Origin of the sequence: Streptomyces filamentosus, assembly GCF_014654895.1 — a bacterium.
Lineage (GTDB): Bacteria > Actinomycetota > Actinomycetes > Streptomycetales > Streptomycetaceae > Streptomyces > Streptomyces filamentosus.
Genome location: NZ_BNBE01000001.1, coordinates 3,020,069 through 3,075,982 on the forward strand (window position 1 = coordinate 3,020,069; position 55,914 = coordinate 3,075,982).

Sequence of the window (55,914 nt, forward strand, 5' to 3'; positions counted from 1 at the left end):
GCTGCCCGCGGAGCTCGCGGCCGCCGTGCCCGGTCACATCGCGGAGCGGGCCGGGCGGCGGGTCGACGGCGGGGAGGGGTAGGGGGGTAGGGGTTTTTCCGGGGTCTTCCGAAGGTCTCCCGGGGGCCTCGCGGTGAGTCTTCAGGCGGGTCTTGCGGTGGGTCTGCCGGTGGGTCTTGCGGTGGGTCTGCCGGGTGGTCCGTCACGCCGGGACCGCGATGGTGCGGTGGGAGAGGTGGGACGGGTCGGCCAGGACGTCGACCGAGGTGATCGGGCCGGCGGGGGCGGTGAAGACGTAGATCGCGGAGGGGGCGGCGAGCAGGCCCGGGGCGCCGTCCACCAGGGCCGGGCGGGCCGTCGCGGCCCGGGCGGCCAGGGCGCGGGCGACCGCCGGGGCGCCGTGGGCGGGCCGGACCCCGCGGCGTACGGCGCCGGGGTCGGCCCGCAGGACCGCGTCCGGGTCGAGCAGGGAGCGCAGGGCCGCGGTGTCGCCCGAGCGGGCGGCGGCGAGGACCGCGTCCACGGCGCCCCGCAGCCGTGCCGGGTCGGGGGCGGGCATCTCCTCGGCGGTCCGGGCGCGGGCCCGCGCCCGGACGGCGATCTGCCGGACCGCCGCCGGGCCGCGTTCCAGGGCGGGGGCGAGGTCGTCGTACGGGACGCCGAAGAGGTCGTGGAAGACGAGGACGAGCCGTTCCGCCGGGGTGAGCGCGGGGGAGAGCCCGGAGCCGGAGGCGGCGGGGGCCGCCCAGGGGTCCCACGGGGTGGTGCGGCGCGCCTCGCGGGCCCGGAGGCGGCCGAGGCAGACCCGCGCCAGGACGGTCTCCGGGGGCGGGCCGGGATCGGGGACGGGCCCCGGGCCCCGGCGCGCCCGGGGGCCGGGGCCGTACGAGGCGAGGACGCGGGTCGTGGTCCGTAGTGCCCGGTCCGCCTCGTGGGGGGAACCGAGCAGCCGCCGGGCCATGGCCCGCAGCCGCGCGGGGGCCGGTGCGGCGGACATGGTCAGTCGCCGTGTCCGGTGCCGCCGCTGCCGAAGCCGCCGCTGGAGATGCCGCCCCACTTGCGCTTCTCCTCGCTCGGCGGTTCGGCGGGGGTGCCGCCGTCCTTGAGCTGGTAGGGCATGAGCCGGTGGGCGCCGTCCGTCCGGGGCACCTCCGCCGGGCGGCGGTACTCCGTCATCTCGCCAGGCAGCTGGTCGGTGTCCGGGCGGTGCGGTTGCTCGTCGGGCTGCGGTGGGCGGGGCTCGCGGGTGCGGACCCGGTAGCCGAACCAGAAGGCTCCGATAAGGACGGCCACGAGAACCAGGCCGCCGATCACTTGTCCCAGACCTGACTGCCAGACCCCAGCCGCCAGGACCTCTGCTGCGCTGAGAGTGTTCATATCAACAGGATTACCCGATTCCGCTTCTTCGGATGCGTGCGCGGGCGAGTTCGATGAAACATTTCCCCGGGCCCATCGCGTCGAAGGGGTGCACGGCAGCACGGCGAGTGCGGGGGATCGCACAGGGCGACCGCCCGTGACCACTCGCGACCGACAAGGGGGAGGAGGGACATGAGAACGTCCCGCGCGGACGAGTTCTTGGAGTTCGCCTCGGCGCGCACCGGCCAGCTGTTCCGCTCGGCCTGCCTGCTGACCAGCGGGGACGTCCACCTGGCCGAGGACCTCACGCAGGAGACGCTGGGGAAGATGTACGCCCTGTGGGGGCGGGTCTCCCGGATCGGCAACCCCGCCGCGTACGCCCAGACCGTCCTCGTCCGCACGTTCCTGAGCCACCAGCGGCGGCGCTCCGCCACCGAACGGCCGCTGGGCGAGCTTCCCGAGCACACCCCGGACGACGGCAGGGACCCCCTGCTGCGGATCGCCCTCCTCGACGCGCTCGCCGCACTGCCCCCGAAGGACCGGGCGGTCGTGGTGCTGCGCTACTGGGAGGACCGCAGCGTCGAGGAGACCGCCGACGCCCTCCACACCAGCTCCGCGGCCGTCCGCACCCGGTCCACCCGGGCGCTCGGCAAGCTGCGGCAGCGGCTCGGCGGCAGCATCGCCGAGTTCGCCGCCCGCTGACCGTCCCGGGACTTCTCCTCCCGGACCGGTTCCGGCTCTCCTCCGACCGTCCCGGGACTTCTCCTCCCGGACCGGTTCCGGCTCTCCTCCGACCGTCCCGGGACTTCTCCTCCCGGACCGGTTCCGGCTCTCCTCCGACCGTCCCGGGACTTCTCCTCCCGGACCGGTCCCGGTTCTCCTTTCCTTCCTTCCGCACCTCCGAAGCAGAGACGGTGATCTCGTCATGTCCACGAACGAACACCACGACCCCGACAGCGAGTTCGTCGGCGAACTCGGCTCGGCCCTGCGCGCCGCCGGCGAGGGCTTCCCCGTCGACGGCCGGTCCGCGCTGGTCTCCGGCGGCCTCGCCCGAGGCCGGCGCCGGCTGCTGCGCCGCAGGCTCGCCGTCACCGGCGGCGCCCTCGCGCTCGCCGCGATCGGCGTCGGCGGCGTCTACGCCGGTACGGTCGTCACCCCCGCCCAGCCGGCCAAGGCGTCCGTGGGGGCGGCCGAGCAGAAGGCGAAGCCGAGCCCGACGGCGGAGCCGGCCGGGAAGCCGACCTCCGACACCCTGAAGCCCGGCGAGGCGCAGATCCCGCTCTCCGCCATCGCGGACGTCGTCAGGGCCAACACCCCGGCCGGCCAGTGGCGGTTCGACGGCCTCGAAGGCACCGGCCAGGGCGTCAGCGGCGTCTACGACGACGGCGAGGGCGAAGCCGCCTTCGGCGTCTTCCTCTCCCGGGCCGGCCGCAGCGCCGAGGCGGGCACCGACATGGTGACCTGCCCCTCGAAGGTCTACGTCCCCTACGACCACTGCAAGGCGGAGCGGCTCGCCGACGGGTCCCGCCTGATGGTCTTCCAGGGGTACGAGTACCCCGACAAGCGCGAGGAGACCAAGAACTGGCGGGCCACGCTGCTCACCGAGGACGGCTTCCTCATCGACGCGAGCGAGTACAACGCGCCCGCCGAGAAGGGCGCCGAGATCAGCCGCGAGGACCCGCCCTTCAGCGCCGCCCAGCTGAAGACGCTCGTCACCGCCGAGGGCTGGCGGCCGCTGCTGAAGCAGATCCCGAAGCTGCCCGCCGTGCCCGCCGGGAAGGCACCCGGCAAGGAGGGCGAGCCGGGCAAGGTGCGCAAGCCCGCGCCGGAGGTCACCGGGGACGGCGTCCTCACCACCCTGACCGACCTGGTGCCCGACGGCCTCCGGGTCGTCGACAAGGGCGGCGACGGCCAGTTCGCCTACGCGGTCGTCGACGACGGCCAGGGCAAGAGCCTCCTCCAGGTCAACGTCCAGTACGGCATGGGCGACGTCTCGGGCGACCTCTTCGGCTCCGGCGACGTCACCACCCTGCCCGACGGCCGCAAGGTCAAGCTGAGTCAGCAGCCCGGCGAGAAGGGCGGCGAGGGCGTGGTCTGGTGGACCGCCGACACCCTGCGGAAGGACGGTTTCCGGGTCGTCGTCTCCGCCTTCAACAGCGGCGCCCAGCACGAGGCGGCCACCCGGCCGGAGCCCGCGCTCGGCATGGAGCAGCTGAAGGCGCTCGCCCTCGACCCGAAGTGGGCGAAGCTCCCCATCCGCCGCCCCGCCCAGTAGGAAGGGACGGCAACGAGCGGTGCGCGGACGCTACTTGGCGTCCGCGTACCGCTCCACCGTCGCCGTCGTGAACGGGAAGCGGACCGGGGTCGGCCCGAAGACGATCCGGCCCGCCTCGTCGCCCGCCGCCCGGATCGCCTCCGTCACCGCCGGGGCCTCCTCCGCCGGACAGTGCACGATCACCTCGTCGTGCTGGAAGAAGACCAGCTCGGCCCGCATCCCGGACGCCGCGATCGACCGCCGCAGCGCCGCCAGCATCAGCAGCGCCCAGTCGGCGGCGCTGCCCTGGACCACGAAGTTCCGGGTGAAACGGCCGCGCGCGCGGGCGTTGTTGGAGGCGTAGCCCGGGGTGAAGCCCTCCTCGGGGGCGGGCTGTTCGGCGACCTCCTGGGGCAGTCCCGCCTCGTCGTCCTCGCCCGCGCCGACCGCCTTCGGACTGGTCCGGCCGAGCCAGGTGCGGACCAGCCGGCCCTCCTCGCCCGCCTTCGCCGCCTCGTCGACGTAGCCGACCGCGAGGGGGAAGCGGCGGCGCAGCGCCGCCAGGTTCTTCAGGCCGTCGCCGCTGGTCTGGCCGTAGATCGCACCCAGCAGGGCCAGCTTGGCGTGGTCGCGGTCGCCGGAGAACGCCCGGTCGGACAGCCGGGTGTAGAGGTCGTCCGGGTGGCCTGCGACCTCCATCAGGCCCGGGTCGCGGGAGATCGCGGCGAGCACCCGGGGCTCCATCTGGTCGGCGTCCGCGACCACCAGCCGCCAGCCCTCGTCGGCGACGACCGCCCGCCGGATCACCTTCGGGATCTGGAGCGCCCCGCCGCCGTTGGTCGTCCAGCGGCCGCTGACCGAGCCGCCGGGGAGGTACTCCGGCCGGAACCTGCCGTCGTGCACCCAGTCCGCCAGCCAGGACCAGCCGTGCGCGGTCCAGATCCGGTACAGCTTCTTGTACGCGATCAGCGGCGCCACCGCGGGATGGTCGACGCCCTCCAGCTCCCAGCGGCGGGTGGACCGCACCCGGACCCCGGCCCGCGCGAAGGCCCGCACCACGTCGGCCGGCAGGTCCGGCCGGACCCGGTGGCCGAACGCCGCCGACACCTCGGCCGAGAGCTCCGCGAGGCGGCGCGGCTCGCCCCCGCCCGCGTACCGCTCGCCGAGCAGCTCGCGCAGCAGCTCCCGGTGCACGTCGGCCCGCCAGGGCAGCCCGGCGCGGTGCATCTCGGCGGCCACCAGCATCCCGGCCGACTCGGCGGCGGTGAGCAGCCGCATCCTGCCCGGGTGCGCGGCGCGGTCGTGGCGGCGCTGCTGCTCGGCGTAGACCGCGAGGAGGCCCTCGAAGGGGACGGGGGCGGTGGGGGACGGCTCGAAGAGGGAGTCCTGGGAGCCCGGTTCGGCCGAGCGGGGCGGCGGGTCGGGCGGCACCGGGGCGTTGCGCAGCCGGGCCCAGGCGGCGGCGGCCGAGCGGGGCTCGCCGAGCCGGCCCTCGTGCCCCAGGAGCAGCTGCTCGGCGCTCTCGACGTCGTAGCACCGCTCGACGCGGACGCCGGCGGCGAGCAGCCGCGGGTACACCTCCGCCGTGGACCGCCACACCCACCGGGCCGCGTCGGGCCGGTCCCGGACGGCCGCGACGAGGTCGGGCTCGCGGCGCACCTCCCCCGCGGGCGCGCCGTCCGGCCCGAGGGGGACCAGGACCGCGCCCTCCCCCTCCGGCTCCGGGGCCAGCGCCCACCTCTCGCTCATGAATGCGAGTCTGGCACCCGCCACTGACAGCGGGGCCGCGACATCCGGGTCGGCCGGGCTTCCGGACCCGGGGCCGGCCGGGCCTCCGGGCCGGGGCCGGCTGGGCTTCCGGACCGGGGGTCGGCCGGGCTTCCGGACCCGGGTCGGCCGGGCTTCCGGGCCGGGGGGCGGCCGGGCTTCCGGACCCGGGCCGCACGTCCGAAAGGTCCTGCGCCGCTCGCGCCCCGGCCCGCAAGGGTCCGGCGCCGCGCGCACACCGGAAGCCCCTACGCCGCCGCGTGGAAGAGGGCCGCCGCCTCGCCCCGGGAGCCGACGCCGAGCTTGCCGAGGATGTTCGCGACGTGGAACTTCACCGTGGACTCGCTGATGTGCAGCTCCTCGGCGATGCGGCGGTTGCGGTGGCCGAGGGCGAGGTGCCGCAGGACCTCGACCTCCCGCTCGCCGAGGCCCGTCAGCGGGTGGGCGGCCGTCGCCCGGGGGTCGGGGGAGGCCAGCGGCACGACGGCCGTCATGGTGGTGCCCCAGTTCGGCACGGCCTCGACCTCCAGGCGTCCGCCGAGGACGTCCAGCTGGTCCCGGACGGTGCCCGCCCCGGCCTCGCAGACGGCGAAGCGGCCGGGGCCGTCGTCGCGCACGGACGCCCGCAGCTCGTCCCCGGTCAGCTGCCAGCCGACGTGGACCCGGCTCAGGCCCTCCTGGTCGAGGAGGATCAGGAGGAGCGCCCGGACGACGGACCGGACGCCGTGCGCCACGTCGGCGGGGAGCGAGCGGCTCTCGTCGGGCGGTCCGAGTTCGAGCCGTACGGGGCCGTGCCGGAGCATCGGCCGGAGCTGGTCGGCCAGCCGGGCGAAGGCCTCGCGGGCCGGTTCCTCGGCGATCTCGCGGTCCTGCCGCCGTGCGGCGCGGGCCTCGGCGAGCGCGGCGGCGGCGAGTTCGGTGGCGGAGGCGCGGGCCGCCGGGGCGTCCAGGGCGCCGCTGCGGAGCACGGAGAGGAGGCCCGAGAGGGCGGCGACGTGGGCGGTGGTCAGCTCGGCGGTGACCCGGGCGCGGGTGTCGGCGGCGGTCCTGGACCGGGCCAGCGCCCCCGGCACGGCCTCGGTCGCGAAGCGGTCGAGGTGGGCGGTCACCAGGTTCCACAGCCCCTGGACCAGGGCCAGTTCGGCCGGTCCCGCGGGCGGGGCGCCGTCCTCCCGCAGCAGCAGGAGCAGGGAGTGGCGGGCGGTGGCGCCGCTCGTCGCGGCGAGCACCGTCCGCGTCCGGCCGCCGAGCCGGGCCGTCCCCTGCCAGGGCTCGCCGGGCACGCCGGCGGCGAGCAGCGGCGCCAGGTCGGCGGTGGTGAGCCCGTCGGCCGCGCCGGTCCGCTTGAACGGCGAGTGCGCGCAGTGGGTGGAGAGTTCGGCGGCGCCGAGGTGCGGGACGAGCGGCGCGATCGCGGCCGAGAGGCGTCCGAGGATCTGGTCGAGCGGGCTGCGGAGGATCTCGTACGCGGCGGTCAGCGTGGACGCTTCCATGGCCTCAGCCTAACCAGGGCTCCGGGCGGGGGCGCCGGTCTTTCGGACGGGTGGGACTGGCCGGAGGGAGGGCGGGGAACGGGGGTCCGGGGGCGCACGCTGGACCACGTCGGGAGAAGCGGGCGGCCGGAGTTCGGGCGTCCGGCGGACCAACGGCCCGTACGGGCCCGCCGATCGGTGTTCGAAAGCCGGTCGCCGGGGCGAACGGGCTTCTACGGAGGGCGACATGACGACCATGGAAGCGATCGTTTTCGAGGAGTTCGGCGGTCCTGAGGTGCTGCGGCACGAGACCGGCGCCGTGGTGCCGGAGCCGGGACCCGGCGAGGTGCGGCTGCGGGTGGCGGCGATTGGCGTCAACCCGATGGACTGGAAGGTGCGCCGGGGCCTGCTGGAGGCGCACTTCCCGACGACGTTCCCCGCCGTGCCGGGGATCGAGGTCGCGGGCACGGTCGACGCGGTCGGCGAGGGCGTCACCGGACTCGCCGTCGGCGACGAGGTGTTCGGCTGGTCGAAGACCGGCGCCTACGCCCGGTACGCCCTCGCCGGCAACGTCCTGCCGAAGCCGGCCGGGCTCTCCTGGGAGGCCGCGGTGGGCCTCCCGGTCGCCGGCGAGACCGCGGCCCGCGTCCTGGCGGAGCTCGGCGTGCGGGAGGGCGAGACGCTCTTCCTGCACGGCGCGGCCGGGATCGTCGGCACCATCGCCGTCCAGCTCGCGGTCGCCGCGGGCGTCACGGTCGTCGGCTCGGCCTCCGCCGCGAACCACGCTTATCTGCGGGAGCTCGGCGCGGTGCCGGTCGAGTACGGCGACGGGCTCGCCGACCGGGTGCGGGAGGCCGCCCCGCAGGGCGTCGACGCCGTCTTCGACGCGGCCGGGCACGGCGTGCTGCCGGTCGCGATCGCCCTGCTCGGCGGCGAGGGCACGGCCGACAAGGCGCGGATCGCGACGATCGCCTCCGTGGACGCGGCCGAGCACGGGATCGCCTACAGCCTCCCCGAGCCGGACTTCGACCGGGTGCGGGGCTGGCTGACCGCCCAGGCGGAGGGCGTCCTCGCGGGCACCCTGCGCCTCCGCCACGCCGAGACCCTCCCCCTCGAGGAGGCCGCCCGCGCCCAGGAACTGAGCGAGACGGGCCACGTCCGCGGCAAGCTCGTCCTGGTGCCGTAGCGACGACCGAGTGGGGCGACCGAGGGGGACGACCGGGGGAAGGGGGCATGCGCGCGTGCCCGCGCGGGGCGGTGCCACGTGCGGTCGAACGGCCCTTGTGCCAGTGCCACGCGCGCGTGCCCGCGCGGGGCGGTGGCCCGGCTCCGACCCCGGCCACCGCCCCGTCCCACCATCGCCGCTCAGCGGGCGGGCCGCCACGCGGAGAGGGCCGAGGCGGCGACGGCGACCAGCGCGCAGCCGCCCGCCGCCGCGCCCGTCAGGGCCCACGGCACGGCCAGGACCACCGGCGCGGAGAGCGCGGCGAGCCCGGCGGCGAGGGTGCCGAGGACGGCGGCCGTCACGACGAGCCCGAGGACCGTCCCGATGGCCACGGCCAGCACCGACTCGCCCGCCACCGCCCGCAGGACCTGGGCGCGGGTGGCGCCGGCCAGGCGCAGCGAGGCCAGTTCGGGGCCCCGTGCCGAGGTGGCCATGAGGAGGGTGCTCCCCAGGGCGATCACCGTGTGGAGCAGGACGAGGCCGAGGAGCAGGCGCAGGCCGGTCCTGGCGGCCGGGTTCCCGCCCGGAGGGGCCGCGGCGGGGGCGTCCGCGCCGGGCAGGGGGCGGTCCGACTCCAGGCGGTCGAGGACGGTGCCGGGGGCGTGGGCGCGGGTGACGTACGGTCCGTTGTCGCCGGTGCCGAGGGCCAGGACGGCCGCTACCCGGAGCCGTACCGGACCGCTGCCGTCCGCCCGCCACACCTCGACCTCCTCGCCGACCCGCCGCCGCTCGAACTCCTCGTTGACGACGATCGAGCGGTCGTCCAGGTCCCGCAGGTCGCCCGCGACGACCGGGAGCCGGGCCAGCCGGGCGAAGGCCGCCGGGTCGGCGACCGCGCGGGCGCCGTACTTCACCAGCGCCTCGGCCCCGTCCCGTACGAAGAGGGAGGTCGGCCCGGAGGCGGCGACGACCGCGCCCGCCTCCGGCGCCGGGAGCCGCAGCCCCGGCCCCTCCGCCACGTACGGCGCCGCCGTCCGCTGCCGGGCCTCCGTCTCCTTCGCGAGGGCCACCCCCTCCGACGCGCCGAACAGGGTCCCGGCCAGGGCCACGGTCACCAGGACGGGCGCGGCGACGGCGGCGGTGCGGCGCACGGCGGCCGCCCCGTTCGCCCGGACGAGGAGTCCGACCGCCCCGCCCCGGGGGACCGGGAGGAGGCGGGCCGCGGGCCGGACGAGCAGCGGGGCGAGCAGGGCCGCGCCGCCGGTCAGGAGCATCGGCAGGGTCGTGTACGTCTTCCGCTTGAGCAGCGCCCCCGGGTCGGTGGCGTACGTCCACAGGAGCAGTCCCGCGCCGGCCGCGAGGAGTCCGGCGCCGAGCAGCGCCCGGCCGGGCGGCAGCACGTCCCGGTCGACGTCCGCCTCGCGGAGCGCCGCCTCGGGGCCGGTCCGCGAGGCGCGGTGGGCGGCGGCGGCCGCCCCGGCGAGGGCGACGCAGAGGCCCGTCCAGAAGGCCAGGTGGTACGGCCATCCGGCGCTCCCGCCGGAGACGGCGGGGGTGAACCAGCCGGGCGCCAGGCCCCGGGCCACCAGCTCCCGCGCCATCGGCGGCGCGGCGAGGGCGCCGAGGCCGCGGCCCGCCGCGGAGGCGGCCGTGCCGAGCAGCAGCGCCTCGGCGAGCAGCAGCCGGCGGACCTGGCCGGGGGTGGCCCCGGCGGTGCGGAGCAGTCCGAACTCGCGGCGGCGCAGCGCCACGGAGAAGGCGAAGACGGAGGCGACGACGAAGACGGAGACGAAGGCGGCGACGCCGCCGGTGGTGCCGAGGAGGGCGGTCAGGCCGGTGAGTTCGCGGCCGTCGCGCTCGTGGCCGGGGTCGGCGCGGCGGCGTTCGTCGCCGGTGAGCACCAGGGCCCGGCCGCCGACGACGGCCCGGACCTCGTCGGCGGGGGCGTCGAGGCCGACGGCATCGGGGCGCGGGGCGCCGGCCGGGTCCTGGCGCAGGGCCCAGCGCGCCCGGAGTTCGCGCAGCAGTTCGATGTCCACAGGCTGTGGACGGTCGAGCGGCCGGGAGACCGGGGCGGTGCCGGGCCCGCGCCGCACCTCCACCGTCAGCCGGTCCTGGCCGAGGACGACCACGGGGGAGGAGGCGAACCGCTCGGGGGCGTGCGCCGGCGGATCCAGGGCGGCGGCGAGCCCGAGCCCGGTCGCCGTCAGCAGCCCGACGCCCAGTGCCAGCGCGAGGAACCCGCCCAGGAACGACGCCCACCGCGCCCGCACCCCGCCCATGACGACGCTCAGCACGCGGCACCCCCGGTGCCCTCGCGCCCCGCGCCCGCCGGCCGGAGGTCCGCCAGTCGGGCCGCCACCGCGCCCGCCGTCGGGGCGGCGAGTTCGCCGGCGAGGCGGCCGTCGGCGAGGAAGACGACGCGGTCGGCGCGGGCCGCGGCGACCGGGTCGTGGGTCACCATCACCAGCGTCCTGCCCTCCTCGTCCACGAGGGCCCGGAGCAGGTCCATGACCTCCGCGCCGGTCGTGGAGTCGAGCGCGCCGGTCGGCTCGTCGGCGAAGAGGACGGCGGGGCGGGCGATCAGCGCCCGGGCGACGGCGACGCGCTGGCACTGGCCGCCGGAGAGCTCGGCGGGCCGGTGCCGCTCCCGGCCCGCGAGACCGACCCGGGCGAGCGCCGCCCGGACCTCGCCGCGCGCCGGACGGCGGCCGGCCAGGCGGAGCGGGAGGGCCACGTTCTGCGCGGCCGTCAGGGTGGGCAGCAGGTTGAAGGACTGGAAGACGAAGCCGATCCGGTCCCGCCGCAGCAGCGTGAGCCGCCGCTCGCCCAGCCCCTCCAGGGCCGTGCCCGCCACCTCGACGCGGCCCGCGTCCGGCCGGTCGAGCCCGGCGGCGCAGCGCAGCAGGGTGGACTTCCCGGAGCCGGAGGGCCCCATGACGGCGGTGAAGGTCCCGGCGGCGACGTCGAGGTCGACGCCGTCGAGGGCGCGGACCTCCCCGTGCCGCCGCACGAGCCCCCGGAGCCGTACGGCGGCGGGAGGCGGAGTCGTCCGGGCCGTGGCGTCCGGCAGGACGTCGGGCGGGACGTCGGACACGGCGCTCGGCACGGGATTCGGCACGGCGCTCGGCACGGGATTCGGAGCAGTGCTCGGCACGGGATTCGGAGCAGTGCTCGGCGCGGCATTCGGCGTGGCTTGGGGCATGGCTCCAGCGAACCGTTTCACCGGGGGCGGGGCACGCCGTCTGCCGGGCGTCCCGGGGTGGGGCCAGGCCCACCCCCGAGGGGCGGGCCGGGGCGCGGGCCCGCCGCCCTGAGACCATCGAAGGAGCGGCCGGCGCGGAGGAGCCCGGTGCACGGAGCGGTACGGAAGGGCACGGTCATGCAGGAGGAGGCACGGGAGTCCACCGTCGGGCGGGCGCTCGGGGAGGCGCTGCACAGCCGGGACGACCGCTCCCTCGACACGGCGGCCTCGATGCTCGCCGCCGACCCGGCCGCCGACGCGGCCCTCGCCCGGCGCGGCGAGGAGTTCGTCCGCACCCTGTGGGAGCGCGGCTGGCAGCCCGCCGACCTCGCGCGCACGGTCCGCCGCGAGCTGGCGGAGGAGCACGGGCGGCTGCTCGGCGTCCTGGTGCGGGCGGAGACGGCGCGGTACGCGACGCTGCCCCGCCGCTGGCGGGAGCAGCTCGACGCGCTGGAGGAGCCGGGCGCGCCCCTGGACCGCTTCTCGCACGCGACGGCCGTCCTGGAGCTGTACCGGCTGCTCGTCCGGCTGCCCCGGCTCGACGCGGTGGGACCCGTACCGGGCGAGACGCTGCCGCCCGCGGCGGCGGGGGAGCCGCGGATGCTGACCCGGATCCGGGCGCTGCTCGCCAAGGCCGAGGCCACCGGCTACCCGGAGGAGGCGGAGGCGCTGACCGCGAAGGCGCAGGAGCTGATGGCCCGGCACAGCCTCGACGAGGCGGGCCTCGCGGCGGGCGCGCCGTCGCCGCAGACGCCCGGCGCGATCCGGATCGGCGTGGAGCCCCCGTACGAGCAGGCGAAGGCGATCCTGCTGGACGCGGTGGCGACGGCGAACCACTGCCGGGCGGTGTGGAACGAGGCGTACGGCTTCTCGACGGTCGTCGGCTTCGAGGCCGACCTCGACCCGGTCGAGCTGCTGCACACCTCGCTCCTGGTGCAGGGCACGGCGGCGATGACCCGGGCGGAGGCGGAGCAGCGGAAGGGCGGCCGCAAGCGCACCAAGTCCTTCCGGCAGTCCTTCCTCCTCGCGTACGCGAACCGGCTCGGCGCCCGCCTGGAGGCGACCTCCCGCCGGGTGGCCGCCGAGGCCCCCACCCTCCTGCCGGTCCTCGCCTCCCGCGAGGTCGCGGTGACGGCCCGCACCGACGAGCTCTTCCCGGAGACCCGGGCGACCCGGGTCCGCGCCATGTGGGACGAGGAGGGCTGGCAGCACGGTGCCTCCGCCGCCGACTCCGCCACCCTCGCCCCGGACCGGGCCCGGCTCGACCGCCGCGCCCGGAGCTGAAGCCGCGAAGGGAGCCGTGAGGGAGGCCGTGAGAGAAGCCGCGAGGGAGGCCGCGAAGGGAGCCGCTAGGGAGGCCGTGAGGGAAGCCGCGAGAGAAGCCGCGAGGTGAAATGTCCGGGTACGGGCTGATCGTCGCTACGCTCGGTCCATGAGCTGGCTCCGGGCGCTGAGGGAGACCGCCCGCTCCGGCCTCACCGTCGAGCGGCGGCGGCTGGCCCCCGCCATCGCCGCCCGGGGCGCGCTCGGCCTCGCGCTGGTCGTCGGCTTCTCGCTGGCCGTCTTCGGGCCGGCCGTGGCAGCCTCCTCCGCCTTCGGGGCCTTCCAGGCGGCGATCGCGACCTTCCAGCGGTCCTGGCGGCCCCGGCCCACGCTCGCGCTCGCCTCCGGCGGCAGCCTCGCCGTCTCCACCTTCCTTGGCTATCTGACCGGCGCCCACCTGCTGCTCTTCCTCGCCCTCCTGCTGCTGTGGACCTTCCTCTCCGGGCTCGCCTGGGCGGCCGGGCCCACGGCCGGCATCATCGCCTCCTCCAACGTGGCGATCATGCTGGTCACGGTCACCCTGCCGACCTCCGTCGCCACCGCCGCCGGGCACGCGGTCATGATCTTCGCGGGCGGGCTCGTACAGGCCGCGCTGGTGGTGCTGCTGCCGGTCCGCCCCTGGGGCGCGCAGCGGGACGCGCTCGCGGACGCGCTCGCCGCGGAGGCCGACTACGCGCGGCGGCTGCGCCACGATCCGGTCGCGCCCTTCGACCCCGTACCGCTGATGACCGCCCGCAGCGCCGCCGCCGTCACCCCCCGGCAGGCCCGCCGCCGGCCCGCCGAGCTCCACGGGCCCCGCCGGCTCGCCGAACGGATCCGGCCGGTGCTCGCCTCCCTCGCGGACCCGGCCGTCGGCGCCCCGGCCGAGGGTCCGCAGCGCGACCGGGTCCGCGAACTGCTCGCCGCGGCCGGGACGGTCCTCGACGCCGCCGCGCACGCGATCCGGCACGGCAAGCCCGTCCGGCTGCCCCCGGCCGCCGTCTCCGTCCTCCGCACCCCCGACACCGGCACGATCCTCGCCGACCGCCCCCACCGCGCCGCCCTCCGCCTGATCGCCCTCCTCGGCGACGTCGTCGAGACGGCGGAGCCGCGCACGGAGACGAGCCCGGGGGAGGCCCGTACGGCGGAGGAAGCGGGGGAGGACGCGGGTGCGGGTGCGGGTGCGGGTGCCGCGGCCGACGCCCGCGCGAGGGCCGCACACCCCTCGCTCGCCGCCCGGACCCGCCCCACCCTCCTCCGGCTCGCACCGGTCGTCCTCGCGAAGATGCGGGCGGAGGTGCGGCCGGGGTCGCCGATCCTGCGGCACGCGATCCGCGTCTCGGCCGTCGCCGCCGCCGGCTATCTGCTCGGCCTGGCGCTGCCCTTCGGCCACGGGTACTGGGCGCCGATGGCCTCCGTGATGGTGATGCGCCCGGACTTCTCGCAGACGTACGCCCGCTCGGTGGCCCGCTTCGGCGGCACGCTCGTCGGCGTCGCGCTCGCCTCCGGCGTCGTGCAGACCGCGCACCCGGGGACGTACCTCTCCGCCGCCCTCGCCGTCCTCTGCGCCTTCGGCATGTACCTGCTGATGCGGACGGGGTACGCCGTCAGTCAGGTCTGCGTCGCCGCGTACGTCGTCTTCCTCCTCGGCATGGAGGGCTCCGGGGTGACCCAGACCGTACGGGAAAGGGTGCTGCTCACCCTCCTCGGCGGCCTCCTCGCGATGCTCTCCTACGCCGTCTACCCCGCCTGGGAGACGCCCCGGCTGCGCGGCCGGCTCGCCGACTGGCTGGCCGCCTCCGGGCGGTACGCCGCCGCCGTCGCCGCCCGGTACGCCGACCCCGCCGGGCCCGGCAGCCCCGACGTCCGCGAGGCCCTGCTCGCCGCCCGCGCCGCGCGCGTGGCCTGGCACGACGCCCTCGGCCTGGCCGGCCACGAACCCGTCCGGCACCGGGGGCTCTCGCACGCGGCGGCCGAGGGCGCGGGCCACGCGCTCGCCGAGTTCGGCCGGGCCGCCATGCTCCTGGAGGCCCACCTCCCCGAGCGCGGCGCCCCGCCGCTGCCCGCCGCCGCGGGCCTCGCGGAGGCGCTGCGCGAGACGACCGAACGCGGCGCGAAGGCCGTCCGCGAGCGCACGGTCCCCGTCTGGGACGACCTCCGCGAGACCGTCGCCGCCTGGGACACGGAGGTCACCGACCCGCTGCTGCGGAAGGCCCCGCGGCTGCTCCTGGACGCCCTGGACGAACTGTCGGCCGCCCTCTCCGACGCCTGACCCCGCCCCCTCCGGCGCCTGACCCCGCCCTCTCCGACGCCTGATTCCGCCCCTCTCCGGCGCCTGACCCCGCCCCCTCCGGCGACGTTTTCCCCGGGTCCGCCGTGATCCAGGGCCCGGGGCGACGCGGGCATCCGGCTGTACGGCCGCGCGGGCCGTCCGCCGTCCGCGCCGCCACGGCTCTGACCTGCCGGGACTTCCTCCCGTGAGGGTGTCGGAGATCATATTGGCAATGGGATTCGTTTTCGTTTAACCTCGGCGGCATGGCACGCAACGAGATACGACCCGTTCTCAAGCTCCGGTCCACCGCGGGCACCGGATTCACCTACGTCACCCGCAAGAACCGCCGCAACGACCCCGACCGCCTCAGCCTCCGCAAGTTCGACCCGGTGGCCGGCCGTCACGTGGAGTTCCGCGAGGAGCGCTGACCCCGCCCTCCGGGACCTCCCCGGGAACCGACGCCCCCGCGCGCCCGTCCATCCGGATGGGAAGATCGCGGGGGCGTTCTCCTGTTCTCCCGTGCGCCCGCCCGCTTTTCCGCGCGTTCTCCGCCACTCCGGGGCGCCTCCCCGCGCCGATCGCACGCTGAGTCGCGTAGCGGCTACGCCACGCCTCGTGCACGTGCATCTGCTCATGCATCGGCATGTGAACGCAGCTATGATCCGAGGAAGTTGACACCTGCACCAAGCAACTCGGGGAGCTACCAATGCATCACGCGCGTCACGCGTACAACGGCATGGCGGCCACGGAGCTGCGGGGCGTCGTCTGGCAGAAGAGCAGGCACAGCAACTCCCAGGGCTCGTGCGTCGAGTTCGCCAAACTGCCGGGGGGAAACGTTGCCGTGCGCAATTCCCGCCACCCGGACGGTCCGGCGCTCGTCTACACGCCGGCCGAGATAGAGGCGCTCCTGCTCGGCGTCAAGGACGGGGAGTTCGACCACCTCGTCTGAGGCGCGCCGGGACCTGCGGGCACACGGAAGCGCGGAAGAAGGGGAAGGGCCCGGCGGACGTCCGCCGGGCCCTTCCCCTTCTCCGTTTCTCGGGGGCCGCTCGTGCCCCCGGGGCCTACTCCTCCGGTCCGACCCGGAAGAGCGCCCACACCACCTTGCCCTGGAGCGTCCCGGCGAGCGGGTGCCAGCCCCAGCTGTCGCTGAACGACTCCACCAGGAACAGGCCGCGGCCCGACTCGGCGGAGAAGTCCTCCTCGCCGCCGCGCGCCTCGGGGCTCACCCTGCTGGGATCGCGCACCGCGCACACCAGCCGGGAGGCCCAGCGCATCAGGTGCAGCCGCACCGGCGGACCCTGCGGGTCGTCGGGTCCCGCACCGTCCGGGACGGCGTGCCGCAGCGCGTTGGTGACGAGCTCGGAGACCACCAGGGCCACGTCGTCGAAGCGGCTCGTCAGCTCCCACTCGTCGAGCGTCCTGCTCGTGAACTTCCTTGCCCCGCGCACGGCTTCGTACCGGGCGGGCAGGGCGCAGGAGGCGGAGGTGGAGACGGCGCCGGGATCGATCGGCGGGAGACCCTGCCGTAAAGGCTCGAGCACGGTCGATCCATTCGTCCCCATGCGAGGCACTCCCGGGAATCGCGGCGGTGGTGCGACAACGGTGCGAAACGGTGCAACAACCCGACAACGCGAACAAGTACGCGGCTGCGCGGGGTCCATGGTTCCGAATGCGCCCACGGGATGCAAGGGCAGATGCACGTGCACGCGCCCGAGCGTGCCGGACCTGTCCGACCCTGTGGCGAATCTGTGGAAATCTTCTTGACGCCGACGCGCCCCCCGCCGTCCGGAACCGGCCCCCCGGCTCCCCTTTCCGTAATCGGATGTGTACGGGCTGAAGCGTTTGGTGGCAGAATCCGGGGCTCGACGGGGGCTCGTCACCATGATCGGGAGGCTGGGAGCCGTGACCGCAGGCGAAATGAACGGAGCGGGCGGGAGCGTGGTCCGGCGCATCCTGCTGGGCTCCCAGCTGAGGCGCCTGCGCGAGTCGAGGGGGATCACCCGCGAGGCCGCCGGCTACTCGATCCGCGCTTCCGAATCCAAGATCAGCCGCATGGAGTTGGGAAGGGTGAGCTTCAAGGCCAGGGACATAGAGGATCTGCTCACGCTCTACGGGGTCACCGAGGAGACCGAGCGCGGCGCGCTCCTGGGCCTCGCCCGCGAGGCCAACCTCGCCGGCTGGTGGCACAGCTTCGGCGACGTCCTGCCCGGCTGGTTCCAGACCTACATCGGCCTGGAGGCCGCCGCCTCCCTCATCCGCGTCTACGAAGTGCAGTTCGTGCACGGCCTGTTGCAGACGGAGGAGTACGCCCACGCCGTCGTCTCCCGGGGCATGCCCGGCGCCTCGCGGGCCGAGATCGACCGCCGCGTCGCCCTCCGGCTCGAACGGCAGAAGGTCCTCGTCTCCGAGCGCGCCCCGCACTTCCACGTCGTCCTCGACGAGGCCGCGCTCCGCCGCCCGTACGGCGACCGGGCCGTCATGCGCGGACAGCTGAAGCACCTCATCGAGGTCTCCGAGCAGCCCGGCGTCACCCTCCAGGTCATGCCGTTCAGCTTCGGCGGCCACGCCGGCGAGAGCGGCGCCTTCACCATGCTCAGCTTCCCCGAGTCCGACCTCTCCGACGTCGTCTACCTCGAACAGCTCACCGGGGCCCTCTACCTCGACAAGAGGGAGGAGGTCGCCCAGTACGCGGCGGCGATGGAGAAACTGGCGAAGGACAGTCCGGATCCGGCCGAAAGTCGTGACCTCCTCCGGGGCCTCCTCCAACTCTCTTGATACATCAGTACGATGACGCCACATCAGTCGCACTGTTAGGTAGCGGGTAGAGGGGTCTCCACCATGTCGCACTTCACCGACCTGGCCCACCAGTACATCGACGGGGAGTGGAAGCCCGGCAGCGGCTCGTGGGACATCATCGACTTCAACCCGTACACCGGGGAGAAGCTCGCCTCGATCACGGTCGCCACCGCCGGCGAGGTGGACCTCGCCTACCGCGCCGCCGAGCGCGCGCAGACCGCCTGGGCCGAGACCAACCCCTACGCCCGCCGGCTCGTCCTCGAGCGCGCGCTGCGGATCGTCGAGGACCGCGAGGACGAGATAGCCGAGACGATCGTCGCGGAGCTCGGCGGCACCCGCCTCAAGGCCGCCTTCGAGCTGCACCTCGCCAAGGAGTTCCTGCGCGAGGCGGTCCACCTGGCGCTGCGCCCCGCCGGCAGCATCCTGCCCTCGCCGGTCGACGGCAAGGAGAACCGCGTCTACCGCCTCCCGGTCGGCGTCGTCGGCGTCATCTCCCCCTTCAACTTCCCCTTCCTCCTCTCCCTCAAGTCGGTCGCCCCCGCCCTCGCGCTCGGCAACGCGGTCGTCCTCAAGCCGCACCAGAACACCCCGATCTGCGGCGGCACCCTGGTCGCGAAGATCCTGGAGGAGGCGGGCCTGCCCGCCGGGCTGCTCAACGTCGTCGTCACCGACATCGCCGAGATCGGCGACGCGCTGCTCACCCACCCGGTCCCGAAGGTCATCTCCTTCACCGGCTCCGACAAGGTCGGCCGTCACGTGGCCACCGTCTGCGCCCAGAACTTCAAGCACGCCGTCCTCGAACTCGGCGGCAACAGCGCCCTGATCGTCCTCGACGACGCCGACCTGGACTACGCCGTCGACGCCGCCGTCTTCAGCCGCTTCGTCCACCAGGGGCAGGTCTGCATGGCCGCCAACCGCATCCTGGTCGACCGCCGCCTGGAGGCGGAGTTCACCGAGAAGTTCGTGGCGAAGGTGAGGACCCTGCGGGTCGGCGACCCGGCCGACCCCGCCACCCACATCGGCCCGCTCATCAACACCCAGCAGGCCGAGTCCGTGGCGGGCGCCGTCGAGCAGGCCGTGGCGGCCGGTGCCACCGCGCTGCTGCACGGCACGGTCGAGGGCAGCCTCGTCTCCCCGTCCGTGCTCACCGGCGTCCCCGCCGGCGCCCCGGTCCTCTCCCAGGAGATCTTCGGCCCGGTGGCCCTGATCCTCCCCTTCGACGGCGAGGACGAGGCCGTCCGGATCGCCAACGACACCCCGTACGGGCTCAGCGGCGCCGTCCACACCGCCGACGTCGAGCGGGGCGTCCGGGTCGCCAGGCGGATCCACACCGGCATGATCCACATCAACGACGGCACCGTCCACGACGAGCCGATCGTCCCCTTCGGCGGCGAGAAGCACTCGGGCATCGGGCGGCTCAACGGCGACGCGATGATCGAGGCGTTCACCACCCAGAAGTGGATCTCGATCCAGCACGGCCGCAGCCGCTTCCCCTTCTAGGACAGCACCTGTCCGCCTTCCTCCGTAACGTGGGCATCGCCCGAGCGACACACGAGAAAAGGCGGACAGCATGGTGGCTTTTGTTCCTGCGGAGGCTCCCGGCGACGAGCGCGGCGCGTTCCTCAACTTCGTGGAGGTCCAGCGCGCCGCGCTCCGCCGCTCCCTCCTCGGCCTCACCGAGGAGCAGGCGGCGAGCCGCCCCAGCGTCAGCGAGCTGAGCCTCTCCGGCCTGGCCAAGCACGTGGCCGAGGTCGAGCTGAACTGGCTCAGGCTCGCGCAGCAGCGGGAGAACGAGCGGCAGCGCACCGAGGAGACCTGGGCCGAGGGCCACCGGCTCGTCGGCGACGAGACGGTCCCCGGGGTGCTCGCCTTCTGGGAGGGCGTGGCGAAGGAGACCGAGGAGTTCGTCCGTACGGTGCCGAGCCTGGACGACACCTTCCCGCTGCCCCCCGCGCCCTGGTTCCCCGCGGGCACCCGCGTCTCGGTCCGCTGGATGCTCCTCCACCTGGTGCAGGAGATGGGCCGGCACGCGGGCCACGCGGACATCATCCGCGAATCCCTCGACGGCAAGGGCTCCTTCGACCTGATCGCGCTGGAGAACGAGGGCTGAGCCGGGGGCCGGCGGCGGGCCCCGGCCCGGCCCGGCGCGATCCGGCCTGCCGCGGCCCGGTCCCGAGGACGCGGCCTAGTGGTGGAAGGAGGTCGCGGCCTCCTTGTCGCGGGTGAAGGGGCCCGGCTGGCGGCGCAGTTCGGGCAGGAGGCGGTTCAGGTCCTCCACGAGGAGGCCGGCGAGGTCGGCGGAGAAGCCGTTGCGGCAGACGATCCGCAGGACGGACAGGTCCTCGCGGTGCGCGGGGAAGGTGTAGGCGGGGACGAGCCAGCCGTGTTCGCGGAGCCTGCGGGAGACGTCGAAGACGTCGTAGGCGGTGACGTCGGGGGCGGTGGTGAAGGCGAAGACGGGCAGCTGGTCGCCGCGGGTGAGGAGCCGGAAGTCGCCCATGGCCTCGATCCGTTCGGCGAGGCCCCGGGCGACGTCCCGGCTGGTCTGCTGGACGGCCCGGTAGCCCTCCCGGCCGAGCCTGAGGAAGGTGTAGTACTGGGCGACGACCTGGGCGCCGGGGCGGGAGAAGTTGAGGGCGAAGGTCGGCATGTCGCCGCCGAGGTAGTTGACCCGGAAGACGAGCTCCTCGGGGAGTTCCTCGGGGCCCCGCCACAGGGCCCAGCCGACGCCGGGGTAGACGAGCCCGTACTTGTGGCCGGAGGTGTTGATCGAGGAGACGCGGGGGAGCCGGAAGTCCCAGACCAGGTCCTCGTCGAGGAAGGGGGCGATCATGGCTCCGGAGGCGCCGTCGACGTGGACGGGCACGTCGAGGCCGGTGCGGGCCTGGAGGTCGTCGAGGGCGGCGCAGATGTCGGCGACGGGCTCGTAGGAGCCGTCGAAGGTGGAGCCGAGGACGGCGACGACGCCGATGGTGTTCTCGTCGCACAGGGCGGCGGCGGAGGCGGCGTCGAGGTGGTAGCGGTCGCCCTCCATGGGGACGAGGCGGGGCTCGACCTCCCAGAAGTTGCAGAACTTCTCCCAGCAGACCTGCACGTTGACGCCCATCACCAGGTTGGGGCGGGCGGCCGGATAGCGGTCGGCGTTCTTCTTGGTCCAGCGGCGCTTGAGGGCCATCCCGGCGAGCATGCAGGCCTCGCTGGAACCGGTGGTGGAGCAGCCGACGGCGGCGGACGGGTCGGGGGCGTGCCAGAGGTCGGCGAGCATGGCGACGCAGCGCCGTTCGAGTTCGGCGGTGCGCGGGTACTCGTCCTTGTCGATCATGTTCTTGTCGCGGCACTCGCCCATCAGGACCCCGGCCTGGGGCTCCATCCAGGTGGTGACGAAGGTGGCGAGGTTGAGCCGGGAGTTGCCGTCCAGCATCAGCTCGTCGCGGACCAGCTGGTAGGCGCTGGAGGGCGGCAGCGGGCCGGCCGGCAGCCGGTGCCGGGGCGGTGCCTCGGTCATGCCGCCGATCGGGTTCGCCTCCCCGTAGAAGGGGTTGAGGGCGAGCCGGCGGAAGGAATCGGACTCGTTGTCGTCGGGTCCCTTGTGGAGGGCGGCCATGGGGGCTCCTTCTTCGGCTGCGGGCGGGGTCAGCGCAGGGCGTCGCCCCGGTGGTCGAGTTCGAGCTGCGGGCGGCCGGTGACGACCAGCCAGGCGGGCAGGGTGGCCAGGCAGAGCAGCGAGAGCATGGCGGGGGAGGAGGCGAGGACGGCGGCGACGAAGAGGCTCACCCAGCCCTGCCGGGTGGTGGCGAGGAGGACGCCGAGGACCGCGGAGGAGACGGCGACCGCCGGGTGGATCTCCGGGACGAGGGCCTGGACGGCGAGGCCGAGGGCGGCGCCGATGAAGACCGCGGGGAAGACCCGGCCGCCGCGGAAGCCGCAGGCGGCGGCCACCAGCAGCGCGACGGACTTCACCACGGCCAGCTTGGCCAGTTCGCCGGAGGAGTACACCCCGAGGGAGCCGACGAGCTCCTTGGTCTCGTGGAGGCCCTTGAAGAGCGTCAGATGGCCGCCGAGGGCGCCCAGCAGGCCCAGGAGCAGACCGCCGGCGGGCAGCATCAGCATCGGGTGCCGCAGCCGCCCGAAGGCCCGGTGGAGGGCGGGGAAGGCGTAGCAGCCGAGGAGGCCGAAGAGGGCGCCGAGGGTGGCGACGACGAGGGCGGCGAGGAGGTCCTCCCAGCCGGGGTCGGTCAGCGCCGGGAGGCCCATGGCGAAGCTGGGGGAGGAGAAGAGCTGGGTGGTCATCGCCCCGGCGCCGGCGGCGACCAGCGGCGCGAAGAGCCGATCCCACAGGGAGCCCTTGCCGGGCCGTCCGACGAGCGCCTCGGAGAGCACCAGGGCGGCGGCGACGGGGGTGCCGAAGAGGGCGCCGAAGGTGCCCGCCGTGGCGAGGGAGGCCCAGAAGGCGCCCGGGGTGCCCGGCGCGGCCCGCAGCCCCAGCCAGACGGCCAGGGCGATCGCGGAGGCGATCGTCGGCTGCTCGGGGCCGAGGCTGACGCCGCCGGCGAGGGCGAGGGTGCTGGCGACGAGGAGGCCCGGCACCACGCCGGGCGCCAGCGGCGGGCCGCCGAGCCCCTCCGAGGCCGGATCGGGACCGGCGTGCCCGGGGGCCTTCCAGACGACGAGGCCGACCGCGACGCCGGTGGCGGTGAGGACGACGATCATCCACAGGGAGGAGTACGGACCGATGTCCAGCGCGTCGGGCAGCGTCTCCCAGAGCACCGACTGGAGCTCTTCGGCGATCCTGCTGACGCCGAGGAAGAGGAGGGCCGACCCGGCGCCGACCACGAGGGCGGGCAGGACCTGCGGGAGCAGGACCCGGACCGGGGCTTCGGCGGGGGCGGTCGCGTCATGATCGGTGGCCACCGCCCCACCATAAGTGAGCAATTGCCGCACAACACCTCGAAAGACCCGAGGCGCGGGGCCTGCACCTCACGTGACGTCAGGACCCGGGCCGACGGCGTACCGGCAGGGAAAGGGCGGACGGCCGCATGGGCTGCTCCGTGGGACAGGTCGCAGGCCTCGCCGGGGTCGCGGTGCGCACCCCGCACCACTCCGACGCGACCGGACTGCTCTCCCCGGGCGGTACGCGGAGGGGTCCGCCCGCCGCCGGGGCGGCACCCACTCGCACGGGCCCGCCCGGGCCGCGTCCTGCGGGACCGGGCCGGGGCGCGGGACCGGGCCGGGATGCGGGACCGGGCCGGGGGCCTGGCGAGGTCCGGGGCCGTGCCCCGGCCCGTACGCGCCCGCCCCGTCCCGTACGCGGTCCCGCACCCGCCCCGTACGCGCCCGGACCCGCCCCGCACCCGTCCCGCAAGGGTTCAGGCGCGTTCCGCGATGACCACCGCGGTGCCGTACGCGCACACCTCCGTGCCCACGTCCGCGGCCTCCGTCACGTCGAAGCGGAACATCAGCACGGCGTTCGCGCCGCGCGCCCGGGCCTGCTCCACCAGGCGGTCCATCGCCTGGTTCCGGGTCTCCACCAGGGTCTTCGTCAGTCCCTTCAGCTCGCCGCCGATCATCGACTTGAGACCGGCGCCGATCTGGCTGCCCAGGTGACGCGAGCGGACCGTCAGTCCGAAGACCTCGCCGATCACCTGTCGTACCTCGTAGCCGGGGACGTCGTTCGTCGTCACCACCAGCACGTCGGGGTGCGGTCCCTGACCGCCTCCGTACTCCTCGATGCCCATCGGCACTCACCTCCTGGTCACCCAGGGTCGTCGCAGCGGCGCCCCTCCGCATCCCGTGCGGGCCGGGTGGAACCGGGGGTGGCCGTTCCACGTTGATAGCTTGGGGCGCGCCGTCGGCATGTCCCGCCGCACCCCCGACATGCCCCCACCCCGACCGGCAGGAGCCCGGAACCCGTGAACACGCTTGCCCTCGGACCGAGCTGGCTGGATCCGGACTACCTGATCCAGACCTTCGGCCTGATCGGTGTCCTCGCCATCGTCTTCGCCGAGTCCGGCCTCCTCATCGGGTTCTTCCTCCCCGGTGACTCGCTGCTCTTCACGACCGGCCTCCTCGTCACCACCGGAAAGCTCGACTCGCCGCTCTGGCTGGTCTGCACCCTGGTCGTGGCCGCGGCGATCCTCGGCGACCAGGTGGGCTACCTCTTCGGCCGGAAGGTCGGCCCCTCGCTCTTCCGCCGCCCGGACTCCAAGCTCTTCAAGCAGGAGAACGTGGAGAAGGCCCACGAGTTCTTCGAGAAGCACGGCCCGAAGTCCCTCATCCTGGCCCGCTTCGTGCCGATCATCCGCACCTTCACGCCGATCATCGCGGGCGTCAGCCGGATGAACTACCGCTCCTTCATCACCTTCAACATCATCGGCGGCGTCCTGTGGGGCGCCGGCGTGACCCTGCTCGGCGCCTCCCTCGGCAAGATCGACTTCGTGCACCGGCACATCGAGGCGATCCTCGTCGGCATCGTCCTCGTCTCGGTCGTCCCGATCGTGATCGAGTACCTCCGGGCCCGTTCCCAGTCGAAGAAGGCCGCCGCCCGGACCCAGGAAGAGCCCCCCGCCGACCCGGCGCCCCCGGCCGCCCCCGGCGAGCACTCCGACTGGCCCGCCCCCGGCGACCAGGGCCACCACCCCGGCCACGACGACCGGCCCGGCCAGGGCGGCGGCTACGGCCAGCAGGGCGGCTACGCGGACCAGGGGGGCTACGGCCGGCAGCAGGGCGGGTACGGCGAGCAGGGCGGCTACGGCCAGCAGGGCGGTTACGCGGACCAGGGCGGTTACGCCGGTCAGGGCGGTTACGCGGGGCAGGGCCAGCAGGGCGGCTACGGGCAGCAGGCCGGCTACGGCCGGCAGCAGGGCGGGTACGGCAACCAGGCCGGATACGACCAGCAGGGTGGTTACGGCCAGCAGGGCGGCTACGCGAACCAGGGTGGCTACGCGGACCAGGGTGGCTACGCGGACCAGGGCGGTTACGCGGACCAGGGCGGTTACGCGGACCAGGGCGGTTACGCCGGTCAGGGCGGCTACGGAGCCCAGCAGCCCGCCTACGGAGACGCCCAGCAGGGCGCCTACGGCGACCAGCAGCCCGGTTACGGCTACGGCGGCGCCCAGCAGCAGCCCGGCCACGGCGCCCAGCAGCAGCCCGGCCACGGCGCCCGGCAGCCCGGCTACGGCGGCTACGACGGCCAGAACCCGCCGCCGCAGCAGCACGGCGGGGACGACCGGCACCCCCCGCGCTAGGACACGGCACACGACAGAAGCTCCGCCCTCCGGCCGTCCGGCCGGGAGCGGGGCTTCCGCGTGACGGGGGGCGCGCCCGGCAAAGAAGCCCCAGAAGCCCCAGAAGCCCTAGAAGCCCCTGGTCCGCTTCGCCGCGCTGCGGGCGGAGCCAGCGCCGGGGGCCCGCATGAAGAGGCGGGCCAGCTCGCTCCCCAGGTTCACCCCGATCGCGATCGCCAGGGCCAGGGCCGCCGCCTTCGCGAGCGAGTTGAAGCCCTGGTCCAGGTTGTTCTGGGCGATCGCGAGCACACCGAAGTACGTCGCCGAACCGGGCAGCAGCGGCCCGATCGCCGCCGTCACGTACGGCAGCGAGGAGGTGTGGTGGTAGCGGGCCATCAGCTGCCCGAAGAGGCCCACCAGACCGGCCGCCACCGCCGTCGCCATCACCGCGGAGCCCTCCGCCGTCACCGCGATCGACGCGTAGACCACCCAGGCCACCCCGCCGTTCAGCGTCGCGAAGACGACCGTCCCCCGCGACTGCTGGAGGAGGACGGCGAAGGTCGCGCACAGCACCATCGAGGACAGGATCTGCGTCACCGGCCGCTCGACCGGGCTCAGCGTCCCCTCCGGATTGAGCTGGGCGTCGAACTGCACCGCCACGTACAGCACCGACAGCACGCCCACCACGATCGCCACGAAGAAGTAGGCGACCTCCAGGAGCCGGGCCGAGGCCGTGATGTAGAAGCCGGTCAGACCGTCCTGCACGGCCGCGACCAGCGCCCGCCCCGGGATCAGCGCGAACAGGCCGCCCGTGATCACCGCCGAGGGCCGCAGCTCCGCGTGGAGCAGCGTGAGCAGCACCCCCATCGCGGCCGGCGGCATCGCCGCCACCAGGAACTGGTAGAACTCCGGCAGCCCGCGCCCCGCGCACAGCCACGCCAGCCGGTCGCCGAGCACCGCGCCCAGCGCCGCCACGAAGAAGACCGTGGTGTCACCGCCCAGCAGCAGCGAGGCCGCGCCCGCCAGCAGTCCCGCCGCGGCCGTCAGCACCCAGCCCGGGTACGGGTGCCGGTTGCGCCGGATCTCCGCGAGGCGCCGGTACGCCTCCTCCGGCGACACCTCGTGCGCCGGCGCGTTGATGTCCGCCAGCAGCTGGTAGACCGCCGCCAGGCGCGTGTAGTCGGTGCCCCGGCGGCGCACCGTCCGGTTCGCCGTCAGCGGGTCGTCCACCAGCGAGGGCTGGTACGTGACCGACAGCAGGGTGAAGGTGACCGTCGGCTCGCAGCGGTCCAGGCCGTACGAGCGGCAGATCGCGAACATCGCCGCCTCGACGTCCTCCGCGCCCTCCCCGCCCGCGAGCAGCAGCTCGCCGATGCGGAGGGCCAGGTCGAGCACGCGCGGCACCGAGGGGCCCGTCTCGTCCTTCCCCGTGGGCGCCTCCGGCACGGGCCGGTCGCCGACCGGCAGCCGGAGCATCGTCCGCATCCGGTCCTGCCAGGGGGCGTTGTGCGGCAGCCGCGCGAGGGGGACCCCGTACGCCGGGGTGAAGGCGGTCGGCGAGTCCTTCGCGGAGTACGTCGACGGCGGTGCGAACGCCGAGCCCTCCGGCTCCGGCTGCGGCTCGGGCGACAGCCCCTCCGGGACCACGAACGCCGAGCCCTCCGGCTCCGGCGGCGGCTCCGGCACCAGCCCCTCCGGCAGCGCGAACTCCGAGGTCGCCTCGTCCGACAGGGGCTTCCGGTCCTCCGGAACCTCCTCGGGGCCCTCCGGCTCCGCCACCACTTTCTCCGCCTCACACCCAGGGAATCGTGGATTCCAGTATGGGCGTCAGACGGGCGTGCGAAACGCGGATCGCCCGAAGCCGGGCACACGGAGGACGGACGCCCGGGGGCGGGACGTCGGGGGCGCGGGCACGCGGAAGGCGGCGCACCCCGTCACCGGGGCGCACCGCCTTCCGTGAAGTCCCTCGGGACCGGGCGTCAGTGGGCGCCCTGCTCCTTGGCGCGCGCGATCGACTTCTCGATCTCGGCCTCGGCGGCCTCGCGGCCGACCCAGTCGGCGCCCTCGACCGACTTGCCCGGCTCCAGGTCCTTGTAGACCTCGAAGAAGTGCTGGATCTCCAGGCGGTCGAACTCCGGCACGTGGTGGATGTCGCGCAGGTGCTCCATGCGCGGGTCCGTCGCCGGCACGCACAGCAGCTTGTCGTCGCCGCCGGCCTCGTCCGTCATGCGGAACATGCCGATGGCGCGGCACTTGATCAGGCAGCCCGGGAAGGTCGGCTCGTCGAGGATGACCAGCGCGTCCAGCGGGTCGCCGTCCTCGCCGAGGGTGTTCTCCACGTAGCCGTAGTCGGTCGGGTAGGCCGTCGACGTGAAGAGGCGACGGTCCAGACGGATGCGACCGGTCTCGTGGTCGACCTCGTACTTGTTCCGCGATCCCTTCGGGATCTCGATGAGAACGTCGAACTCCACGGGTGGCTCCTCCTGAATCAGCACAACTGAATGCTCGCGACGACGCGCGGTGATTAAGTGTCCCTCACGCACGTACGTGATCGCGAAAGGGGCTGGTCAGCAATGCCGGAGCCGAGGGTGTGGCAGCTCACGGCGGGCTCCGCCGTGCTCGGTCTGGCTCTCGCCGCCGCGGCGGCGACCGCGGCAGGCCCCTGGGACGGAGGCCAGCGTACGGCCGAGCGGGCCCGCGCCGCCGCCCCCGCGACGGGTGGCGAGCGTCACCCCGCCCCGGCCGCCGCCCCCGCCGCCCCGCCGAGGCCCGCCGCACCGGCCCCCGCCCCCAGCGCCCCGTGTGTCCTCACCGCCCTGGACGCCCCCGCCCCCGGCAGCCGCCCGGCGGACCTCGCCAGGGCCCTCGTCCCCCTCCTGGCCGATCCCGGCCTCGGCACCTCCCGCACCGCCTCCGTCGTCGACGCCGCCACCGGGAAGCAGCTGTACGGGGAGGGCGCGGCCACCCCGATGACGCCCGCCTCCACCGTCAAGATCGCCACCGCCGCCGCGGCCCTCTCCGCCCTCGGCCCCGACCACCGCATCGGCACCACCGTCACCGCCGCCCCCGACAGCGCCTCCGTCACCCTCACCGGCGGCGGCGACCCCACCCTCGACCCGGCCCGGCTGAAGGCCCTCGCCGGGGACACCGCCCGCGCCCTCCAGAAGCGCGGCCGGACCTCCGTGCGCCTCGCCTACGACACGAGCCTCTACCCGGGGCCGGCCCTCCACCCCATCGGCCCCAACGAGAACCTCGCGCCCGTCACCGCCCTGATGACCCGCGAAGGACGCCTCGACGACAGCGCGAGCGGACCCGCCCCCCGCTCCGGCGACCCGGCCCTCGACACGGCCACCGCCTTCGCCCGCCACCTCGCCGACGCCGGCGTGAAGGTCGCCGGCGCGCCCGGGCCCGGCCGCACCCCGAAGGGCGCCCCCCTCGCCCGTACGGACTCCGCACCCCTCGCCGACCTCGTCGAGCGCACCCTCACGAACAGCGACAACGACCTCGCCGAGGCCCTCGCCCGGCAGACCGCCCTCGCCCGCGAGCAGCCCGCCTCCTTCCGGGGCGCCGAGAAGGCCGTCCGCGACCAGCTCGGCACCCTCGACCTGCCCCTCGCGGGCGCCCGCTTCGCCGACGGCAGCGGACTCGACCGCCGCGACCGGGTCTCCGCCGCCCTCCTCACCGGCCTCCTCGCCCGCGCCGCCGACCCCGCCCACCCCGAGCTGCGCCCCCTGCTCACCGGCCTCCCCGTCGGCGGCTTCACCGGCACCCTCGCCGGCCGCTACGGCCAGGCCCCCGCGGGCGCCGGACTCGTCCGCGCCAAGACCGGCACCCTCACCGGCGTCAACACCCTCGCCGGCACCGTCGTCGCCGCCGACGGCCGCCTCCTCGCCTTCGCGTTCCTCGCCGGCCGCACCCCCTCGCCCGACCTCGCCCAGCCCGCCCTCGACCGCCTCTCCGCCGCCCTCACCGGCCAGAAGTGACCCCCGCGCCACCCTCCGGAGAGGGCCCGGAAGGGCCCCGAACCCGTACGGTTGACGCATGACGAGCATCGGTGGTGCAGGCACGTCCGGAACGGTCGACTGGAACCTCGCGGTGGCGACCGCGACCAGGCTGGTCCGCCCCGGCCCCGACGTCGGCCGCGACGAGGCCCGCGCCGTCGTCGCCGAGCTCCGCCGCCACGCCAAGGCCGCCGAGGAACACGTCCGGGCCTACACCCGGATGCTCCCCGAGGGCACCGACGCGCCCGACACCCCCGTCCTCGTCGTCGACCGCACCGGCTGGATCAAGGCCAACGTGGCCGGCTTCCGCGAGCTCCTCACCCCGCTCCTCGGCAAGATGAACGAGCGCCGCGCCGCCACCCCCGGCGGCACCGTCCTCGGCGCCGTCGGCGGCAAGGTCACCGGCGTCGAGCTGGGCATGCTGCTGTCCTTCCTGGCCTCCCGCATCCTCGGCCAGTACGAGACCTTCGCCCCCGCCACCCGCGACCTCCCCGGCGCCCCCGGCACCGGCGGCCGGCTCCTCCTCGTCGCCCCCAACATCGTCCACGTGGAGCGCGAGCTCGCGGTCTCGCCGCACGACTTCCGGCTCTGGGTCTGCCTCCACGAGGAGACCCACCGCACCCAGTTCACCGCCGTCCCCTGGCTCCGCGACCACCTCCAGGGCGAGATCCAGACATTCCTCGCCGCCACCGAGGTGGACCCCGGTACCTTCGTCGAACGGCTCCGGGAGGCCTTCCAGACCCTCGCCGGCGGCCGCCCCGAGGGCGAGGAGGGCGACGCCGCCCCCTCCCTCGTCGAACTCGTCCAGACCCCCGAGCAGCGCGAGATCCTCGGCCGCCTCACCGCCGTCATGTCCCTCCTCGAAGGCCACGCCGACTACGTCATGGACGGCGTCGGCCCCCAGGTCGTGCCCTCGGTCGCCGAGATCCGCGAGAAGTTCCAGCAGCGCCGCGCCCGGGGCGCCTCCCGCCTCGACCTGGCCCTGCGCAAGCTCCTCGGCCTCGACGCCAAGCTGCGCCAGTACCGCGACGGCGAGCGCTTCGTCCGCGCCGTCGTCGACCAGGTCGGCATGGACGGCTTCAACCGCGTCTGGACCTCCCCCAACACCCTCCCCACCAAGAGCGAGATCGCCGCCCCCGACGACTGGATCGCCCGCGTCCACCGCCGGACGGAGGGCTGACCCCGCACCGGAACGGCCGGCGGACCGGGAGACGGACCGGAGACCGGGCCCGGGGGCAGGACGGGAGGCGGGTCCGGAGCCGGACCGGGAGGCGGACCGGAAGCCGGGCCGGGAGGCGGGTCCGGGGCCGGATCGGGACCGGATCCCGTCACGACACCCCGGCGGAACACGCCGGGGCGCACCACCAATCACCCATCCGAGGGACCCTGGGCGTGGGGTGAGGCGTGCAATGCTCGGGTAAGGGCCGCATTTCTGTCACCATCGACGCACTCTGAGTGACCGAACACCCCATTCCGACCGTTAAGACTCCGACCGAGGCACCCCACCCCATTCACGAAGGGCACCGAACCATGGGTCCCCATCCTGCGGTCGCGGCGATACGCCTGGCGGTCCGCCGCGTACTCCACGACGTCCTCACCGAGCACCCCGCCGATCCCGCCGCCCCCCGCGACACGCACCCCCTGGTGCTCGTCGCCTGCTCCGGCGGCGCCGACTCCATGGCGCTCGCCTCCGCCCTCGCCTTCGAGGCCCGCAAACTCCCCGTCCGGGCCGGCGGCATCACCGTCGACCACGGCCTCCAGGACGGCTCCGACGGCCGCGCCGGCGAGGTCGCCGACCGCATGACCGCCCTCGGCCTCGGCCCCGTCGAGTCCGTCGCCGTCACCGTCGGCCGCGAAGGCGGCCCCGAGGCCGCCGCCCGCGACGCCCGGTACGCCGCGCTCGACGCCGCCGCCGAACGCCACGGCGCCACCGCGATCCTCCTCGGCCACACCCGCGACGACCAGGCCGAGACCGTCCTCCTCGGCCTCGCCCGCGGCTCCGGCATCCGGTCCCTCTCCGGCATGGCCGCCGTCTCGGGGGCCCGGGGCCGCTACCGCCGCCCCTTCCTCCAGCTGGACCGCCAGACGGTCCGCAAGGCGTGCATCGCCCAGGAGCTCGCCGTCTGGGACGACCCCCACAACAGCGACCCGGCGTACACCCGCTCCCGGCTCCGCCACGAAGGCCTCCCGGCCCTGGAGAAGGCCCTCGGCAAGGGCGTCGTCGAAGCCCTCGCCCGGACGGCCCAGCTCTCCCGCGACGACGCCGACGCCCTCGACACCTGGGCCGCCGACGCCGAGACCTCCGTGCGCGACGAGGCCGGCGCCCTCGCGTGCGACAAGCTCCACGGCCTGCCCCCCGCCGTGCGCCGCCGAGTCCTGCGCCGGGCCGTGATCGCCGAGGGCGCGCCCGCCGGCTCCCTCTTCGCCCGGCACATCGAGGAACTCGACCGGCTCATCACCGGATGGCGCGGTCAGGGCGCCATCAACCTGCCCGGCCGGGTGGAAGCCCGCAGGCAGGGTGGCAGACTTGTCATCCGGCAAGGCTGACGCACGCTGCAACGAAAGTGACCCGGGTGAACGAGAAGGACATGGGCACCGACCTCCAGTCGGTGCTCATCACCAAGGAAGAGATCGACGCCAAGCTGGTCGAGCTGGCGGCGAAGATCGACGCGGAATACGCGGGCAAGGACCTGCTCATCGTCGGTGTCCTCAAGGGCGCCGTGATGGTGATGGCGGACCTGGCGCGCGCCCTGTCCACCCCTGTCACCATGGACTGGATGGCCGTCTCCTCCTACGGAGCCGGCACCCAGTCCTCGGGCGTCGTCCGCATCCTCAAGGACCTCGACACTGACATCAAGGGCAGGCACGTCCTGATCGTCGAGGACATCATCGACTCCGGTCTGACGCTGTCCTGGCTCCTGTCGAACCTCGGCTCGCGCGAACCGGCCTCCCTGGAGGTCTGCACCCTGCTGCGCAAGCCCGACGCCGCCAAGGTCGCCATCGACGTCAAGTGGATCGGCTTCGACATCCCCAACGAGTTCGTGGTCGGCTACGGCCTCGACTACGCGGAGAAGTACCGGAACCTCCCCTTCGTGGGCACGCTCGCCCCGCACGTCTACGGCGGCTGAACGACTGCTCCCGTACGGGGAACCCGCACCGCCTTCCCTCCGTTGAAGCACGGGAAGGCGGTCGCGGGCGACGATGCTGAGGTACCGTCCGAAGAACAGCTTTTTCATACTGCGGCTCTCACAGCAGCATTTACCTACGGGCAGGAGGGACGGGGCGTTCTCGCTCCGTATGGATGGACGTGAAGCGATACTTCCGTGGGCCGGTCATGTGGATCGTGCTGGCCGTCCTCGCCGTGGTCGTGCTGATGCAGGTCGTCGGCTCGTCCGAGGGCTACAAGACGGTGGACACCGGCCAGGTGGTCCAGGCGATCGACAAGAACCAGGTCAAGCAGGCAAAGATCACCACCGGGGACGAGCAGGTCGTCAAGCTCGAACTCTCCGGTGACACGAAGATCGACGGCAGCAGCAAGGTCCAGGCCAGCTACATCGGCACCCAGGGCGCCGACCTCGCCGACAAGCTCCAGGAGAAGTTCGAGGCCGGGCAGATCGAGAAGGGCTACACGGTCTCCCCGACGAAGCAGTCGCCCTTCGTCTCGATCCTGCTCTCCCTCCTCCCCTTCGTCCTCATCGTGGTCGTCTTCCTCTTCCTGATGAACCAGATGCAGGGCGGCGGCTCCCGCGTCATGCAGTTCGGCAAGTCCAAGGCGAAGCTCATCACCAAGGACACGCCCAAGACGACCTTCGCGGACGTCGCCGGCTCGGACGAGGCCGTCGAGGAGCTCCACGAGATCAAGGAGTTCCTCCAGGAGCCGGCGAAGTTCCAGGCCGTCGGCGCCAAGATCCCCAAGGGCGTCCTGCTCTACGGCCCGCCCGGAACCGGCAAGACGCTCCTCGCGCGCGCCGTCGCCGGCGAGGCCGGGGTGCCCTTCTACTCGATCTCCGGCTCCGACTTCGTCGAGATGTTCGTCGGTGTCGGCGCCAGCCGGGTCCGCGACCTCTTCGAGCAGGCCAAGGCGAACGCCCCGGCGATCGTCTTCGTCGACGAGATCGACGCGGTCGGCCGCCACCGCGGCGCCGGCCTCGGCGGCGGTCACGACGAGCGCGAGCAGACCCTCAACCAGCTGCTGGTCGAGATGGACGGCTTCGACGTCAAGGGCGGCGTCATCCTCATCGCGGCGACGAACCGCCCCGACATCCTCGACCCCGCCCTCCTGCGCCCGGGCCGCTTCGACCGGCAGATCGCCGTCGACCGTCCCGACATGCAGGGCCGTCTGGAGATCCTCAAGGTCCACCAGAAGGGCAAGCCGGTCGCGCCCGACGTCGACCTCGCCGCCGTCGCCCGCCGCACCCCCGGCTTCACCGGTGCCGATCTGTCCAACGTCCTCAACGAGGCGGCGCTGCTGACCGCCCGCTCGGACAAGAAGCTGATCGACAACCACATGCTGGACGAGGCGATCGACCGCGTGGTCGCGGGCCCGCAGAAGCGGACCCGGATCATGTCGGACAAGGAGAAGAAGATCACCGCGTACCACGAGGGCGGTCACGCCCTGGTCGCGGCGGCCTCCCCGAACGCCGACCCCGTCCACAAGATCACCATCCTGTCCCGCGGCCGCGCCCTGGGCTACACGATGGTCCTGCCGGACGAGGACAAGTACTCCACCACGCGCAACGAGATGCTCGACCAGCTCGCGTACATGCTGGGCGGCCGCGCGGCGGAGGAGCTCGTCTTCCACGACCCGACGACGGGCGCCGCGAACGACATCGAGAAGGCCACGGCCACCGCCCGCGCGATGGTCACGCAGTACGGCATGACCGAGCGGCTCGGCGCCATCAAGTTCGGCGGCGACAACACCGAGCCCTTCCTCGGCCGCGAGATGTCGCACCAGCGGGACTACTCGGAAGAGGTCGCCGCGCTGGTCGACGAAGAGGTCAAGAAGCTCATCGAGACCGCGCACAACGAGGCGTGGGAGATCCTGGTCGAGAACCGCGACATCCTCGACAACCTGGTCCTCGCCCTCCTGGAGAAGGAGACGCTGGGCAAGGAGGAGATCGCCGAGATCTTCGCCCCCATCGTCCGCCGCCCGGCCCGCCCGGCCTGGACCGGCTCCTCCCGCCGCACCCCGTCCACGCGTCCGCCGGTCCTCTCCCCCAAGGAGCTGGCCCTGACGAACAGCGCGAACGGCACGACGGCGAACGGCACCGCCCCGGCGGTCGACACCACCAAGGGCATCGACATCGCCCCCGAGGACACCCCGGAGCCCTGAGCCCCGGACCCCCCGGAATGGAAGCCGCGCCCCCACAGGTTCTAGCCTGTGGGGGCGCGGTCCTTTCTTCGCGCCCTGTCAGACAGACGGAACGAGGCACAGATGACCGACCCGGTGACGCTGGACGGCGAAGGCACGATCGGCGAGTTCGACGAGAAGCGCGCCCAGAACGCCGTACGGGAGCTCCTCATCGCGGTCGGCGAGGACCCGGACCGCGAGGGCCTGCGCGAGACGCCGGCGCGGGTGGCGCGGGCGTACAAGGAGATCTTCGCCGGGCTGTGGCAGCAGCCCGAGGACGTCCTGACGACGACGTTCGACCTGGGCCACGACGAGATGGTCCTGGTGAAGGACATCGAGGTGTACTCGACCTGTGAGCACCACCTCGTCCCGTTCCGCGGGGTGGCGCACGTGGGGTACATCCCGTCCACCACCGGCAAGATCACCGGGCTCTCGAAGCTGGCCCGGCTCGTCGACGTCTACGCCCGCAGGCCCCAGGTGCAGGAACGTCTCACCACCCAGGTGGCGGACTCGCTGATGGAGATCCTGGAGCCGCGCGGCGTCATCGTGGTCTTCGAGTGCGAGCACATGTGCATGTCGATGCGCGGCATCCGCAAGCCGGGCGCGAAGACCATCACCTCGGCGGTCCGCGGCCAGCTGCGCGACCCCGCGACCCGCGCCGAGGCGATGAGCCTCATCATGGCGCGCTGACGCCCTCCCGCGACGGACTCAGGCCCGGGCCCCGCCCGGGCCTTCGTCGTCCTCCGGGAGCCGGCAGACGCGTTCCAGGAAGAGGGCGGCGGCGATGACGGCGAAGGCGGCGACGACCGCGGCGGCGGCGTAGAGGGCCTGGTCGCGGCGGGCGGGGACGTCGAGGGAGCCGAGGAGGAAGACGCCCACGCCGCCGTAGAGGCCGGCGACGAGGGCGGCGACCAGGGCGCTGGCCTGGCCGAAGACGACCGCGCGGGCGGCCATCAGGGGTTCGACGCCCTTGGCGCCGGGACGGCGCTCGCGCTGGGCCCTGAGACGGGCCCGGAGGGAGAGGGCCGTCGCGGTGAGGACCACCGCGATCACGGCGAGGACGACGGGCGCGGCGAGCGGCACGCTGGGGAGCGTGCCGACGGAGTCCCAGAGGCGGGCACCGCCCCAGGACAGGACGCCGGCGACCAGGAAGAGTCCGGCGAGCACCTTGAGCCGCAGTTGTTTCACCGGGTGTCCTTCACGTGGTCGCGGGCGGTCTGCCACGTAGCGTAACGATTACTCGGGCAGGCGGAGTTCCAGGTCGGGGCGGGGCGTGAGGCCGGCGCGCCCGGTCTCGGCCAGCAGGGCCGCCACGGGGCCGCGGCCCGGGATCAGGGCCTCCGGGTCCACGTCGTGCCAGGGGGCCAGCACGAAGGCCCGCTCGTGGGCGCGGGGGTGCGGGAGGGTGAGGACCGGGTCGTCGGAGACGACGTCCGCGTACGCCACGATGTCGACGTCGAGGGTGCGGGCGCCCCAGCGCTCGTCCCGGACGCGGAGGAAGGCCTCCTCGACGGCCTGGGCGCGCTCCAGGAGCGAGGAGGGCGGCAGGGTCGTGCGGACGAGGGCGACCGCGTTGAGGTACGCGGGCTGGCTGTCGGCCTCGACGCCCCAGGGCTCGGTCTCGTAGACGGGGGAGACGGCCTTGACCCGGAGGCCGGGGGTGTCGCCGAGGGCGTCCACGGCCCCCTGGAGGTTCTCCAGGCGGTTGCCGAGGTTGGCGCCGAGGGCGACGACGGCCCAGCGGGGGTTGGAGAGGGTGGTGTCGGCGGCGTCGACGGTGGCGACGACGGAGGCCGGCACGGGCTGGACGGTGGGGTCGCTCTGGTTCGGTTTCATCGACGGCTCCGGGTGATCGTGACGGTCACGTCGTCGAACGGCACGGTGATGGGGGCGTCCGGCTTGTGGACGACCACCTCGACCTCCTGGACGCCCGCGTGGCTGAGGCACTGCTGGGCGATGCGCTCGGCGAGGGTCTCGATCAGGTCCACGGGCTCGCCCTGGACCACGTCGACGACCTCCTCGGCGACGACGCCGTAGTGGACGGTCTTGGTGAGGTCGTCGTCGGCGGCCGCCGGGCGGGTGTCGAGGCCGAGGACCAGGTCCACGATGAAGGTCTGCCCCTCCTCGCGCTCCTTGGGGAAGACGCCGTGGTGACCTCGGGCCTTGAGGCCGCGCAGCGCGACACGATCCACGCGAATCACTCCTGCTGTCGTAGTGGTGAGGGGCACGTGGCCGGGTGCGGACGGCCGGTGTCCTCCGTCGAATCTACCTGCGGCCTCCGACAGCGCTTGCTGTCGGGGCCCGTCAGGCGGAGCCTCCCGCGTCGTCGGAGGGGGGTCCGGGGGGTGCGTCGTCGTCGGGTCCCGCGATGACGGGGGAGGCGTGGTGGGACCAGATCCGCCACCCGTCGGGGGTCCTGCGGAAGGCGTTGGTGGCGACGACGAGCTGGCCGACGAGGGGGCCGAGCTCGGCGCCGTCCTCGGCGGGGCCGCCGCTGAGGATGTTCTCGGTGCAGGTGACGAGGGCGGTGTCGCCGGCCAGGGAGGTCCGGACGTCGGTGAGGAAGAACTGGATGTAGTCGGTGTGCGCCATGATCAGCGCGTACGAGCGGAGCACCTCGGCGCGGCCGGTGAGGACGGGCCAGCCGGGGTGGACGCAGGAGACGCCGGTGCCGCCGCCGTCGTCGAGCCACAGGTCTTCGAGGCCGTCGAAGTCCCCCTCCTCCAGCGCCGTGTAGAAGGCGGTGTTGGCGGCTTCCACGGCGGTCCGGTCGGCGGCGGTCCGGCCGGCCTCGTGCCCGGCGGTCACCGGGCTCCTTCGACCGCGCGGGCGACGCGGACGGCGTCGGCGGTGGCGCGGACCTCGTGGACGCGGACGGCCCAGGCGCCCTCGTGGGCGGCGAGGGCGGAGACGGCGGCGGTGGCGGCGTCGCGCTCGCGGGCGGGCGGCGGGGCGGCGCCGGGGCGCGAGGTGAGGACGTGGCCCAGGAACCGCTTGCGGGAGGCGGCGACGAGGAGCGGGCGGCCGAGCGCGCGCAGCTCGGGGAGGTGGGCGACGAGGGCGAGGTCGTGGGGGGCCAGCTTGGCGAAGCCGAGGCCGGGGTCGATGACGATCCGCTCGGGGGCGACGCCGCCGTCGACGACGGCCTCCATGCGGGTGCGGAGCTCGGTGACGACCTCGGTGACGACGTCCTCGTAGACGGCGAGGCCATTCATGTCCTGGCTGAAGCCGCGCCAGTGCATGACGACGAAGGGGACCTCGGCGGCGGCGACGGCGGGGACCATGCCGGGGTCGGCGAGGCCGCCGCTGACGTCGTTGACGAGGGCGGCGCCCGCCGCGACGGCGGCGCTCGCGACGGAGGCCCGCATGGTGTCGACGGAGACGGTGACGCCTTCGGCGGCGAGGCCGCGGACGACGGGGACGACCCGGCGGAGCTCTTCCTCCTCGTCCACCCGGGTGGCGCCGGGGCGGGTGGACTCGCCGCCGACGTCGACGAGGTCGGCGCCCTGGGCGACGAGGTCGAGGCCGTGCTTGACGGCGGCCGTGGTGTCGAACCAGCGGCCGCCGTCGGAGAAGGAGTCCGGGGTCACGTTGACCACGCCCATGACCGCGCAGCGGTCCCACTCGGGAAGGCCGAGGGGAGCGCCCCGGTCGATCGTCGTACTCATATGACCAGCGTAGGGCCCGGCGGGGCGGGGGGCGGTTTCAGGCCGGGCTGATCTCGTGGTCGCGGGCGCCCCGCACGGGCACGGCGTGGGCGCAGGGCCGGGGGGCCCTGGCGGGGCGGCGGCGGGCGAAGGGGCGGGGCAGGGCGAGGGTGAGGAAGCCTTCGGCCTGCATGGCGGCGAGGCCGATGCGGGGCAGGTCGCGGCCGGCGCGGTAGACGACGAAGCGGGGTTCCCAGCGCGGCTGGAACTTGGCGTTGAACTTGTAGAGGGACTCGATCTGGAACCAGCGGGAGAGGAAGAGGAGGAGGCCGCGCCAGAGGCGGAGGACGGGGCCCGCGCCGATCCGCTCGCCGCGGGCGAGGGCGGAGCGGAACATGGCGAAGTTGAGGGAGACCCGCCGGATGCCGAGGCCGGGGGCTGCCTGGAGGGCGGCGACGATGAGCAGCTCGTTCATGCCGGGGTCGGCGGTGCGGTCGCGGCGCATGAGCTCCAGGGACATGCCGTCGGCGCCCCAGGGCACGAAGTGGATCATCGCTTTGAGGTCGCCGTAGGGGCCGGGGGCCTCGCCCTCGGGGGTGGCGAGGTGGGCGGTCGCTATGACGGCGTCGCCGTCGCCGGGGGCGCCGATGCGGCCGAGGGCCATGGAGAAGCCGCGCTCGGTGTCGGTGCCGCGCCAGGCGGCGGCGGCTTCGCGGACCCGGTCGAGTTCCTCGTCGTCGAGGTCGCGGACGCGGCGGACGCGCGTGGTGTAGCCGCCGCGTTCGATCCGCTTGACCATCTGGCGGACGTTGCGCATGGCGCGGCCGGAGAGGGAGAAGGCGTCGACGTCGATGACGGCCTCGTCGCCGAGTTCGAGGGCGTCGAGGCCGGTCTCGCGGGTCCAGACCTGGCCGCCGGTCTCGGAGCAGCCCATGACGGCGGGGGTCCAGGAGTGGGCGCGGGCCTCGTCCATGAAGCGTTCGATGGCGCCGGGCCAGGCCTCGACGTCGCCGATGGGGTCGCCGCTGGCGAGCATGACGCCGGAGACCACGCGGTAGCAGACGGCGGCCTTGCCGCTGGGGGAGAAGACGACGCCCTTGTCCTGGCGGAGGGCGAAGTGGCCGAGGGAGTCGCGGCCGCCGTGCCGTTCGAGGAGCTCGCGCAGCCGGGTCTCGTCCTCGTCGCTGAGGCGGGCGGCGGGGTGTTCGGGGCGGAGCGCGAGGTAGAGGGTGGTGAGGGCGGTGAGCATGCCGAGGGCGCCGAGGGAGTAGCCGACGGTCCAGTCGACCCCGTGGGTGTAGGCGACGGGGCCCTCGACGCCGAGGAGTCCGAGGAGGACGTGTTCGAGGCGGTCGGTGAGGCTGGGGTCGCCGACGACGCGGCGGGGGTGGGCGCTGACGACGACGAGGCCGAGGGCGATGGATCCGGCGCCCATGACGACGAAGTTGGCGAGGGCGCGCCAGCGGCTGCGGGGGTCGGGGAGGGCGGCGAACTGGGCGCGGTGGCGCAGCAGCAGGAGGAGCAGGCCGAGCGAGAGCAGCGAGCCGAGGACCGAGTGCCGCCAGACGAACTGGGCGACGGCGCCGAGCGGCAGGAGGAGGACGACGGCCCGCCAGGCGCGGCGCTTGTGGCGCTTGAGGCCGTGGGCGAGGAGGAGCAGCAGGACGCCGGCGCTCAGGGAGACGGCGGCGGACAGCGGTCCGAGGGTGCCGGGCAGGATCTCGGCGAGGGCGTGGACGCGGCTGGCGCGGAAGCGGGGGAAGACCCCGGCGGCGACGTCGAGGAGCCCGACGAGGGCGCAGCCGGTGCCGATGAGGGAGGGGACCCTCTCCGGGGCGGGGCCGTTCAGAATTCGCCGGACCCGAACCGGAACCGATGATGTTTTGTCCCCATCTACCGTGACAGACATCGTTTCCCGCGCTTCCCGTGCTTCCGTGGTCGATTTCCGGCCCCGGGCCGGGGCGTTCCTTAGGACGGGGCCGGGCGGGGTCGGGTTCATCCGGGTACGGGAAATTCTCAGGAAGTCGTCGGGACGTCCGGGAAGTCGGAAGACGAGGAAGGTTCGGACGTCTCATGGGTCTCACCAGCGGCACAACGCTCGTCACGGCGGTGGCGGCGGCCGTCGTGCTGTTCTCGGTCACGGTGCTGCTGTGGCCCCGGCTGGCCCGGCGGGGCTGGCGGCCGGTGGCCGGCCGGGTCGGGCTGCTGCTGGCGACGCAGCTGGCGCTGTTCGCGGCGGTGGGTCTGGCGGCGAACCGTTCCTTCCTCTTCTACGGCTCGTGGGCGGACCTCTTCGGCCAGGAGCAGGAGATGGGGGTGGTCGTCGACCACGGCGCCGCCTCGAAGGACGTCCGCGTCGTGGGGAAGCGGGCCCTGGACGTGCCGGGCGGCGCGCGGCCGTCGGTGGGCGGGCAGATCCAGCAGGTGGTGGTCCGGGGCGACCGGTCGGGCATCACCTCGCCGGCCTTCGTCTACCTGCCGCCGGAGTACTTCCAGGAGCGGTACGCGAAGCGGACGTTCCCGGCGGCGGTGGTCCTGACGGGGTATCCGGGCACGGCGGAGAACCTGATCAAGGGGCTGAAGTACCCGCGGACGGCGTACCTCCAGGCGAAGGAGGGCCGGATGCAGCCGATGGTCCTGGTGATGCTGCGGCCGACGGTGGCGCCGCCGAGGGACACCGAGTGCGTGGACGTGCCGGGCGGCCCGCGGACGGAGACCTTCTTCGCCGAGGACCTGCCGCGGGCGGTCTCGGAGACGTACCGGGTGGGGACGAAGCCCCGGAACTGGGGCTTCATGGGGAACTCGACGGGCGGCTACTGCGCCCTGAAGATCGCGCTGCACCACCCGGACCGGTTCGCGGCCGGGGCGGGCTTCTCCGCGTACTACAAGGCGGCGGAGGACGTGACGACGGGCGACCTGTTCCACGGCGACCGGGGGCTGCGGCAGCGCGCGGACCTGCTGTGGAGCCTGGACCACCGGCCGCAGCCCGCGTCCTCGTTCCTGGTGACGACGTCGCGGTCCGGCGAGGGGAACCTGAAGGGGACGCGGGACTTCATCGCCAAGGTGAGGAGCCCGGCGCGGGTCTCCTCGATCACGCTGGAGAGCGGCGGGCACAACTTCACCACCTGGAACCGGGAGATCCCGCCCGGCCTGGTGTGGATGAGCGGGAAGCTCCGCGCGGACTGACCGGGGGCCTATCCGGCGTCGGTCCCGGTGGTGGCGCGGCGCAGGGCGCGGTGGACCCCGGCGGGGGTGAGGGTGCCGAGCGGCGCCCCGTCGGCGCCGGTGACGGTCAGGTGCCCGGAGTCCTCCTGGAGGAGCAGCGCGAGCGCCTCCTTGAGACTGCCCCCGAGGGGTACGGAGCGGGGTGCGGGGGCGGGCGTGCCGGCCGGCAGCGGGTCGAGGTCCCCGGCGGTGACGGGGGTGACCGCGAGCCGCTTGAGGGCCCGGTCGCCGCCGACGAAGTCGGCGACGTACGGGGTGGCGGGGGCGGCGAGCACGGTGGCCGGGGTGTCGAACTGCTCGATGCGGCCCTGCCCGTAGACGGCCATGCGGTCGCCCAGCCGGACGGCCTCCTCGATGTCGTGGGTGACGAGGAGGACGGTCTTGCGGACGGTGGCCTGGAGGGCGAGGAACTCGTTCTGGAGCCGTTCGCGGACGACCGGGTCGACGGCGCCGAAGGGCTCGTCCATGAGGAGGACCGGCGGGTCGGCGGCGAGGGCGCGGGCCACGCCGACGCGCTGGCGCTGCCCGCCGGAGAGCTGGGCGGGGTAGCGGGGGCCGTGGACGGCGGGGTCGAGGCCGACGAGTTCGAGGAGTTCCGCGGCGCGCGCGCGTGCCGCGGCCTTCTTCCAGCCGAGCAGGGCGGGGACCGTCGCGGTGTTGTCGAGGACCGTGCGGTGGGGGAAGAGCCCGACCTGCTGGATGACGTAGCCGATCTTGCGGCGCAGGGCGACCGGGTCCACCCCGGCGACGTCCCGGCCGTCGACGAGGACGCGTCCGGAGGTCGGTTCGACCAGCCGGTTCACCATCATCATCGTGGTCGTCTTGCCGCAGCCGGAGGGGCCGACGAGCGTGACGAGCTCCCCCTCGGCGACCTCGAACGAGAGGTCGTCGACCGCGGTGGTGCCGTCCGGATAGCGCTTGGTCACCTGTTCGAACCGGATCATGGGCCCATTCTGTCCCCTCCTCACCCGGCGTGTGTGAAGGCCGTGTTGCCGCGACGTGGCGGATCGGCGGCGCGGGCTCCGGATGCCGCCCCGTTGTCGGTGGCGGGGGTTAGGGTCGTCAGACACGCGTTCTAGCGACGGCCTGGGGGGAGGTCCGGATGAGCCCGTCGAACTGCCTGGTCGCCAACGACTGGGTCTGCGGGGAGTACCTGCGCACCCGCCGCGGGGAGCTGACCGACGCCCTGGTCCAGCACGTCGGCCTCACCGCCGCCTCCGTGGCGATCGCGCTGCTCGTCGCCCTGCCGCTCGCCCTCCTCGTCCGGGCCCGCCCGCGGTTCGCCGCCCCGGTCCTCGGTCTGACCACCCTGCTCTACACGGTGCCGTCGCTCGCCATGTTCTCGCTGCTGCTGCCCGTCTTCGGACTCTCCTCCGCCCTCGTCGTCACCGGCCTGGTGCTCTACGCCCTGACGATCCTGGTGCGGAACGCCCTGGCGGGCCTCGAAGCCGTCCCCGCCGAGACCCGGGAGGCCGCCCGCGGCCTCGGCTTCGGCCCCTGGCGCCTGCTCTGGCAGGTCGAACTGCCGCTCGCCCTGCCGGTCCTGATGGCCGGCGTCCGGATGGCCACCGTCTCCACGATCGCCCTCACCACCATCGGTTCGGTCGTCGGCCGCGGCGGCCTCGGCAACCTCATCGAGGACGCCCTCCCCACCTTCTTCAAGGCGCAGGTCCTCGCCGCCTCCGTGCTCTGCGTGCTCCTCGCCGTCGTCGCCGACCTGCTGCTCCTGGGCGTCCAGCGGCTGCTGACGCCCTGGGCCCGGGACCGGGGCGCGCCGGGGGGTGGGTGAGGTGGGGGTCGTGACGGACGCGTGGACCTGGCTCACCACCGGCGCGCACTGGACCGGGGAGGAGGGCGTCGCCGCCCGCCTCGCGGAGCACGCCTACGTGAGCGGGCTCGCGCTGCTGATCGCCGGCGCGGTCGCGCTGCCGCTCGGGCTGTGGCTCGGCCACCTCGGCCGCGGCGGCGCGCTGGCGGTCAACGTGTCGAACGTGGGGCGGGCGGTCCCGGTCTTCGCCGTCCTCGCCCTCTTCATGGTCTCCCCGCTGCGGAACGCGGGCTACGTGCCGACCGTGACCGCCCTGGTCCTCTTCGCGGTGCCGCCGCTGCTGACCAACGCGTACGTGGGCGTGCGCGAGGTGGACCGGGCTGCCGTCCGGGCGGCCAGGGGCATGGGGATGACGGGCGGCCAGGTCTTCACCCGGGTCGAACTCCCGCTCGCCGCGCCCGTGGTGATGACCGGGGTGCGGTCCGCCGCCGTGCAGGTGGTCGCCACCGCGACCATCGCCGCCATGGTCGGCCAGGGCGGCCTCGGCCGGATCATCACGGCCGGCTTCGCGCTCTACGACACCGCGCAGGTGGTGGCGGGCGCCGTGCTGGTGGCGCTGCTCGCCCTCGTGGTGGAGGGGCTCCTCGTGGGCCTGGACCGGCTCCTGGTGCCCCGGCCGCCCCGGACGCCCCGCACATGACGTACCGAACACCGAAAGCGAAGGGCTGAACTCGTGAACAGGATCTCGCGCGCCACGGGCGCGCTGCTGGGCGCCGCCGCGCTGGCCGTCTCCCTCGCCGCCTGCGGCGGCGACAGCCTGGAGCAGGGCAAGGAGAAGACCTCCGGCGGCTCCGGCGGCGGCAAGGGCTCCCTGGTGGTGGGCGCCGCCGCCTTCACCGAGTCGAAGGTGCTCGCCGAGCTGTACGCGCAGGTGCTGCGCGACGCGGGGTACACGACCTCGGTCACCACCGTGAAGAACCGGGAGCTCTACGAACCCGCCCTGGAGAAGGGCGAGATCGACGTCGTACCGGAATACGCGGCGACGCTCGCGGAATTCCTCAACGCGAAGGCGAACGGCCCGAAGGCGCCCGAGGAGAAGCCGGTCGCCTCCGGTGACGTGAAGGCCACCGTCGACGCGCTCCGCACGCTCGCGCAGCCGCGCGGACTGAAGGTCCTGGAAGCGGGGGAGGCGGTCGACCAGAACGCCTTCGCGGTGTCGAAGGAATTCGCCGCGAAGAACAAGCTCACCACCCTTTCCGATCTCGGCGCGGCGAAGATCGGGGTGAAGATCGCGGCGGGCGACGAATGCGCGGTCCGCCCCTTCTGCGCCCCCGGTCTGAAGAAGACCTACGGCATCGACGTGACGGGGATCGACCCCAAGGGCGTCGGCACCCCGCAGGCCAAGCAGGCCGTCGCGGACGGCGTGGACCAGCTGGTCCTGACCACCACCACGGACGCCACGGTGGAGAGTTTCGGACTGGTCTTCCTGACGGACGACAAGAAGCTCCAGAACGCCGACAACGTGCTGCCGGTGGTGAACGAGAAGGAGGCCGGGACGCCCGAGGTCGCCGCCGCCCTCGACAAGATCACCAAGGTGCTGACCACGGCGGATCTCGCCGAACTCAACCGCAAGGTCGACGCCGAGCGGGCGAAGCCGGAGGACGTCGCCGCCGCTTATCTGAAGGAGAAGGGGCTGGTCGGCAAGTAGGCGCCGGAGAGGGGAAGTCGGTCCGAAGCGGAAGCGGAACGCGGTCTCGCCGATTCCGTCGTCGAGAAGTGGCCAAGAGATTGCCGGGCCGACCCCCCACGCCGTCCCTACGCACGGTAAATTTCAGGCCATGCCACGTGGACGTCACCGCCATTCCCCGCCTCTGCACAAGCTGATGCCGCCTTCCGCGGTCGCCGGCGCCGCGGTCGTCTGCGCCGCGGCCGCCTGGATCCCCGGGGAACTCGTGGTCGTGCGGCTGCTCGCCGTCGCGGCGGCGGCCGCCGCCGTCACCGGTGCCGTCCTCATGCGCGGCTGGGACCGCAGCGCCGGCCACCAGGTCGCCGAACTGACCCGCGCCCGCACCGCCGACCAGTGGAAGGCCGAGGAGCGCCTCGCCGAACTGGAGGCGGACCTGGAGGAGTCCCGCGCCCTGCGCATCCGCCTGGACGCCAAGCTCCGCGCCAAGCGCGTCGAACTGGCCGGGCTGCGCGGCGAGCACGCCGACCTGCTGCGCCGCTACGCGACCGCCGAGACCGAGCGGGCCAGTGCCCTGGAAGGCCGCCGCGTCCTGGCCCGCGCGAAGGCCGACGCCCCCAAGGAGCTGACCGCCGCCGGTCCGGCGCCCACCCCGGAGGCGTACCGCGCCGCCGCCGAGGCCCTGCGCGACCTGCCCCGCAACGCCGCCGCCCAGCGGGCGCGCCGCACCGCGGAGGCGGCCCGCGCCCGCGACCTCGCCGAGCGCGCCGCCGAGACCGAGGAGCCGCGCGGCCGGCACGCCGCCGAGCAGCACGCCCGCCCGGCCGGCCAGGACGCCCCGGCGGCCCTCGCCCCGGCCACCGGCACGAAGGCCCTCGCCCCGGCGCCCCCGGAGCAGGACCGGACCCCGGCGGTCCCGGCGGCCAGCGCGATCGTCCCGTACGCGGCCCGCCGTCCCGTCCCGCGCACCGAGGGCGGTTTCGACTTCTTCGGCACGCAGAAGGCGGCGGCCATCGAGGCCGTCCAGGACACCGACCTCGCCGACGTGGTGGGCGAGGAGGTCCTGGAGGAGGCCCGCGCGGCGGCCGTCCGGCCCGCGCTCCTGACCCCGGTCCCGCCGCCCGCCCCCGCCGGGGGGACCCCGGCCGGCGCGCCCGCCGACGCCGATGCCGATGGGCCCGTCGTGGCCCGCCCGTCGGCGGCCGGTCCGATCGGCCAGGTCATCGACCTGACGGCGCACGACGAGACCGAGCAGCTCGACGTCGCCGAACTCCGCGGGGCCGTCAACCGGTGACTCCGAGCGAAGGCCCCCCTCCTCCGGGAGGGGGGCCTTCGCCGTGCCGCCCGCCCTACTTGTCGATGTCGCCGACGACGAAGAAGAACGACCCCAGGATCGCGACCATGTCCGCGACCAGCGTCCCCGGCAGCAGCTCCACCAGCGCCTGGATGTTGTTGTACGAGGCCGAGCGCAGCTTCAGCCGGTACGGCGTCTTCTCGCCCTTCGACACCAGGTAGTAGCCGTTCAGCCCGAGCGGGTTCTCGGTCCAGGCGTACGTGTGTCCCTCCGGGGCCTTCAGCACCTTCGGCAGCCGCTGGTTGACCGGCCCCTGCGGCAGCTCGGCCAGCCGGTCCAGACAGGCGTCGGCCAGCTCCAGGGCGTTGTGCGTCTGCTCCAGGAGGCACTCGAAGCGGGCGAGGCAGTCGCCGTCCTCGCGGACCACCACCCGCAGGGTGTCCTGGAGCTCCCCGTAGGCCAGGTAGGGCTCGTCGCGCCGCAGGTCGAAGTCGACGCCGGAGGCGCGGGCGATCGGACCGGACACCCCGAAGGCGTGCACGGTCTCCCGGTCCAGGACGCCGACCCCGCGCGTGCGGGCCCGGAAGATCTCGTTCCCCAGCACCAGCCGGTCGTAGACGTCCATCCGGGACCGCACGGACGCCACCGCCTGCCGGGCCCGGCCGAGCCAGCCCGCCGGCAGGTCCTCCTTGAGGCCGCCGACCCGGTTGAACATGTAGTGCATCCGGCCGCCGGAGACCTCCTCCATGGCCGTCTGGAGCTCCTCGCGCTCCCGGAAGGCGTGGAAGACGGGCGTGATCCCGCCCAGCTCCAGCGGGTACGACCCCAGGAACATCAGGTGGTTGAGGACCCGGTTCAGCTCCGCCAGGAGCGTCCGCAGCCACACCGCCCGCTCCGGCACCTCCATGCCGAGCATCCGCTCGACGGCCATCACCACGCCGAGCTCGTTGGAGAAGGCGGACAGCCAGTCGTGCCGGTTGGCCAGCATGACGATCTGGCGGTAGTCCCGCGCCTCGAAGAGCTTCTCCGCCCCCCGGTGCATGTAGCCCACGACCGGCTCCGCCTGCCGGATCACCTCGCCGTCGAGCACGAGCCGCAGCCGGAGCACGCCGTGCGTGGAGGGGTGCTGCGGGCCGATGTTCAGCACCATGTCGGTGCTCTCCGCCGCGCCGCCGATGCCGACCGTGGTCTCCGTCATGCCGGACAGTATCCCCCGCCGGACGCCCCTCCCACGGGCGAGCCCCCGGCCCGTGGACGACCCGGCCCGCGCACCACCGGCCCGGGGAGACCCCCCGCCCTGGGGAAACCGGCCCTCACACCCGCTGGCTCAGCCACAGGAAGTCGCCGAGACCCCCGCGGGCGGTCAGCTCGGCCGCCTCCCCGGCGGCGGCGAGCGCCCGCACGTACCCGGCGGGGTCGGTCGAGGCGAGCGCGAGCGGCGGCCGGGAGCCCGAGACCCCGAGCCCGTGCAGCGCCTCCCGCTGGGTCGTCAGCTCGGCCGCCGCGCGCGCGGGGACCGCCGCCGCGCAGGCGTCCATCGCCACGTGCGAGGTGAGGTCGCTCCCGCCGTCCGGGACCGGCGCGACCTCGCGGCCCGCGCGGAAGCCGGTCAGCGTGCCGAAGGGCGGCCGGGAGCCCCGTACGTGCCCGTAGTCCACGGCCACCGCCCGGCCCGCCGCGAGACAGCCGACGGCCGCCGCCCACGCCTCGTCCCGGGGCCGGCCGATCTCCGCCCGCGCGCCCGGCCCGGACAGCGGCCACCAGCGGTCCAGCCACCGCGCGTCCGCGCCCGTCACCGGCGCGCCCAGCCGTTCCGCACCGTCGGCGCGCACCTCCACGTACCTCGCCGTGCCGTCCCCGTCGGCCTCGGCGACGTCCACCGGGACGTTGTCCAGCCACTCGTTCGCGAAGAGGAGGCCGCGCACCCCCTCGGGCGGCCGGCCGGTCCACTCCACCCGGGGGTCGAGCCCGGCCGGCCGGGCGGCCCGCTCGACCGCGCAGACCCGCACCCGCAGCCCCGCCGGCACCGCCGCGAGCACCCCGGCCGACAGCTCGCCCCGGCCCGCGCCCACGTCCACCAGCGTCACCTCGTCGGTGTCCAGCTCCTCCGCCGTCAGGACGAGCAGCCGGGCCACCGCCCCCGCGAAGAGCGCCGAGGCGTGCACCGAGGTGCGGAAGTGCCCGGCCGGTCCCTCGGGACGCAGGAAGAAGCCCCCGGGGCCGTACAGCGCCCGCTCGGTGGCCTCCCGCCACCCCCGCCACTCCGGCCCTTCCGTCCGCGCGCCCCGGGAGGCCCCACGGGCCCCGTCCTCCCGTACGTACTCCGGCCCCCCGCCCGGCGGCCGTCCCGTCCCGTCCGTCACCTCATCCGTCACGCGCCCCAGTCTCCACCCCCGGGCGTACGGGTCCCGCCGTGAGGATCGGCCCCACGGTTGATCCCCCGCCCCCGCCCTTTCCCTACTCTGGGTTACGTGCAGCGCCTCTACGACTTCCTCCGCAGCCACCCGACGGGCGTCGACGTCTTCTGGGCCGTCGTCCTCCTCGGGATGTCCCTGCTGTGGATCGGGTCGGTGACCCCGTCCCTCGGCGACCCCGTCGGCTACGGGGCCGTCGCCGTGCTGTACTCCCTGGTCGTCGCCCTGCGGCGGCGGGCGCCCGAGCGGATGCTCGTCCTGGCCGTCGCCCTCGGCGTCGTCCAGCTCGTCCTCGACCTCGCGCCGTTCATGGCGGACTTCGCCATGCTCGTCATCATCTTCACCGTCGCCGCGCACGACGGCCCCCGCTGGGCCTCCCGCGTCGCCCTCGCCGGCGGCCTGTGCGCCGCCCCGCTCTCCCAGCTGAGATGGCCCCTGGAGGGGAACGTCTCGGTCCCCGCCCAGGTCTTCTTCACGGTCATCATGTCCGTGCCGTTCGCCCTCGCCTGGGTCCTCGGCGACTCCCTGCGCACCCGCCGCGCCTACTTCGCGCAGCTGGAGGAGAAGGCCGCCCGCCTGGAGAAGGAGCGCGAGGCCCAGGCCAAGGTCGCGGTCGCCGCCGAACGGGCCCGGATCGCCCGCGAGCTCCACGACGTCGTCGCCCACAACGTCTCCGTCATGGTCGTCCAGGCCGACGGCGCCGCCTACGTCATGGACGCCTCCCCCGAGACCGCCAAGCAGGCCCTGGAGACCATCTCCACCACCGGCCGGCAGGCGCTCGCCGAGATGCGCCGGCTGCTCGGCATCCTGCGCACCGGCGAACACCAGGAGGCGGGGGAGTACGTGCCCCAGCCCGACGTGGAGCAGATCGAGGAGCTCGTCGAGCAGGTCAGGGGCGCCGGCCTGACCGTGGACCTCGCCGTCGAGGGCACCCCGCGCGAGCTGCCCACCGGCGTCGGCCTGACCGCCTACCGCATCGTCCAGGAAGCCCTCACCAACACCCGCAAGCACGGCGGCCCCGACGCCGGCGCCAGCGTCCGCCTCGTCTACTTCGACGACGGCCTCGGCCTGCTCGTCGAGGACGACGGCCGGGGGGCGCCCCAGGAGATGTACGAGGACGGCGGCGCCGACGGCCGCGGCCACGGCCTGATCGGCATGCGGGAGCGGGTCGGCATGGTCGGCGGCACCCTGGACGCGGGCCCGCGCCCCGGCGGGGGCTTCCGGATCAGCGTCCTGCTGCCGCTCAAGCCCGCACACTGAAAGCCCGAGCCCCGTCCCCACCCACCGAAGGAACCCCATGTCCATCCGCGTGATGCTCGTCGACGACCAGGTGCTGCTCCGCACCGGTTTCCGCATGGTGCTCGCCGCCCAGCCGGACATGGAGGTCGTCGCCGAGGCGGGCGACGGGGCGGAGGCCCTGGAGGTGCTGCGCTCCACCGCCGTCGACGTGGTCCTCATGGACGTCCGCATGCCGCGCCTCGACGGGGTGGAGGCGACCCGGCGGATCTGCGCCGGGCCGGACGCCCCGAAGGTGCTGATCCTGACCACCTTCGACCTCGACGAGTACGCCTTCTCCGGCCTGAAGGCGGGCGCGAGCGGCTTCATGCTGAAGGACGTGCCGCCGGCCGAGCTGCTGGCCGCGATCCGCTCGGTGCACAGCGGCGACGCCGTCGTCGCCCCCTCCACCACCCGCCGGCTCCTCGACCGCTTCTCCCCGATGCTCCCCTCCTCCGGGCGCGACCCCGAGCACGCCGAGGTGGGGAAGCTGACCGAGCGCGAGCGCGAGGTCATGCTCCTCGTCGCCCAGGGCCTCTCCAACGGCGAGATCGCCGCCCGCCTCGTCCTCTCCGAGGCCACTGTGAAGACCCACGTGGGCCGCATCCTCACCAAGCTGTCCCTCCGCGACCGCGTCCAGGTCGTCGTCCTCGCCTACGAGACGGGCCTGGTCCGCGCGGGCGGCGGCGGGCGCTGAGGTGCTGGTCTGGCTGAACGGCCCCTTCGGCGGCGGCAAGACCCAGACCGCCCACGAACTGCTCCGGCGCCTGCCGGGCAGCGTCGTCTGCGACCCGGAGCACATCGGCTTCGGGCTGCACCGCACCCTCCCGCCGGAGCTGCGCGGCGACTTCCAGGACCTGCCGGCCTGGCGGCGGGGCGTGCACGAGGTGCTGGACCTGGCGCTGCGGCGGCACGACGGGCCGGTCCTGGTGCCGATGACGGTCGTGGACCCCGGGTACTTCGCGGAGACCGTCGGACGGCTGCGGGAGGCGCACGGCGAGGAGCGGGTGCGGCACGTCGCGCTGCTCGCCCGGCGGGAGACGGTGCTCGGGCGGCTCGCCGAGCGGGGCCTCGGGCGCGGCCTGAAGCGGGAGAGCTTCGCCGTGGCGCGGCTGGACGCCTGCCTGACGGCCCTCGCCGCCCCGGAGTTCGCCCACCACCTGCGCACCGACGACCTCACCGTCCCGCAGGTCGCCGACCGGGTCGCGGACCTCGCCGGGCTGCGGCTCGCGCCGAACACCGACGGCCCGCTGCGGCACCGGCTGCGGCGGATCAGGGTGGGGCTCGCCCACCTCCGCCTCGACTGACCCCGCCGCCCCGCCGCCCCGCCGCGTCAGCGCAGCACCGACTCCAGGAAGTCGCTGCCCAGCCGGGACACGGCGGAGAAGTCGAGCTGGTGCAGGACGTAGCGGCCCCGGCGGCGGGTGGTCAGCAGCCCGGCCCGCCGGAGCACCGCGAGGTGGCGGGAGACCTCGGGGGCGGTGATGCCGTACGCGTCGGCCAGCTCGCTCGTCGAGTACGGGCCGCGCGCCAGGCTCCGGCACATCCGCATCCGCACCGGGTGGGCGAGGGCGTCGAGCCGCAGCCGCACGGTCTCCACGGACTCCGGGACGCCGACCTCGCGACTGGCCGCCGGATACATGATCACCGGCTGCCAGCCGGGCGAGTACAGGGCGATGAGGTGCGGCCGGCCGAAGGCGCTCGGCAGCAGCGTCACGGCGTCGGCGGGGGCGGCCGTCCGGGCCTCCATCAGCTTGTCGACCACGATCCGGCTGCCGTCGGGGTCCTCCTCCAGGCGCAGCGCCCGCGAGGCGTCCGCGAGGGCGTCGGCCAGCCCCTTGCGGCGCATCAGCTCCGTCTTGTGCCGGGCGTCGGCGGCGAGCTGGACCCGGATCCGGCGCCAGGTGTCGGCGAAGAACGCCTCGTCGCAGTCCTCCAGGAGACGCCGGATCCACGCGCGCGTGGCGGTGGGCGCGGCGAGCATCCGCTCCGCGAACGCGGCCTGGCGCGGGCCGCGCGCGGCGGCCAGGTCCAGGGCCCGCCGCGCGGACCGCTCGTCGACCAGCGGCGAGGGGATGCCGCCCCGGGCGTAGCGGGGGCTGCACGAGATCTCCAGGGCGGCCCCGACGAACTTCTCGTCGTCCATGCGGTCGAGGTCGTCGAGCTCCTCGGCCAGGGTCTCCCGGGGCCGCGGGGGCATCAGGAAGTCGGACCGCGTCGACCGCCACATGAAGTCCGCCTCCAGGAGCCGGTCCGCCAGGCCCGGTTCCAGCGCGGCCGCCGTCGCCGTCGCCCACGCGTGGTGCCCGGGGTGGTGCCCCGGCTCCGCCAGGACGTGGACGGCGTTGCCCAGCTCGGCCAGCGGCGAGGGGCTGAAGACGATCCGCTCCGGCGGTACTCCGGTGATGTCGATGGTCACGCTCACGTCCCCATGGTGCGGGATGCCCCCGGGGCGCCGTCGCCCCGATCGACGAGGGCCGTCCATCGGGGCGCGGGGCGGAGCGGCGGGGACCCAGGGCGGCCCCGTGGACGCCTTGTGGCAGCACCTCCTCGACAGCCACCGGGCCGCGCGACGGGGCGAGCCCGCCCCGCCCGCCCCCGGCACCCACGACGCGGCCGTCCTGCGCGACCTCTACGACCGGTACCGCGCCGCGCGGGCCCCGACCGGTCCCGCCGCCCCGGTTCCCCGGTCCCGGGTTCTCCCGTCCCCGGTTCCCCCGTTCCGGGTTCTCCCGTTCCCGGTCGCTTCCGTACGGCTCCGGCCCGGGCCGCGGCGCGCCTCGCCCGAAGCCGGGCGGCGAACGGCTGGGCACCCCGGCCCTGAGCGGCCCTGAGCGGCCCTGAGCGGCACCGACCGGGCCGGACCGGACGGGCCGGCGCCGGCTGCCGGCCCCCGCCTTCGGCGGACGCCGGGAGGTCCCGTGCGCCCGCCCCCGCCCTCAGCCCCCGACGGACGCCAGGAAGTCCCGGGCGGCCGCCCCGACCTCCTCGGCCGTCCAGTCCAGGGCCGCCGCCGCCACCGTCACCTCGGTGACGGCGGTGCCCGGCGGGCCGCCCGCGCCCGGGGCGAACCAGCGGCGGAAGAGGCAGACGCCGGTCCGCTCGGTCTGGGCCAGCGCGGCCGCCGTGAGGACGTCCGGTTCGTACGGCAGCCACACCTGGAACTGGTGGGTGTGCGGCACCTCCGGGTGCACCCGGAACCAGCCGGGACCGCCCGCCCGGCCGGCCGTCTCCGCGAAGGCCCCGCGCAGCGCGTCGGCGACCACGCGCGCGTGGGCCACGTACGAGGGCAGCCGGGGCAGCTCGACGTCCAGGCCGCGCAGCGCGGACAGCGCGACGGGGTACTGCTGGAAGAGCTGTCCCCCGTACCGGTGGCGCCAGACCCGCGCCTCCTCCACGAGGTCCTCCGGCCCGGCGAGGGCGGCCCCGGACATGCCGTCGAGGGACTTGTAGAACGACACGTAGACGCTGTCCGCGAGCCCGGCGACCTCCGCGAGCGGGCGGCCGAAATGCGTCGGGCACTCCCACAGGCGGGCGCCGTCGAAGTGGACCACGGCCTCCCGCTCGCGGGCCGCGTCGACGACCGCGGTCAGCTCCTCCCAGGACGGCAGCACGAAGCCCGCGTCCCGCAGCGGCAGCTCCAGCATCAGCGTCCCGAAGGGCTCCGGGTGGTCCCGCACCTCCTCGGCCGTCGGCAGCCGGGGCGCGTCGGTCGGGTGGACCGTCCGCAGCCCCGACACGGCCCCCAGGGCGCCGCCCTCGTGGACCTCGGGGTGGGCGAGCGGGTGGAGGGCGACGACCGGGCTGCCGGTCCGCCCCGCCCAGCAGCGCAGCGCCACCTGCTGGGCCATGGTGCCGGTCGGGAAGAAGACCGCGGCGGGCATCCCCAGCTCGGCGGCGGTCCGCTCCTCCAGCTCCTCCACGAGGCCGTCGCCGTACACGTCGACGGACGCGTCCGCGAGGCCCGCCGCTTCCATCCACCCGGCGAGCGCCCGCAGCCGGCCGCCGACCGTGCCCTCCACGGACGGCCGCCACAGCGAACGGGCGGCCCCGCCCCACACCCGTGCCCGGTGCCGGCGCGCCGCGTCCTCGTCCGTCACCCCTCCGGCGACCCCGCCGGACGTCTCCCCGGCGGCCCGGCCGGCCGCCTCACCGGTCGTTCCCGATGACACCTGATCCACATTCATGGACAGATCATCACACCGTCCCCCAGGGCCGCGCCGCGGCCTGTGGACAGCCGGAAGGAGGGCGAAACGCTGGCGTAGCATGACCAGAAATCGTCCGGTACCCGCCGCGGACTGGAACGGGAAGGCCGTACCCACCGTGAACGCACCAGCAGCGCCAGAACCCAGGGCCGAGGACCGGCCCGCCCGCCTCACCGTCGGAGTCGTCGGCGCGGGCCGCGTCGGCCCCGCGCTCGCCGCCTCCCTCCGGCTCGCCGGACACCGCCCGGTCGCCGTCTCCGCGGTCTCCGACGCCTCCCGGCGCCGGGCCGCCGACCTGCTCCCCGGCGTCCCCGTGGTGGAGCCCGCGCGGGTGCTCGCCCTCGCCGACCTCGTCCTGCTCACCGTCCCCGACGACGCCCTGCCGGGCCTCGTCGAAGGACTCGCCGGGACCGGCGCCGTCCGGCCCGGCCAGCTGATCGTGCACACCTCGGGGCGGTACGGGGCGCGGGTCCTGGACCCGGCCCGCCGCGCGGGCGCGCTCCCGCTGGCCCTGCACCCGGCGATGACCTTCACCGGCACGGCCGTGGACGTGCAGCGGCTGGCCGGCTGCTCCTTCGGGGTGACCGCCCCCGAGGAGCTGCGGCTCGCCGCCGAGGCGCTGGTCATCGAGATGGGCGGCGAGCCCGAGTGGATCGCCGAGGAGGCCCGGCCGCTCTACCACGCGGCCCTCGCCCTCGGCGCGAACCACCTGGTCACCCTGGTGGCCCAGTCGATGGAGCTGCTGCGCACCGCCGGGGTGGCCGCCCCGGACCGGATGCTCGGCCCCCTCCTGGGCGCCGCGCTGGACAACGCGCTGCGGTCCGGCGACGCGGCCCTGACCGGCCCGGTCGCGCGCGGCGACGCCGGCACGGTCGCCGCCCACGTGGCCGAGCTGCGCAAGCACGCCCCCGGCACCGTCGACGGCTATCTGGCGATGGCCCGCACCACCGCCGACCGGGCGCTCGCGCACGGGCTGCTCAAACCGGAGCTGGCCCAGGACCTGCTGGGAGTCCTCGCCGCCGACCTCCCAGCCGACACGACCGGCCCCGCCGACGGGCCGCGAGGAGACGACCGATGAGCCTGTCCGACCGGAAGGGTGCCCGGCGCCACGCGCCCGCGGAGCTGGTCTCCACGGTCGAGGACCTGGAGTACGCGCGCGCGCACTTCGGCGGCGAGCCGGGGCACAACGCCGTCGTCATGACCATGGGCGCCCTCCACGAGGGCCACGCGACCCTGGTGCGGGCCGCCCGCGAGCGCGTCGGGCCCGACGGCTTCGTCGTCGTCACGGTCTTCGTGAACCCGCTCCAGTTCGGCGCGGGCGAGGACCTCGACCGCTACCCGCGCACCCTCGACGCCGACCTGGAGCTGGCCTTCGCGGCCGGAGCAAGCGCCGTCTTCGCGCCCTCGGCCGAGGAGGTCTACCCCGGCGGGCAGCCGCAGGTCCGGATCACCGCCGGGCCCATGGGCGACCGCCTGGAGGGCGCCTCCCGGCCCGGCCACTTCGACGGCGTCCTCACCGTCGTCGCCAAGCTGCTCCACCTGACCTCGCCCGACCTGGCGTTCTTCGGCCAGAAGGACGCCCAGCAGCTGGCCGTCATCCGCCGCATGGCGCAGGACCTGAACTTCCCGGTGGAGATCGTCGGCGTGCCGACGGTCCGCGAGGCCGACGGCCTCGCCCTGTCGAGCCGGAACCGCTACCTGTCGCCCGGCGAGCGGCGGACCGCCCTCGCCCTGTCCGCGGCCCTGTTCGCCGGCCGCGACCGGCTCGCCGCGCAGGAGGCCCTGCACGCGCGCGCCGTCGCGCTGCCGGCCGACCCCGGGCGCGCGGAGGCGCTGTCCCGGATCGGCGAGGCCCGGGCCGCCGCCGACGCCCACGCGGTCGCGCAGGCGGCCGAGGGCGGCGGCGCCGACGCCGTGCGGGCCGCGGCCCGTGCCGTCCTGGACGAGGCGGCGAAGGCCGAGCCGCCGCTGGTCCTCGACTACCTGGCCCTGATCGATCCCGCCGACTTCACCGAGGTCGGGGACGGCCACCGGGGCGAGGCGATCCTGGCGGTCGCCGCGCGCGTGGGCACCACCCGACTGATCGACAACCTTCCACTGCGCTTCGGAGCCACCCAGGGGGCCGCCTCGTGACCGGAATACGACTGCACGCACCCGAGCCGGGCTGGGCCGTCGACGCGGACGTCGTGGTGATCGG

The 55,914-nt window shown here is 74.7% G+C and carries 52 protein-coding genes (2 of these 52 only partly in view); 29 read left to right on the forward strand and 23 right to left on the reverse strand.

Annotated elements, in window-relative coordinates; all coding sequences use genetic code 11:
* Positions 1-82, forward strand: partial view of a pyridoxamine 5'-phosphate oxidase family protein gene (locus IE326_RS13705; RefSeq protein ID WP_150229134.1) — the end only. The gene continues 605 nt to the left of window position 1, outside the view; the window shows 82 of its 687 coding nt (coding positions 606-687); its start codon lies off the left edge, out of view; it ends in the stop codon at positions 80-82.
* A gap of 120 nt (positions 83-202) precedes the next feature.
* Here IE326_RS13705 and IE326_RS13710 read toward each other — a convergent pair whose 3' ends face one another.
* Complete coding sequence (locus tag IE326_RS13710; protein WP_190041636.1) at positions 203-997, reverse strand: sigma-70 family RNA polymerase sigma factor family protein; 795 nt, start codon at positions 995-997, stop codon at positions 203-205.
* A 2-nt stretch (positions 998-999) separates the two neighbouring features.
* Positions 1,000-1,377, reverse strand: coding sequence for a DUF6479 family protein (locus IE326_RS13715; RefSeq protein WP_150229132.1), 378 nt, complete (start codon positions 1,375-1,377; stop codon positions 1,000-1,002).
* 171 nt (positions 1,378-1,548) lie between these two features.
* Between IE326_RS13715 and IE326_RS13720 the strand changes: the two genes are divergently transcribed.
* A complete protein-coding gene (locus IE326_RS13720; RefSeq protein WP_030749360.1) occupies positions 1,549-2,058 on the forward strand; it encodes a SigE family RNA polymerase sigma factor in 510 nt (169 codons plus the stop codon).
* A gap of 223 nt (positions 2,059-2,281) precedes the next feature.
* Entirely contained in the window at positions 2,282-3,631 is a 1,350-nt protein-coding gene (locus IE326_RS13725) for a hypothetical protein (protein WP_190041637.1), read from the forward strand.
* Positions 3,632-3,661: 30 nt separating this feature from the next.
* On the opposite strand, the gene IE326_RS13730 is transcribed toward IE326_RS13725, so the two are convergent.
* On the reverse strand, positions 3,662-5,359 hold the full coding sequence (locus tag IE326_RS13730; protein WP_190041638.1) for a bifunctional 3'-5' exonuclease/DNA polymerase: 1,698 nt from the start codon (positions 5,357-5,359) through the stop codon (positions 3,662-3,664).
* Positions 5,360-5,625: 266 nt separating this feature from the next.
* Entirely contained in the window at positions 5,626-6,870 is a 1,245-nt protein-coding gene (locus IE326_RS41705; protein ID WP_150229126.1) for a helix-turn-helix transcriptional regulator, read from the reverse strand.
* A gap of 235 nt (positions 6,871-7,105) precedes the next feature.
* On the opposite strand from IE326_RS41705, the gene IE326_RS13740 reads away from it, so the two are divergent.
* Positions 7,106-8,035 (forward strand): NADP-dependent oxidoreductase, encoded by a 930-nt coding sequence (locus IE326_RS13740; RefSeq protein ID WP_150232816.1) that lies wholly within the window; start codon positions 7,106-7,108, stop codon positions 8,033-8,035.
* Positions 8,036-8,214: 179 nt separating this feature from the next.
* On the opposite strand, the gene IE326_RS13745 is transcribed toward IE326_RS13740, so the two are convergent.
* A complete protein-coding gene (locus tag IE326_RS13745; RefSeq protein WP_190041639.1) occupies positions 8,215-10,311 on the reverse strand; it encodes an FtsX-like permease family protein in 2,097 nt (698 codons plus the stop codon).
* Entirely contained in the window at positions 10,305-11,087 is a 783-nt protein-coding gene (locus tag IE326_RS13750) for an ABC transporter ATP-binding protein (protein WP_229915460.1), read from the reverse strand. The genes IE326_RS13745 and IE326_RS13750 overlap by 7 nt, the downstream gene beginning before the upstream one ends.
* 309 nt (positions 11,088-11,396) lie before the next feature.
* Between IE326_RS13750 and IE326_RS13755 the strand changes: the two genes are divergently transcribed.
* The 4 genes from IE326_RS13755 (at position 11,397) to IE326_RS13770 (ending at position 15,781) form a co-directional block, all read left to right on the forward strand.
* A complete protein-coding gene (locus IE326_RS13755) occupies positions 11,397-12,542 on the forward strand; it encodes a DUF2786 domain-containing protein (protein WP_190041641.1) in 1,146 nt (381 codons plus the stop codon).
* 148 nt (positions 12,543-12,690) lie between these two features.
* A complete protein-coding gene (locus tag IE326_RS13760) occupies positions 12,691-14,832 on the forward strand; it encodes an FUSC family protein (protein WP_190041642.1) in 2,142 nt (713 codons plus the stop codon).
* 263 nt (positions 14,833-15,095) lie between these two features.
* Positions 15,096-15,260 carry a 50S ribosomal protein L33 gene (gene rpmG / locus IE326_RS13765; RefSeq protein ID WP_030749388.1) on the forward strand — a complete coding sequence of 55 codons (165 nt, stop codon included), beginning with the start codon at positions 15,096-15,098 and terminating at the stop codon, positions 15,258-15,260.
* 278 nt (positions 15,261-15,538) lie between these two features.
* Entirely contained in the window at positions 15,539-15,781 is a 243-nt protein-coding gene (locus IE326_RS13770) for a DUF397 domain-containing protein (protein WP_037707466.1), read from the forward strand.
* 115 nt (positions 15,782-15,896) lie between these two features.
* Here IE326_RS13770 and IE326_RS13775 read toward each other — a convergent pair whose 3' ends face one another.
* Positions 15,897-16,397 (reverse strand): ATP-binding protein, encoded by a 501-nt coding sequence (locus IE326_RS13775; protein ID WP_150229113.1) that lies wholly within the window; start codon positions 16,395-16,397, stop codon positions 15,897-15,899.
* 340 nt (positions 16,398-16,737) lie between these two features.
* Here IE326_RS13775 and IE326_RS13780 point away from each other — a divergent pair, with 340 nt between their 5' ends.
* The 3 genes from IE326_RS13780 to IE326_RS13790 all read left to right on the forward strand — a co-directional run bounded on the left by IE326_RS13780 (position 16,738) and on the right by IE326_RS13790 (position 19,741).
* A complete protein-coding gene (locus tag IE326_RS13780; protein WP_373310191.1) occupies positions 16,738-17,610 on the forward strand; it encodes a Sco1979 family transcriptional regulator in 873 nt (290 codons plus the stop codon).
* Positions 17,611-17,673: 63 nt separating this feature from the next.
* Positions 17,674-19,131, forward strand: a complete 1,458-nt coding sequence (locus tag IE326_RS13785) for an aldehyde dehydrogenase family protein (protein ID WP_150229109.1) — start codon at positions 17,674-17,676, stop codon at positions 19,129-19,131.
* Between the two features lie 70 nt (positions 19,132-19,201).
* The gene (locus IE326_RS13790; RefSeq protein ID WP_190041644.1) at positions 19,202-19,741 is read left to right on the forward strand and encodes a DinB family protein; all 540 of its coding nucleotides are present in this window, start codon (positions 19,202-19,204) and stop codon (positions 19,739-19,741) included.
* 75 nt (positions 19,742-19,816) lie between these two features.
* Here the strand turns inward: IE326_RS13790 and gad are convergent, their stop codons facing one another.
* From gad to IE326_RS13805, 3 genes are all read right to left on the reverse strand, one after another.
* Complete coding sequence (gene gad / locus IE326_RS13795) at positions 19,817-21,235, reverse strand: glutamate decarboxylase (protein ID WP_150229106.1); 1,419 nt, start codon at positions 21,233-21,235, stop codon at positions 19,817-19,819.
* A 29-nt stretch (positions 21,236-21,264) separates the two neighbouring features.
* Positions 21,265-22,542 carry an ion channel protein gene (locus tag IE326_RS13800; RefSeq protein WP_190041645.1) on the reverse strand — a complete coding sequence of 426 codons (1,278 nt, stop codon included), beginning with the start codon at positions 22,540-22,542 and terminating at the stop codon, positions 21,265-21,267.
* Positions 22,543-22,997: 455 nt separating this feature from the next.
* Complete coding sequence (locus IE326_RS13805) at positions 22,998-23,366, reverse strand: YbjQ family protein (RefSeq protein ID WP_150229101.1); 369 nt, start codon at positions 23,364-23,366, stop codon at positions 22,998-23,000.
* A gap of 174 nt (positions 23,367-23,540) precedes the next feature.
* On the opposite strand from IE326_RS13805, the gene IE326_RS40645 reads away from it, so the two are divergent.
* Positions 23,541-24,875 carry a DedA family protein gene (locus IE326_RS40645; protein ID WP_229915326.1) on the forward strand — a complete coding sequence of 445 codons (1,335 nt, stop codon included), beginning with the start codon at positions 23,541-23,543 and terminating at the stop codon, positions 24,873-24,875.
* Positions 24,876-24,983: 108 nt separating this feature from the next.
* Here the strand turns inward: IE326_RS40645 and IE326_RS13815 are convergent, their stop codons facing one another.
* Together IE326_RS13815 and IE326_RS13820 are read right to left on the reverse strand one after the other, a co-directional pair.
* Complete coding sequence (locus tag IE326_RS13815; protein WP_150229098.1) at positions 24,984-26,636, reverse strand: threonine/serine exporter family protein; 1,653 nt, start codon at positions 26,634-26,636, stop codon at positions 24,984-24,986.
* A 197-nt stretch (positions 26,637-26,833) separates the two neighbouring features.
* Positions 26,834-27,325: an inorganic diphosphatase gene (locus IE326_RS13820; RefSeq protein WP_030749421.1), complete on the reverse strand. Its 492-nt coding sequence runs from the start codon at positions 27,323-27,325 to the stop codon at positions 26,834-26,836.
* A 102-nt stretch (positions 27,326-27,427) separates the two neighbouring features.
* Here IE326_RS13820 and dacB point away from each other — a divergent pair, with 102 nt between their 5' ends.
* From dacB to folE, 6 genes are all read left to right on the forward strand, one after another.
* Positions 27,428-28,837 carry a D-alanyl-D-alanine carboxypeptidase/D-alanyl-D-alanine endopeptidase gene (gene dacB / locus IE326_RS13825; protein ID WP_190041646.1) on the forward strand — a complete coding sequence of 470 codons (1,410 nt, stop codon included), beginning with the start codon at positions 27,428-27,430 and terminating at the stop codon, positions 28,835-28,837.
* Between the two features lie 58 nt (positions 28,838-28,895).
* Positions 28,896-30,035, forward strand: a complete 1,140-nt coding sequence (locus IE326_RS13830; protein ID WP_190041647.1) for an Rv3626c family coenzyme F420 biosynthesis-associated protein — start codon at positions 28,896-28,898, stop codon at positions 30,033-30,035.
* 350 nt (positions 30,036-30,385) lie between these two features.
* On the forward strand, positions 30,386-31,402 hold the full coding sequence (tilS, locus tag IE326_RS13835) for a tRNA lysidine(34) synthetase TilS (protein WP_150229092.1): 1,017 nt from the start codon (positions 30,386-30,388) through the stop codon (positions 31,400-31,402).
* 41 nt (positions 31,403-31,443) lie between these two features.
* Positions 31,444-31,983, forward strand: coding sequence for a hypoxanthine phosphoribosyltransferase (gene hpt / locus IE326_RS13840; protein ID WP_150232814.1), 540 nt, complete (start codon positions 31,444-31,446; stop codon positions 31,981-31,983).
* Between the two features lie 173 nt (positions 31,984-32,156).
* Positions 32,157-34,187, forward strand: coding sequence for an ATP-dependent zinc metalloprotease FtsH (gene ftsH / locus IE326_RS13845; RefSeq protein ID WP_030757888.1), 2,031 nt, complete (start codon positions 32,157-32,159; stop codon positions 34,185-34,187).
* Between the two features lie 102 nt (positions 34,188-34,289).
* Positions 34,290-34,895: a GTP cyclohydrolase I FolE gene (gene folE, locus IE326_RS13850; protein ID WP_150229090.1), complete on the forward strand. Its 606-nt coding sequence runs from the start codon at positions 34,290-34,292 to the stop codon at positions 34,893-34,895.
* 18 nt (positions 34,896-34,913) lie between these two features.
* Here the strand turns inward: folE and IE326_RS13855 are convergent, their stop codons facing one another.
* The 6 genes from IE326_RS13855 to IE326_RS13880 form a co-directional block, all read right to left on the reverse strand.
* Positions 34,914-35,393: a DUF3180 domain-containing protein gene (locus IE326_RS13855; protein WP_150229088.1), complete on the reverse strand. Its 480-nt coding sequence runs from the start codon at positions 35,391-35,393 to the stop codon at positions 34,914-34,916.
* 48 nt (positions 35,394-35,441) lie between these two features.
* Positions 35,442-36,041: a 2-amino-4-hydroxy-6-hydroxymethyldihydropteridine diphosphokinase gene (gene folK / locus IE326_RS13860; RefSeq protein ID WP_150229087.1), complete on the reverse strand. Its 600-nt coding sequence runs from the start codon at positions 36,039-36,041 to the stop codon at positions 35,442-35,444.
* Positions 36,038-36,397, reverse strand: a complete 360-nt coding sequence (gene folB, locus IE326_RS13865; RefSeq protein WP_030495863.1) for a dihydroneopterin aldolase — start codon at positions 36,395-36,397, stop codon at positions 36,038-36,040. Before folB ends, folK begins: the two co-directional genes overlap by 4 nt.
* 112 nt (positions 36,398-36,509) lie before the next feature.
* On the reverse strand, positions 36,510-37,013 hold the full coding sequence (locus IE326_RS13870; RefSeq protein WP_190041648.1) for a nuclear transport factor 2 family protein: 504 nt from the start codon (positions 37,011-37,013) through the stop codon (positions 36,510-36,512).
* Positions 37,010-37,873 (reverse strand): dihydropteroate synthase, encoded by an 864-nt coding sequence (gene folP, locus IE326_RS13875; protein WP_150229083.1) that lies wholly within the window; start codon positions 37,871-37,873, stop codon positions 37,010-37,012. Before folP ends, IE326_RS13870 begins: the two co-directional genes overlap by 4 nt.
* A gap of 37 nt (positions 37,874-37,910) precedes the next feature.
* Entirely contained in the window at positions 37,911-39,761 is a 1,851-nt protein-coding gene (locus tag IE326_RS13880) for a phosphatidylglycerol lysyltransferase domain-containing protein (RefSeq protein ID WP_190041649.1), read from the reverse strand.
* 164 nt (positions 39,762-39,925) lie between these two features.
* Here IE326_RS13880 and IE326_RS13885 point away from each other — a divergent pair, with 164 nt between their 5' ends.
* A complete protein-coding gene (locus IE326_RS13885; RefSeq protein ID WP_190041650.1) occupies positions 39,926-41,038 on the forward strand; it encodes an alpha/beta hydrolase in 1,113 nt (370 codons plus the stop codon).
* Between the two features lie 8 nt (positions 41,039-41,046).
* Here the strand turns inward: IE326_RS13885 and IE326_RS13890 are convergent, their stop codons facing one another.
* Positions 41,047-42,021: an ABC transporter ATP-binding protein gene (locus IE326_RS13890; protein ID WP_190041651.1), complete on the reverse strand. Its 975-nt coding sequence runs from the start codon at positions 42,019-42,021 to the stop codon at positions 41,047-41,049.
* A 158-nt stretch (positions 42,022-42,179) separates the two neighbouring features.
* On the opposite strand from IE326_RS13890, the gene IE326_RS13895 reads away from it, so the two are divergent.
* From IE326_RS13895 to IE326_RS13910, 4 genes are all read left to right on the forward strand, one after another.
* Positions 42,180-42,866 (forward strand): ABC transporter permease, encoded by a 687-nt coding sequence (locus tag IE326_RS13895; RefSeq protein WP_150229075.1) that lies wholly within the window; start codon positions 42,180-42,182, stop codon positions 42,864-42,866.
* Position 42,867: 1 nt separating this feature from the next.
* The gene (locus tag IE326_RS13900; protein WP_150229073.1) at positions 42,868-43,545 is read left to right on the forward strand and encodes an ABC transporter permease; all 678 of its coding nucleotides are present in this window, start codon (positions 42,868-42,870) and stop codon (positions 43,543-43,545) included.
* A 33-nt stretch (positions 43,546-43,578) separates the two neighbouring features.
* Positions 43,579-44,553 carry an ABC transporter substrate-binding protein gene (locus IE326_RS13905; RefSeq protein ID WP_150229071.1) on the forward strand — a complete coding sequence of 325 codons (975 nt, stop codon included), beginning with the start codon at positions 43,579-43,581 and terminating at the stop codon, positions 44,551-44,553.
* 130 nt (positions 44,554-44,683) lie between these two features.
* Positions 44,684-45,823 (forward strand): coiled-coil domain-containing protein, encoded by a 1,140-nt coding sequence (locus tag IE326_RS13910; protein WP_190041652.1) that lies wholly within the window; start codon positions 44,684-44,686, stop codon positions 45,821-45,823.
* Between the two features lie 55 nt (positions 45,824-45,878).
* Here IE326_RS13910 and IE326_RS13915 read toward each other — a convergent pair whose 3' ends face one another.
* Together IE326_RS13915 and IE326_RS13920 are read right to left on the reverse strand one after the other, a co-directional pair.
* A complete protein-coding gene (locus tag IE326_RS13915) occupies positions 45,879-47,021 on the reverse strand; it encodes an NADH-quinone oxidoreductase subunit D (protein ID WP_150229067.1) in 1,143 nt (380 codons plus the stop codon).
* A 115-nt stretch (positions 47,022-47,136) separates the two neighbouring features.
* On the reverse strand, positions 47,137-48,051 hold the full coding sequence (locus IE326_RS13920; protein WP_229915461.1) for an SAM-dependent methyltransferase: 915 nt from the start codon (positions 48,049-48,051) through the stop codon (positions 47,137-47,139).
* A 243-nt stretch (positions 48,052-48,294) separates the two neighbouring features.
* Here IE326_RS13920 and IE326_RS13925 point away from each other — a divergent pair, with 243 nt between their 5' ends.
* From IE326_RS13925 to IE326_RS13935, 3 genes are read left to right on the forward strand one after another with little or no spacing between them, the layout of a single operon-like run.
* Positions 48,295-49,497, forward strand: a complete 1,203-nt coding sequence (locus IE326_RS13925; RefSeq protein ID WP_190041654.1) for a sensor histidine kinase — start codon at positions 48,295-48,297, stop codon at positions 49,495-49,497.
* 37 nt (positions 49,498-49,534) lie between these two features.
* Complete coding sequence (locus IE326_RS13930; protein ID WP_190041655.1) at positions 49,535-50,209, forward strand: response regulator; 675 nt, start codon at positions 49,535-49,537, stop codon at positions 50,207-50,209.
* A gap of 1 nt (position 50,210) precedes the next feature.
* The gene (locus IE326_RS13935) at positions 50,211-50,819 is read left to right on the forward strand and encodes an AAA family ATPase (RefSeq protein WP_150229061.1); all 609 of its coding nucleotides are present in this window, start codon (positions 50,211-50,213) and stop codon (positions 50,817-50,819) included.
* A gap of 26 nt (positions 50,820-50,845) precedes the next feature.
* Here the strand turns inward: IE326_RS13935 and IE326_RS13940 are convergent, their stop codons facing one another.
* Entirely contained in the window at positions 50,846-51,937 is a 1,092-nt protein-coding gene (locus IE326_RS13940) for a DUF5937 family protein (protein WP_229915327.1), read from the reverse strand.
* A 514-nt stretch (positions 51,938-52,451) separates the two neighbouring features.
* On the reverse strand, positions 52,452-53,699 hold the full coding sequence (locus IE326_RS13945) for a threonine aldolase family protein (protein ID WP_150229058.1): 1,248 nt from the start codon (positions 53,697-53,699) through the stop codon (positions 52,452-52,454).
* 136 nt (positions 53,700-53,835) lie between these two features.
* Between IE326_RS13945 and IE326_RS13950 the strand changes: the two genes are divergently transcribed.
* The 3 genes in view from IE326_RS13950 to IE326_RS13960 are tightly spaced (each overlapping or abutting the next) and all read left to right on the forward strand, a layout consistent with a single transcriptional unit that may run on beyond the window.
* Entirely contained in the window at positions 53,836-54,795 is a 960-nt protein-coding gene (locus IE326_RS13950) for a Rossmann-like and DUF2520 domain-containing protein (RefSeq protein ID WP_190041657.1), read from the forward strand.
* Positions 54,792-55,850, forward strand: a complete 1,059-nt coding sequence (gene panC, locus IE326_RS13955) for a pantoate--beta-alanine ligase (RefSeq protein WP_190041658.1) — start codon at positions 54,792-54,794, stop codon at positions 55,848-55,850. Before IE326_RS13950 ends, panC begins: the two co-directional genes overlap by 4 nt.
* On the forward strand, positions 55,847-55,914 hold the 5' end (the start) of the coding sequence (locus IE326_RS13960; protein ID WP_150229051.1) for an L-aspartate oxidase. Its footprint extends 1,600 nt past the window's final position; 68 of the gene's 1,668 nt are visible here — the first part of the coding sequence; it begins with the start codon at positions 55,847-55,849; its stop codon lies beyond the right edge, outside the window. The genes panC and IE326_RS13960 overlap by 4 nt, the downstream gene beginning before the upstream one ends.

What these genes read in the sequence shown, in the direction of transcription:
- IE326_RS13710 (WP_190041636.1), bottom strand. Translation starts at nt 997, where the DNA reads ATGTCCGCCGCACCGGCCCCCGCGCGGCTGCGGGCCATGGCCCGGCGG.
- IE326_RS13715 (WP_150229132.1), bottom strand. Translation starts at nt 1,377, where the DNA reads ATGAACACTCTCAGCGCAGCAGAGGTCCTGGCGGCTGGGGTCTGGCAG.
- IE326_RS13720 (WP_030749360.1), top strand. Translation starts at nt 1,549, where the DNA reads ATGAGAACGTCCCGCGCGGACGAGTTCTTGGAGTTCGCCTCGGCGCGC.
- IE326_RS13725 (WP_190041637.1), top strand. Translation starts at nt 2,282, where the DNA reads ATGTCCACGAACGAACACCACGACCCCGACAGCGAGTTCGTCGGCGAA.
- IE326_RS13730 (WP_190041638.1), bottom strand. Translation starts at nt 5,359, where the DNA reads ATGAGCGAGAGGTGGGCGCTGGCCCCGGAGCCGGAGGGGGAGGGCGCG.
- IE326_RS41705 (WP_150229126.1), bottom strand. Translation starts at nt 6,870, where the DNA reads ATGGAAGCGTCCACGCTGACCGCCGCGTACGAGATCCTCCGCAGCCCG.
- IE326_RS13740 (WP_150232816.1), top strand. Translation starts at nt 7,106, where the DNA reads ATGGAAGCGATCGTTTTCGAGGAGTTCGGCGGTCCTGAGGTGCTGCGG.
- IE326_RS13755 (WP_190041641.1), top strand. Translation starts at nt 11,397, where the DNA reads ATGCAGGAGGAGGCACGGGAGTCCACCGTCGGGCGGGCGCTCGGGGAG.
- IE326_RS13760 (WP_190041642.1), top strand. Translation starts at nt 12,691, where the DNA reads ATGAGCTGGCTCCGGGCGCTGAGGGAGACCGCCCGCTCCGGCCTCACC.
- rpmG (WP_030749388.1), top strand. Translation starts at nt 15,096, where the DNA reads ATGGCACGCAACGAGATACGACCCGTTCTCAAGCTCCGGTCCACCGCG.
- IE326_RS13770 (WP_037707466.1), top strand. Translation starts at nt 15,539, where the DNA reads ATGCATCACGCGCGTCACGCGTACAACGGCATGGCGGCCACGGAGCTG.
- IE326_RS13775 (WP_150229113.1), bottom strand. Translation starts at nt 16,397, where the DNA reads ATGGGGACGAATGGATCGACCGTGCTCGAGCCTTTACGGCAGGGTCTC.
- IE326_RS13785 (WP_150229109.1), top strand. Translation starts at nt 17,674, where the DNA reads ATGTCGCACTTCACCGACCTGGCCCACCAGTACATCGACGGGGAGTGG.
- IE326_RS13790 (WP_190041644.1), top strand. Translation starts at nt 19,202, where the DNA reads ATGGTGGCTTTTGTTCCTGCGGAGGCTCCCGGCGACGAGCGCGGCGCG.
- gad (WP_150229106.1), bottom strand. Translation starts at nt 21,235, where the DNA reads ATGGCCGCCCTCCACAAGGGACCCGACGACAACGAGTCCGATTCCTTC.
- IE326_RS13805 (WP_150229101.1), bottom strand. Translation starts at nt 23,366, where the DNA reads ATGGGCATCGAGGAGTACGGAGGCGGTCAGGGACCGCACCCCGACGTG.
- dacB (WP_190041646.1), top strand. Translation starts at nt 27,428, where the DNA reads ATGCCGGAGCCGAGGGTGTGGCAGCTCACGGCGGGCTCCGCCGTGCTC.
- IE326_RS13830 (WP_190041647.1), top strand. Translation starts at nt 28,896, where the DNA reads ATGACGAGCATCGGTGGTGCAGGCACGTCCGGAACGGTCGACTGGAAC.
- tilS (WP_150229092.1), top strand. Translation starts at nt 30,386, where the DNA reads ATGGGTCCCCATCCTGCGGTCGCGGCGATACGCCTGGCGGTCCGCCGC.
- hpt (WP_150232814.1), top strand. Translation starts at nt 31,444, where the DNA reads ATGGGCACCGACCTCCAGTCGGTGCTCATCACCAAGGAAGAGATCGAC.
- ftsH (WP_030757888.1), top strand. Translation starts at nt 32,157, where the DNA reads ATGGACGTGAAGCGATACTTCCGTGGGCCGGTCATGTGGATCGTGCTG.
- folE (WP_150229090.1), top strand. Translation starts at nt 34,290, where the DNA reads ATGACCGACCCGGTGACGCTGGACGGCGAAGGCACGATCGGCGAGTTC.
- folK (WP_150229087.1), bottom strand. Translation starts at nt 36,041, where the DNA reads ATGAAACCGAACCAGAGCGACCCCACCGTCCAGCCCGTGCCGGCCTCC.
- folP (WP_150229083.1), bottom strand. Translation starts at nt 37,873, where the DNA reads ATGAGTACGACGATCGACCGGGGCGCTCCCCTCGGCCTTCCCGAGTGG.
- IE326_RS13880 (WP_190041649.1), bottom strand. Translation starts at nt 39,761, where the DNA reads ATGTCTGTCACGGTAGATGGGGACAAAACATCATCGGTTCCGGTTCGG.
- IE326_RS13885 (WP_190041650.1), top strand. Translation starts at nt 39,926, where the DNA reads ATGGGTCTCACCAGCGGCACAACGCTCGTCACGGCGGTGGCGGCGGCC.
- IE326_RS13890 (WP_190041651.1), bottom strand. Translation starts at nt 42,021, where the DNA reads ATGATCCGGTTCGAACAGGTGACCAAGCGCTATCCGGACGGCACCACC.
- IE326_RS13895 (WP_150229075.1), top strand. Translation starts at nt 42,180, where the DNA reads ATGAGCCCGTCGAACTGCCTGGTCGCCAACGACTGGGTCTGCGGGGAG.
- IE326_RS13910 (WP_190041652.1), top strand. Translation starts at nt 44,684, where the DNA reads ATGCCACGTGGACGTCACCGCCATTCCCCGCCTCTGCACAAGCTGATG.
- IE326_RS13915 (WP_150229067.1), bottom strand. Translation starts at nt 47,021, where the DNA reads ATGACGGAGACCACGGTCGGCATCGGCGGCGCGGCGGAGAGCACCGAC.
- IE326_RS13930 (WP_190041655.1), top strand. Translation starts at nt 49,535, where the DNA reads ATGTCCATCCGCGTGATGCTCGTCGACGACCAGGTGCTGCTCCGCACC.
- IE326_RS13945 (WP_150229058.1), bottom strand. Translation starts at nt 53,699, where the DNA reads ATGAATGTGGATCAGGTGTCATCGGGAACGACCGGTGAGGCGGCCGGC.
- panC (WP_190041658.1), top strand. Translation starts at nt 54,792, where the DNA reads ATGAGCCTGTCCGACCGGAAGGGTGCCCGGCGCCACGCGCCCGCGGAG.